Below are 52803 nucleotides of genomic sequence, written 5' to 3'. Positions count from 1 at the left end.
TACAAACACGGGTGTTTTTTTTTGCTCCTGCCGTGGGGTTATTACTGCGCCGGGGGCGGAAAAAACCTTTGGGCCTCCACCCGGGGGGGGGGCGGCCCCCCCGCCGTTCGCGGGAGAGGATCAGGCAGTTACGTCCTTCTCTTGCTCATGAGGAGTCCGCCGGCCACGAGGGCGAAGAGGCAGACGCAGGCGCCGGTGATGACATTGCTGACGATCGCGCCCGTACTGGGGAACCGCGAGACCACCCACGGGGAGGCGATGAGCCACGCACCGAGCAGCAGCACCACGAAGTTGAGGTCCTGCGACCGCTCCGGAGCCATCGACATGGCGAGACCGAGGCCCGCGAGCGCGATGCCGACGATCAGGTTGCTGATGGCGAGCTCCGGCTTCGCGGCTGCGAAGTGGACCGTCCACGCGGAGACCGCGGCGTAGATTCCGGCGAGGATCACAAGCTCCTCGACGGCCGCCACACCCCGGGTCTGGAGCATGCGGGCATAACGGTCCCGCATTTCTCCGGCGTCCGGGTGTCCCCTGATGTCACCTGGACGGTGAGAGAGGTCGGCCATGTGACTCGCCTCCTTCTGGCGTCTTGCACACTGACCGTTCGCGGCATCGACGCCGCGGTTTCATTGTGCGCTTATCTGGCCTTTATGTGTAGATCTGCCCGATAAGGGATCCGCACAGAAAACCGCCGCGGGATATGCCCGGACCCACCAAACGGCGCCGCGCCTTCAACAGAAGGTCAGGAAAATCAGCGGGCGTACGGCACGGTCATGATCTCCATGTTGTGCCCGGACGGATCGAGGAAGTAGGCGCCCCGGCCGCCGAACAGCCCGTTGACCTCGCCGGGCCGGCCGTGGTGCGGGTCCGCGTAGTACGTGACGCCCTTCCGCTCCAGGCGGGCGATCATCGTGTCGAACTCCTCGTCGGGGACGAGGAAGGCGTAGTGGGTGGGGGTGAAGTCGGCGTCCGTCTCGTAGTAGTCGAGGGTGACGCCGTTGCCGGTGTCGATCGGCAGGAACGGCCCGAACGGGGCACCGACCTCCAGGCCGAGCACCTCGGCCAGGAATTCGGCGGACGCCCGCCTGTCGTGGGCGTGTATGACGGTGTGGTTGAGCTCGACGGTCACAAGGGGTCCTTTCGCAGGGTGAGTGCTGGTCGCGTCCTTCGCCCGTACCTGCGTGCGCCATGCGCACGCGTACGGAGCGGACGACCGTGGCGGACCCCGCGCCCACCACCCGGCGGCGCTCACGCCACGGCCGGGCGCCTCTCTCGATCACGGCCCATGGCCGACCCGGCAGTCATACCGCCACGCTAACCCCAGTGGATCTTCCGGGGCAACGACGTTTACGGGCCACGCCGGCAGGCCCCGCGGGCCCGTGTGCGGCGCCCGCCCCGCGGCGTAGCCTGGAAGTGGACTCGGGGGTCACACGTTCCACCGCCGGGAGGCGGACGAAACATGACCGGAATCGTTTCCAGGAGCTTCGACTCCGCAGACGAGGTACGCCCGTTCGAGGGCGGCAAGGGCAGGCTGGACCTGCTGACCACCGACAGCGGCGCGGTGGGCAGGGCCGTGTTCGAGCCGGGCTGGAAGTGGTCCGAGCACGTGAAGCCCATCGCCGGTACCGACAGTTGCCAGGCCCACCACGTCGGATACGTGGTCAGCGGCCGGATGAAGGTCGTCATGGACGGCGGCGAGTCCGCCGACCTCGTACCCGGCGAGTTCTACGAGATCCAGCCGGGACACGACGCCTGGGTGGTCGGCGACGAGCGCTGTGTGGCCCTGGACTGGGTCGGCTTCGTCGACTACGCGAAGGCCTCCGGCTCCTGAGGACGTTCGGCTCCAAAGGGCGTTCGCCTGCTGGAGCTTCGTCTGAAGCTCCGACGAGTAGCCGGGGGGCGGGCAGGAGGGCGGCGGGGACACCGTTGTTATCGTCGCGCGCATGCCTGAACTGATCACTCCCACCGCCCGATTGCACACCTCCTGGCTGGAGGCCCGCGCCGAGTGGGCGCCCGGCGCGCACCAGGACGGCGCCGGCCTGTGGCTCGCCCCGGACGCAGACCTCGCCGACCCCGGCGCCTTCGCCGACTGGGTCACCCTGCTCCGGGCGCAGTCCGACCACAGCAAGCCCGTGCCCGACGGCCGCGTCCACGCCACCCAGTGGTGGATCGTGGAGGGCGACACGTACCTCGGCGCCATCGACCTGCGCCACGAACTCAACGACTTCCTGCTGCGGGCCGGCGGCCACATCGGCTACAGCGTGCGCCCTTCCGCCCGCCGCCGCGGCCTCGCCACCTGGGCCCTCGGCGCCGTGCTGCCCGAGGCCCGCGCCCTCGGTCTCAGTCGGACGCTGCTGACGTGCGAGGACACCAACATCGCCTCGGCGCGCACCATCGAGCGCAACGGCGGAGTCCTGGAGGACGTCCGCGAGACCGAGATCGGCGTCAAGCGGCGCTACTGGATCGAGCTGTAGGCGTCGGTCACCGTGTCCGCGGCGCACCCCGCGCGCTCGTACGCGTGCCGCAGCGCCGCCGCCGCGTGCTCGCGGGCGACCTCCTCGTAGCCGAAGCGCTGGTGCGCGAGCCTTACGACGTCCTCGACGGTCACGATCGCCGGTTCGCCGCGCCCCGCCCTGCTCCGGGCGCCGGTGACGGCGAGCTCGGCGGAGCGGCTCAGGGCCCGTACGTACGCCTGCCAGGCCAGCGCCCGGGCCCGGCGCGGGGCGAGCGGGCGCACCGCGCGGCCCTTCCAGCGTGCGCCGGCCGCCATGAGGACGGCGCCGGCCATCACCACCAGGACGCCGAGCACGGCGTCGGGACTCACGTTCACAACGCCTCCCTTCCCCGGCCCCGCGCGGGCCGAACCCGTCGGAGGAGACGGTGGTACAGGGGAGGAGGATGCGTGACACCTGCAACTTACTCGTGTCACCATGGGGTGAGCAGCAGCCGTCACCGCACCGGTCAGGCTCAGGAAGGCACGCCCATGACCACCGAGAACCCGCTCGTCGCCACCACCCGCGGTCCGGTCCGCGGCGAGCGCCGGGCCGACGGAAGCTGCCGCTTCCTCGGCATCCCGTACGCGCAGCCGCCCGTCGGCCCGCTCCGCTTCGCCGCCCCCGTGCCGCCGGAGCCGTGGACCGAGCCGCTGGACGCGACCGCGTACGGGCCGACCGCCCAGCGCCGTCCCCTCGCCGAGGTCACCACCATCCCCGAGCCGTCCATCCCGGGCGAAGGCGTGCTCAACCTCAACGTCTTCACCCCCGCGACCGACCCGGAGGCCGGGCTTCCGGTGCTCGTGTGGATCCACGGCGGCGGTTACCTGGCGGGTTCGGCCGCCAGCCCCTGGTACGACGGGGCCGCCTTCAACCGCGACGGCGTCGTGTTCGTCTCGCTCGGCTACCGGCTCGGCATCGAGGGCTTCCTGCACCTGGACGGCGCTCCCGACAACCGGGGCGTACGGGACTGGGTCGCCGCCCTCGAGTGGGTCCGCGACAACATCGCGCGCTTCGGCGGCGACCCGGCGAAGGTGACGATCGCCGGGCAGTCGGCGGGCGGCGGCGCCGTCCAGACCCTGCTCGCCGTGCCGTCGGCGCGTGGCCTCTTCCGTGCCGCCCTGTCCGTCTCCGGCGCCGTGACCCGGCCGGACGGGCCGGAGGTCGCCCGGGCCGTGTCCCGGCTCTTCACCGCCCGGACCGGCCTGCCGGCCACGGCCGCCGCGCTCCAGGACCTGAGCGACGACGAACTCCTCGACCTCCAGGACCGGCTCGGCGAACCCGGCCCGGACCGCGAGGGCCTGCCGCCGATGCTCTCGCTCGTGCCCTTCGCCGACGGCGAGCTGATCCCCGAGCCCGTCCTGGACGCGCTCACCCGGGGCGACGCCGGCGCCGACGTGCCGCTGATGCTCGGCTTCACCGCGCACGAGTTCAACATGATCCCCGGCCCCGGCGCCGACGGCCCGCCGCTGCCGGTCCTGCTCGGCGGCCTCGGCCTCACCGAGGACCGCGCCGCCACCTTCGCCGAGACGTACGCGGACACCGCCCCGTCCGGCCTCTTCGGCCAGGCCCTCACGGACGTCACCTTCCGCGCCCCGGCCCTCGCCGTCGCCGACGCCCGCGCCGCGCTCTCCCGGCCCACCTGGCTCTACCAGTTCGACTGGGCCTCGCCCGTCAACGGCCAGGCGTACCACTGCCTGGACCTGCCCTTCGCCTTCGACCTGCTCGACGCCGAGGGCGTCGAGGCCGCGGCGGGTCCCACCCCGCCCAAGGCGCTCGCCGACGCGCTGCACGGCGCCTGGGTCGCCTTCGTCACGCAGGGGGATCCGGGCGCCGCGGACTGGCCTCCGTACACGGCCGGTGCACGTGTGACGAAGATCTGGGACGCGACTCCGCGGACGGAGGAGGACCCGTTCGGCGAGCTGCGGGCGATCTGGCTCGACTGATCCTGGATGCGGGATCCAGGATCCCAGATCCCGGATCCCGGATCCTGCGTCCAGGACCCTGGATCCCCCTCTGCTCCGCCTCAGCCGAGCGGCACGCTCCGGTAGTGCGTCGTCAGGCGGCCGTCCTCCGTCAGCAGATGGAAGGCCAGCGACGGCGCCAGCTCGTCGCGGAACACGTAGTCCGCCAGGCCGCTCTGCTCCCAGGGCAGCTTGCTCATCGACACCACACCAGGCGCCACCAGGACCGGGCGGCCCGCGAAGGTGGTGGCCGTGGCGGAGTGGGTGTGGCCGCAGAGGAAGGCCGTGAGGGAGGGGTGGCGGCGGGCCAGTTCGGCGAGACGGTGCTCGCCGAACTGGCGGATGCTGTCGACGAACGGGATGCCGAGGGCCGTCGGCGGGTGGTGGAAGCCCACGAGAACCGGCGTGCCGGCGGGCGTGCGGGACAGCTCCTCGTCGAGCCAGGCCAGCGTCTCCTCCTCCAGGTAGCCCTCGTCCTTGCCCGGCACCGAGGAGTCGCACAGTGCGAGGACGAAGCCGTCGGCGCGCAGCACCTGGTTCACCGGCGCGTCCGGGGCCGGCGGTTCGGTGCCGAGGAGCACCCGGCGGAAGGCGTCGCGGCGGTCGTGGTTGCCGGGACAGGTGAGCACCGGGTGCCGGGAGGTGAGAACGTGGTCGCGCAGCCATGCGTACTCGGACTCCTCGCCGTGGTCGGCGAGATCGCCGGTGACGATCACCGCGTCCAGGTCGTACGCGAGCGAGTCCAGGTACGCCATCGTGGCCTCCGTCCGCTCCCTGCTGCGCGGCGAGGCGTCGTCGATGTGGGTGTCACTGAGGTGCGCGATCACGATCACGGTGGTGTCCCTTCACGTTCGGTCCCGGGCAGCGGCGCTGTTTACGCCGCGTTCCGCAGCGGAACGTATCGCGCTCCCCGGCGCGCCCGCCCGGGCCAACCGCCCAGGACTGGCCCTTTCCTGACGCTCTGACACGGCTAGCATCCGGATCGTCCCGCCGCACGGCAGGGACCCGCCGAAGGGAACAGCCATGCTCAAGCGGTTCGCCGAACTCTCCACCCCGCTGGTCGCCGACGCCTGCGTACGGCTCGGCGAACCGCTGCGGGCCGCGCCCGCCGGCGTCGTGCCCGTGGTGCCCGGGCGGCGGGCGGCCGGACGCGCCCTGCCCGTACGGCACTACGGCAGCGTCGACGTCTTCCTGGAGGCCTTCGCGACCCGGGCCGCCCCCGGCGACGTGCTCGTCATCGACAACGCGGGCCGCCGGGACGAGGCGTGCATCGGCGACCTCGCCGTCCTGGAGGCCGAGGCCGCGGGGATCGCCGGCGTCGTCGTATGGGGGCTGCACCGGGACACGCCCGACCTCGTGGAGATCGGGCTGCCGGTCTTCTCGTACGGGGCCCACGCCCCCGGCCCCGTACGGCTCGACCCGCGTGGGCCCGAGGCGCTGCGCACCGCCCGGTTCGGCGAGCACACGGTGGGCGCCGACGACGTGGTGTTCGCCGACGACGACGGCGTCCTCTTCGTGGCGGCCGACCGCGCCGAGGCCGTGCTCGACACCGCCGAGGAGATCTTCCGCACCGAGCGGAACCAGGCCCGGCGGATCCGGGCCGGGGAGACGCTGCGCGACCAGACCCGGTTCGCCGAGTACCTGGAGCGGCGGGCCGAGGACCCCTCGTACACCTTCCGCCGGCATCTGCGGCGGATCGGCGGCGCGATCGAGGAGTGAGACCGGCCCGGTTTCGCCCGCACCACCGGTCGCCGTCACCCCCGTCGCCGTCGCCCCCGTCGCCGGATCGGCGGTGCGATGGAAGAGCAGTCCGCGGGGCGGCCCGGCCCCCGGCCGCCCGACCCGGTTCATCCCCCCCCGTCCGGCTCAGCCGGCGCGGAAGCCGGTCGTGCCGTCCGGCAGCACCGCCTCGACCTCCGCGCCGTGCTCGACGGTGCGGCTGACCGTGCAGTACTTCTCGTGGGTGAGCCGGACCCCGCGGGCGAAGACGTCCGCCGCCCGCGGGTTGTTGTCGGGGAGCTCGAACTCGTAACTCACCCTGATCCGCCCGATCCGGCCGTCGTCCTCGGGGCCGGCGACGCCCTCCACCACGATCCGCAGGTCGTCGTGGTCGACGGCCCGCGCCGTACGGTCGATGACCAGGCCGCCGCAGCCGCCCATCGCCGCGAGCAGCAGCTCGACCGGCGTGAACGACGGCTGTGCGTCCGCGTCGTCGGCGGCGGCGATCCGTACCTCGGCGCCGCGGTCGTTGCGGGCGGTCCAGGTGCGGTAGCCGGTGCGGACGGTCTCGATCCGGTACTCGTCGGCCATGGCGGCGGGTTCTCCTCAGGGGGCGTACGTGGTTCGGACGCGGGCACGCGCGCGCGTGCCCGCACCCATCCCATCACTCCCCGGCGGCCGCGCCCGCCACGGGCACGCGCAAGGGCACGCGAACCCGTTCGTCCTCCCGGACCACCTCTGCCCACGCGTCCGCCACCGTGCCCCACACCGCCCGCAGCAGCGGCTCCGCCTCCCGTACGGAGGAGACCGCGCCGTCCGGGTCGTGGCCGTCGGCCCGGAGCCGGGGCGCGTCCGCCGCGGCCCACCCGGCGATCGTGCCGGTCAGCGCCTCCGGATGGAACTGCACGCCCCACGCGCACGCGCCGGCCCGGAACGCCTGATGCCGGCAGTCGTCGCCGGTCAGCAGGGGCACGGCTCCGGGCGGCAGCCGGTCGATCTCGTCCCAGTGCCACTGAGCGGCCGGGGCGCCCTCGGGCAACGCGCCGAACAGCGGGTCACCGTCGGCCGCGGGCAGCCGCCGCAGCGGTACGGTGCCGAGCTCGGGACCCTCGGCGCGCACGGCCACGGAGCCGCCCAGCGCGTACGCGAGGAGCTGGCCGCCCAGACAGATGCCGAGGACCGGTACGCGGGCATCGACCGCCTCCCGTATCAGCGCCCTGACCCGGGGCAGCCACGGCGCCGCGGCGTCGTCCTCGCAGTTGACCGAGCCGCCCAGCACGATCAGCCCCGACCAGCCGTCGAGCGAGACCGGCAACTCCTCCCCGCGCCACGGGTGATGGACCCGGGGGTCGAGTCCGGACGCCCGCAGCCGCTCGCCGACCAGGCCGGGCCCGGCGCCGTCCTCGTGCTGCACCACCAGTACCTTCGTCACAGTCGCCCCACCTCCACGAAGTCCGTTGCTGTCGAGGATGACCGAAGAAACGTTCAGGCGGGCCCGATCGCGTCGCTTGACCGTGCCGATGACGACGAACGTGGCTCGCCCGGCGCCGAGTACGTGCCGCGGGCTGAGTACCCGGGGCGCGGGAACTGAGTACCGGCTCCCATGCCCCGGTTCCGGCCCCGGCGCTGGAATGGCCCCATGACCAGCGACGCCGCCCCGCGCACCCGCCCCCTCCACCAGGCCACCGCCACGGCCACCGCCACCGGTTCGGCCCTCGCCGTGGCGCTGCTGCCGGTCGTGGTCGGCGCGCTGCTCGCCCGCTCGGCCGGCGGCGACCCCATGGCGTCCGTCAACGCGCTCATCACGGGCGGCGGCCCGCGGACCAGGCTGTCCCGCGCCACGCTGCGCGGCTGCGGCGACCGCGCGGTCGCCCGCGCCCGCGGCGCCTGGGGTCAGTCGCCCCTGCGCACCTGGAAGAAGCCCTGCGGCGTCCGCTCCAGCGGCCCCGGCGCCCGCACCAGGCGCGCGGTCACGGTTGCAGGAGGTACGGATGGCGGTGACGCGCGCGGATCGGTCAGGACGGGAGAGGGGGAGCCCGCCCGCTGACAGCGCCGCCTCCGTACGACCCCCGGCCCGTATGCGGAGCTGAGGTGAAAAGTGAGCCGTTCCCGTCCTGCCGGTCCGCCGGACGGGTGATGATCCACTCGTCAGAACTGCCGAGTAACCTCATCGGCTCACCCCCTCGTCGAAAGGGCAGCGCCCATGGAAGCGCAGGACCGCGCCGCACAGCACGAACCGGAAGACGGGCCGCCGCGCGGCATCGGGCGGCGGCGATTCCTCGGGTACGTGCTGGCGGCGCCGACCCTCACGGTCGCCGCGCAGCTCGGGGAGGAGGCGCTCGCGCCCGCGCGGGCGGAGGCACTCGTGCCCGGGGCGGTGCCGTCGCTGCCGGGGCCCGCGGACATCTACGACCTCAACGACATGCTCACGCACGCCGCACTGCCCACGGCGAACCTCATCACCATCCGCCTCGACCCGGACGGCACCGCCCACTTCGCGCTGCCCCGCGCCGAGGTCGGGCAGGGCATCACCACCTCCACCGCGATGCTCATCGCCGAGGAGCTGGACCTGCCGGTCGACCGGATCAAGGTGACGCTCGCCGACGCCCGTCCCGAGCTGCTCTTCAACCAGCTCACCGGCGGCTCCAACACCACCATCTCCACCTTCACCCCGGTCCGCGTCGCCGCCGCCGTGGCCCGCGGCCGGCTGCTGCGCGCCGCCGCGATCGAACTCGGCGAGGCCGTCGGGACGCTGACCGCCAAGGCCGGGATCATCACCTCCGCCGGCGGCGTCCGGCTGAGTTACGGCGAGCTCGCCGTGAAGGCCGCCGCGCTCGCCGACACGCAGGTCTCCGTCACCCTCAAGGACCCCGCGCAGTTCAAGGTCATCGGCACCGCGCAGCGCCGTGTCGACGCGCTGGAGGCCGTCACCGGGCGCAAGAAGTTCGCCATGGACGTCCAGGTCCCCGGCGCCCTGCCCACCATGGTCTGCCGCCCGCCCACGATCAACGGCACCGTCCGCTCGGTCGACAACCTGGCCGAGGTCCGGGCCATGCCCGGCATCACCGACGTCGTCGCCGTCTCCACCGGCGTCGCCGTCCGCGGCCGGACGTTCGGCCAGTGCATCGACGCCGTCCGCGCCCTGAAGGTCACCTGGGGCCCGGGCACCGCCGAGGGCGCCTCGGACGCCACCGTGCTCGCCGAGCTCCGCAAGGCCGAACTGCCCCTCGTCGTCCCGCCGCTCGACCTGCTCACCAAGTCCGTCGACGCCCGCTTCACCTTCCACTTCGCCAGCAACAGCGCCCTGGAGACCAACTGCGCCGTCGCCGACGTCCGCCCCGGCTCCGCCGAGATCTGGGCCAGCCTCAAGTCGCCGATCGTCGCCCAGGAGAAGATCGCGCTCCAGCTCGGGCTGCCGGTGACCGCCGTGAAGGTCCACGTCACCGAGGGCGGCGGCTCGTTCGGCCGCAAGCTGTTCCACGACGCCGCCGGCGAGGCCGCCGAGATCTCGAAGGCGATGGGCAAGCCCGTCCGCCTCATGTGGCACCGCACCGACGACTTCCGCCAGGGCCGTACGCACCCGATGGCCACCTCCCGGGTGCGTGCCACGTACGCGCTCGGCGAGGTCCTCACGTACGAGCTGCGGCACACCTCCGTCGCCACCGACTTCGGCCACGGCATCGGCGAGATCATCACCTCGGAGGCGGCGCGGCTCCCGGTCGCCGACCTGACGTTCTCCGAGACGATGTTCCAGCTCACCCAGTCGAGCCCGTACCACTTCGGAGTGACGACCCAGCTTCTCAACGAGGTCGACCACGGGTTCAACACCGGCTCCATGCGCAACATCTACTCGCCCAACGTGCGCTGCGCCCAGGAACTCGTCGCCGACGAACTCGCCAAGCGGATGGGGGAGGACGCGCTCGCCTTCCGGCGCCGCTTCCTCAAGGACGAGCGGGCCCGGGCCGTGCTCGACAAGGTCGCCGAGGTCGGGCACTGGGGACGGCAGATGGCGCCGGGCACGGCGCAGGGCATCGCCGTCCACCCCGAGTACCACGGCTTCGTCGCCGTCCTCGCCGAGATCGACTGCCGCCCGGAGACCACCGGCCGGAAGATCCGCGACGCCTACACCGGGCCGCGCGTCACCAAGGTCGTCTGCGCGGTCGACGTCGGCCTCGCCGTCAACACCCGCGGCCTGGAGGCCCAGATGATGGGGGGCATCATCGACGGCATCGCCCTCACCCTCACGTCCGGCCTGCACCTGAAGGACGGGCACTTCCTGGAGGGCAGCTGGGACAACTACTTCTACACCCGGCAGTGGAACACCCCGCCCGAGCTGGAGATCGTCGTCATGCCGCCGACCACCGGCAAGCCGGGCGGCGCAGGCGAACTGGCCGTCGCCGCCTCGATGGCCGCCGTGGCCTGCGCGTACGGCCGGGCCACCGGCACCATGCCGACCAGCTTCCCGGTCAACCACGGCGAGCCCCTCGGCTTCACCCCGCTGCCCACCGTTCCACCGGTCCCGGCCTCCCCGACCGACGGCCGCGACCGCGCCAGCTGAGCCCCCCTTTCCAGGAGATACAGGAGCCTTCGTGCCCCAGCACACCTTCATCCTCAACGGCAAGGCCGTCACCGCCGAGGTCGAGGACGACGTCCGGCTGCTCTGGGTGCTCCGGGACGTCCTCGGTGTCACCGGCCCGAAGTACGGCTGCGGCCTCGGCGTCTGCCAGGCCTGTACGAGCCACCTCAACGGCAGGGCGTTCAACCCGTGCAGCGTCCCGGTGAAGGACATCGGGCCGACCGACGAGATCACCACCATCGAGGGCCTGCCCGGCACCGTCGGCAAGGACCTGCACCCGATGCAGGAAGCCTGGCTCGACATCGACGTCGCCCAGTGCGGCTACTGCCAGCCCGGCCAGATCATGGCCGCCGTCGCGGCCGTGAAGCGGGCCCGCGAGGCCGGGCGGGAGGTCGACGAGGCCGATCTCGACCAGATCCGCAACATCTGCCGCTGCGGCACCTATAACCGTATTCGCGAGGCCATCAAGGAGGGCGCCCGCCGCATGCCGTGACGCGGGCGTGGGCGCGGACGGCGAAGACGACGAAGGAGTGCGGCCGATGTCCGGAAAGATCGTCCAGTTCATCGGGATGTCCCTCGACGGCTACATCGAGGGGACGGGCCACGACATCAGCTGGCACCGGGTCGACGAGGAGCTGCACCGGCACCTCAACCAGGAGCTCGCCGCCATGGGCGGGTTCCTCAGCGGCCGCCGCACCCACCAGCTGATGGCGGACTTCTGGCCCACCGCCGACCGCGACCCGGAGGCCACCCCCGCCATGCGGGAGTTCGCCGGGATCTGGCTGTCCAAGCCGAAGTGGGTCTACTCCACGACGCTGGAGCGGGCCGACTGGAACACCACCGTCGTCCGCGCGGTGGACCCCGACGAGGTCCGCGCCCTCGCGGCCGCCGCCGACGGCGACCTCACCGTCGGCGGCGCGTCGCTCGCCGCCGCCTTCCGGGAACTGGACCTCATCGACGCCTACCACGTGTACGTCCACCCCGTCCTCGTCGGCCGCGGCACCCGCCTCTTCCCGCCCACCGACACCGACGCCGACCTGCGGCTCGAACGGACCCGGACCTTCGGCAACGGCGTGGTCCTGCTGCGCTACGAGCGCGTGGGACCGCTCTGACCCGGTGCGGCCGGTGCCTCAGGAACCGGCCCGCCGCTTGTTGTAGACGTCGAAGCCGACGGCCGCGAGCAGCACCAGACCCTTGATCACCTGCTGGTAGTCGGTGCCGACACCGACCAGGGACATGCCGTTGTTGAGCACGCCCAGGACCAGCCCGCCGATGATGGCGCCGAGGACGGTGCCCACGCCGCCGCTGGCCGAGGCGCCACCGATGAACGCGGCGGCGATCGCCTCCAGTTCGAAGTTGATGCCGGCCTGTGGCGTGCCCGCGTTGAGGCGCGCCGCGAAGACCAGTCCGGCGAGCGCCGCGAGGACGCCCATGTTGGTGAAGGCGAGGAAGACGACGCGCTTGCTCTTCACTCCGGACAGCTTGGCCGCCGCCTCGTTGCCGCCGATGGCATAGGTGTGCCGTCCGATGACCGAGTTGCGCATCAGATAGCCGAAGCCGACGAGCAGCGCGCCGAGGATCAGCAGCACGACCGGCACGCCGTGGTAGCTCGCCAGCAGCAGGGTGAAGACGACCACGGCCGCGGTGATCACGGCGAGCTTGGCCAGGAACAGCCCGATCGGGAGCGGCTCGAGCCCGTACGAGACGGTCTGCCGCCGCCCGCGCACCTCCTGCAGGATCGCCACGGCCAGGACCGCGAGACCCAGCAACAGGGTGAGGTTGTGGTAGTCGGTGCGCGGGCCGACCTCCGGGAGGAAGCCGCTGCTGATGCTCTGGAAGCCCTTGGGGAACGGAGCCACCGACTGGCCCTGGAGGAGGATCTGCGTGCCGCCGCGGAACAGCAGCATGCCCGCCAGGGTCACGATGAACGAAGGGATCCCCAGGTAGGCGATCCAGAAGCCCTGCCAAGCCCCGGCGAGGGCGCCGATCACCAGCGCGGTCACCATCGCCACGGGCCAGGACACGTGGTGCTCGACCATCATCACCGCCGCCGCGGCCCCCACGAAGGCGGCGAGGGAGCCGACCGAGAGGTCGATGTGCCCGGCGATGATGACGATCATCATCCCGATCGCCAGGATCAGGATGTAGCCGTTCTGCTGGATCAGGTTGGTGATGTTGAGCGGCTGGAGCAGGATGCCGTCCGTCCAGAACTGGAACAACAGCACGATCAGTGCGAGGGCGACCAGCATGCCGTACTGGCGCACGTTGCCGCGGAGCGCGCGGGTCAGGACGGAGCCCACGGAGGGGCTCGGGCCGGCCTGCGGTGCCTTCGGGGACGAATCCGGGATGATGTCGGTCTGGGCCATGCCTCACACCTGCTCGTTGCTGGATGCGGCGCTCATGGTCATGAGCCGCATGAGGGATTCCTGGGTGGCGTCGGCGCGGGCCACCTCGCCGGTGATCCGGCCTTCGGCCATGGTGTAGATCCGGTCGCACAGGCCCAGGAGTTCGGGGAGTTCGGACGAGATGACGAGCACCGCCTTTCCCTGGGCGGCGAGTTCGGCGATGACGGTGTAGATCTCCGCCTTCGCGCCGATGTCGATGCCGCGGGTGGGCTCGTCGAGGATCAGCACCTCCGGCTCGGCGAAGATCCACTTGCTGAGGACGACCTTCTGCTGGTTGCCGCCGCTGAGCGTGCCGGTCCGGGTGAAGACCGTGGGGGCCTTGATGTTCATCGTGCGCCGGAAGGACTCGGCAACCCGGGTCTCCGCGTGCCGGTCGACCCGGCCGAAGCGGGCCACCTTGCCGAGAGCGCTCAGCGAGATGTTCCGGCTGATGTCGTCGATGAGGTTGAGACCGAGCTGCTTGCGGTCCTCGGTGACGTACGCGATGCCGTGCCCGATCGCCTCGGGCACCGTCCGGGTGCGGACCTCCCGGCCGTGCAGCCGCACCCGGCCGCCGGCCCAGCGTCCGTACGAGCGCCCGAAGACGCTCATCGCCAGTTCGGTGCGGCCGGCGCCCATCAGGCCGGCGATGCCGACGATCTCGCCGCGCCGCACGTTCAGCGAGGCGCCGTCGACCACCATGCGCTGGTGGTCGATCGGGTGCCTGACGCTCCAGTCCTCGATCTCGAAGGCGACCTCGCCGAGGTCGGGGGCGCGCTCGGGATAGCGGTGCTCCAGGTCGCGGCCGACCATGCCCCGGATGATCCGGTCCTCGGAGATGCCCTCGGGGCCGATCGCGAGCGTCTCGATGGTCTGCCCGTCTCGCAGGATGGTCACCGCGTCGGCGATCCGGGCGATCTCGTTCAGCTTGTGCGAGATGACGATGCAGGAGATGCCCCGGGCCTTGAGTTCCAGGATCAGGTCGAGCAGCTTGCTGCTGTCCTCGTCGTTGAGCGCGGCGGTCGGCTCGTCCAGGATGAGCAGCTTGACCTTCTTGGCGAGCGCCTTGGCGATCTCGACCAGTTGCTGCTTGCCCACGCCGAGGTCGGCGACCCTGGTGTGCGGGCTCTCGTCCAGGCCGACCTGACGCAGCAGTTCGGCGGCGTGGGTGAGGGTCCGGTGCCAGCTGATGACGCCCCGGGTGGCGTGCTCGTTGCCGAGGAAGACGTTCTCGGCGATGGACAGGTACGGCACCAGCGCCAGTTCCTGGTGGATGATCGCGATGCCCCGCTGCTCGCTGGCCCGGATGTCCCTGAACCGGCACGGCTCGCCCTCGAAGAGGATCTCGCCCTCGTAACTGCCGTGCGGATGGACGCCGCTGAGCACCTTCATCAGGGTGGACTTGCCGGCGCCGTTCTCGCCGCAGACGGCATGCACCTCACCTGCGGCGACGGTCAGGTTGACGGCGGAGAGGGCCTTGACACCGGGGAACGACTTGCTGATCGACCGCATTTCGAGAACGGGTCCAGCCATGGTTGTGCGTCCGTATCGTTCGGGGGCGGTGCGGGCCGGGTCTCGGGGGCGCCGCACCGCCGGTTCGGCAGGGGCCCGGAGACCGGGCCCCGCGGGCTACTTGAGCTGGTCCGCGGTGTACTGGCCGCTGTCGACCAGGACCTTCCGGTAGTTGTCCTTGTCGACGCTGACCGGCTGCAGCAGATGCGCCGGGACGATCTTGACGCCGTTGTTGTACTGCTTCGTGTCGTTGACCTCGGGCTTGCCGCCGGTCAGCAGCGCGTCGCCCATCTGGACGGCGACCTTGGCGAGCTGGCGGGTGTCCTTGTAGACCGTCTGGGTCTGCTCGCCCGCGATGATCGACTTCACCGAGGCCAGCTCGGCGTCCTGACCGGTGACGACGGGCAGCGGCTTGGCGCCGCCGTAGCCGACGCCCTTGAGGGAGGAGAGGATGCCGATCGAGATGCCGTCGTAGGGCGAGAGCACGGCGTCGACGTGGGCGGTCGTGTACGACTTGCTCAGCAGGTTGTCCATCCGGGACTGGGCGAGACCGCCGTCCCAGCGCAGCGTGGCGATCTGGTTGAACTGGGTCTGGCCGCTGCGTACGACCAGCTTCTTGCGGTCGATGTACGGCTTGAGGACGCTCATCGCGCCGTTGAAGAAGAAGGTGGCGTTGTTGTCGTCCGGCGAGCCGGCGAAGAGCTCGATGTTGAACGGGCCCTTGCCGTCCTTGAGGCCGAGCTTGTCGACGATGTAGCCGCCCTGGAGGACGCCGACCTTGTAGTTGTCGAAGGTCGCGTAGTAGTCGACGTTCCCCGTGCCGCGGATCAGCCGGTCGTAGGAGATCACCGGGATGTGGGCGTCGGCGGCCTTCTGCAGCACGTCGGTGAGCGAGGAGCCGTCGATGGCGGCGATCACCAGCAGCTTGGCGCCCTTGGTGATCATGTTCTCCACCTGGGAGACCTGGTTCTCCACCACGTTGTCGCCGTACTGCAGGTCGGTCTTGTAGCCCTTGGCCTGGAACTCCTTGACCATGTTGGCGCCGTCGTTGATCCAGCGCTCCGACGACTTCGTGGGCATCGCGATGCCCACCAGGCCGCCCTTGGCGTCCCCCTTGGCCGCGCCGTCGCCGACGCCGTTGGAGCTCTGACCGCAGGCCGCCAACGAGAGCACCAGGCCCGCGGCGACGAGACCCGCCGAAATCTTCCGCACACTTCCTCCAGTGGTGTTCCGCGACCGGCGCAGAGCGACCCTGACTGGGCGACTGGGAGCGGTCGGGCTGGGCCGGCCGGGCGCGGTTCCTGGTGCTGTGAGGCGCCCGGACACCGCTGTCCTGGCCTGGCGTGAGCACGAGTGTTAACGCTCACATCCGTGGAGTCAAGGGGTTGCGTGGCATCGCGGGACCGGGGGAATCCGGTGGCCGGCCGGATTCCGTGGCGGACGCCGCCGGACGCCGAGCGCCTGGTTCTTGGGTTCCGGGCCTCGACGGGCCCGGGCGAGGAGGTCGGCTCGTCAAGGTTCAGGACCATGGGCCGGTTGCCCCGTGCCTTGGCGATCTGGATCATCTGCCGCAGTCGGACCGAAGCCGCTCCACCGGCCGGTCGACGTCGATGCCCTCGACGTCGATCTGCGCCGGCGGTTCACGGGCCTCGCGCCGGGTGCCGGCACGGTCGAACAGGGCCCGGCGCGGCACCCCGGCGGCCTGCGCCGGACGGGTGCGCGCCGAGGCGGCCGACCGGATCGGTTACCTCACGGCCGTCGGGTCGATCGCGGAGAGGGAACGTGGAGGTGTGCCGGCCGCGCTTGAAGTGATGTCGCTCCGGATCGCGGGTGCCGCGGCGGAGGAACCGCCGTGGGGCGGGCGTGGGGTGCCGAGCCGCGTTCGGGCAGGAGTGTGAGCGCTCACAACTGTCGGCGTCAACCAACGTGCCGCAAAAGGGAGTTGAAGGTGACGATCGGTCACGCCGAAGCAGTGTCTCCCTGCCGGTGACCCATGTCGGAGGTCTTGACGGAGCACGGTCGGTGAGAGCACTGTCACCGACTCAGGAACTGTCCCCTCGCCGCCCGCCGGGATTTCCGGCCGACCGCGAGGCGAATTGTTAGCGCTCACATTCCTCTAGCCGCGCTCAGCGATGAGCAGGGAGACACCATGAGTGGCAACAGAAGGACGATCCCAAGGGTGATCCACCCGAGCGCCGTGCTGCGCCGCCTCGCCCGAGCCGGGGCGGTCCTCGCCGTCCTGGCCGGCGCTCTGGCCGGCGCCACCGCGACGGGCGGCGTGGCGCAGGCGGCCTCGCCGGGCCCGTGCGACATCTATGCCTCCGGCGGCACGCCCTGCGTGGCCGCGCACAGCACCACCCGGGCGCTGTACTCCACGTACAGCGGGCCGCTCTACCAGGTCACGCGTGCGTCCGACAAGGCGCTCCGGGACATCGGTGCCCTGGGCGCGGGCGGTTACGCCGACGCCGCGGCGCAGGACGCGTTCTGCGCCGGAACCACCTGTCTCATCAGCGTCATCTACGACCAGAGCGGCCGGGGGAACCACCTCACCCAGGCGCCCGGGGGCGGGGCCGCACCCGGCCCTGACGACCTCGCGGTCGCGAACCTGGCGCCCGTCACGCTCAATGGGCACAAGGCGTACGGCGTATACGTGGCGCCGGGCACCGGCTACCGCAACAACCGCACCTCGGGCGTGGCGACCGGCGACCAGCCCGAGGGCATGTACGCCATCCTCGACGGCACGCACTACAACGGCGGCTGCTGCTTCGACTACGGCAACGCCGAGACGAGCAACAACGACACCGGCAACGGGCACATGGAGGCGATCTACTTCGGCAACATCAAGGTCTGGGGCTACGGCAGCGGCCCCGGCCCCTGGGTGATGGCCGACCTCGAGAACGGCCTGTTCTCCGGGGTCAACCCGGGCTACAACGCCAACGACCCGACGGTCAGCCACCGCTTCCTGACCGCCATGGTCAAGGGCGCGCCGAACCAGTGGGCGATCCGCGCCGGCGACGCCCGGTCCGGCTCCCTTTCGACGTTCTACTCCGGGCCCCGCCCGAACGCGTCGGGCTACAACCCCATGCACAAGGAGGGGGCGATCATCCTCGGCATCGGCGGGGACAACAGCAAGGGCGCCCGCGGCACCTTCTACGAGGGCGTGATGACCAGCGGCTACCCCTCGGACACCACCGAGAACGCCGTCCAGGCCAACGTGGTGGCCGCCGGCTACGCCGAGCAGCCCGGCACGACCGCGACGGGGGCGCTGCGCGGGGCCGGTTCGGGCAAGTGCCTGGACGTCCCGAACTCCTCCGCCACGCCGGGCGTGCAGTCGCAGATCCACAGCTGCTCCGGAGCGGCGAACCAGACCTGGACGCGCACGGCCGACGGCCGGCTCACCGTGAACCTCTCCGGCACCACGCTGTGCCTGGACGCGTACGGTGCCGGGACCGCCGACGGCACCAAGGTGGTGACCTGGCCCTGCAACGGCGGCGCCAACCAGCAGTGGCGCTTCAACGCGGACGGCAGCGTCGTCGGCGTCCAGTCCGGCCGCTGCCTAGACGTGTCCGGGGCCGGAACCGCGGACGGCACGCCGGTCCAGCTGTGGACCTGCTCGGGTGCGAGCAACCAGAGGTGGACCCTCGGGTGATCGTCCGGCCGGGCCCGGCTCCGCACCGCGCGGAGCCGGGCCCGGTTCCTGCGGCCCGGGTACGGCGGCGCGGAGGGCGCCGCTTCGGGCCGTCGCGCGCCGCCGCTCACGATGACCCGGGCCGCCTGGCGGATCCGCCTTGACCCGGTCGCGTACCGTGGTGCGCAGCAGAGGAGGGGACGACGCGTGGGAACCGAGAGTGCCGGGACGGAACAGCGCCAGCCCGTGATGGCGGACGTGGCGAAACTGGCGGGTGTGTCCCACCAGACGGTGTCCCGGGTGCTGAACGGTGCCCCGCACGTCCGGCCGGACACCCGGGACCGGGTGCTGGCCGCCATCCGGGAGCTCGACTACCGCCCCAACTCCGCAGCCCGCGCCCTGGTCACCCGTCGGTCGCAGACCCTCGGCGTGGTCAGCTTCGACTCCACGCTGTACGGTCCGGCGTCGATGCTGGACGGGATCGAGGGGGCCGCGCGGAGCGCCGGGTACTTCGTCAGCGTGACCAGCCTGCGCTCCCTGGACGGCCGCTCGGTCCAGGAGGCCGTCGACCGGCTGCGCGACCAGGGGGTGGAGGGCGTCGTGGTGATCGCGCCGCAGACCTCCGCCGTCAGCGCGGTGGCCCGGCTCTCCAGCTCGGTGCCGGTCGTCGCGGTCGGATCCGGGAACCAGACCCGGGTGCCCATGGTGTCGGTGAGCAACCGGTCGGGTGCGGGGGAGGTCACCAGGCACCTGCTCGACCTGGGCCACCGCACCGTGCACCACCTGGCGGGGCCGGCCAACTGGCTGGAGAGCCAGGACCGCGAGGAGGGGTGGCGCCGCACGCTGCGGGCGGCCGGCGCCCCCGTGCCGGACGTGGAGCGCGGCGACTGGAGCGCCCGCTCGGGTTACCAGGCCGGGCTGCGGCTCGCGCGACTGGACGACGTCACCGCCGTCTTCTGCGCCAACGACCACATGGCCCTGGGCCTGCTGCGCGCCCTGCACGAGGCCGGCCGGTCGGTCCCGGGCGACATCAGCGTGGTCGGCTTCGACGACATCCCGGAGGCCGCCTACTTCATCCCGCCGCTGACGACCGTGCGGCAGGACTTCGGCGAACTCGGCAGACGGGCCCTGGAACTGCTCGTCGGGCAACTGGCCGGCGCCACGGCCTCCAGGACCCATGTGGAGATCTCCCCGGAGATGGTGCTGCGCCGCAGCGTCGGCCCGGCCGCCCGGCACTGAGGCTTCTGTTCGGTTCCGCTCGACGACGGTCTACCGCTTCTCGGCCGGGTGACTCGGGGAGCAGGGGGAGCCGGGTCGCGCGCTCGTGCGGCCCGGCTCCGGCGTACACCCGGGTCAGCGGGCGCCGAGGAGGTGTTCGAGGGCCAGCTGGTCGAGCTGCTCGAAGGCCATGCCGCGGCGGGCGGCGGCGTCGACGTCGAAGTCCTCGAAGGCGGAGCGGTCCGCGAGGAGGCCGGTCAGGCCGTCCTCGGCCGTGCGGAGGGCGAGTTCGGGCAGGCGGGAGGCCGCGAGCGCGGCCCGTACCTCAGGGTCGGCCCGGAAGGCGCGGGAACGCTCCGCGAGGAGCAGGTAGTTGCGCATGCAGGCGGCCGCCGAGGCCCAGACGCCGTCGGCGTCCTCCGTGCGCGACGGCTTGAAGTCGAAGTGCCGCGGGCCGTCGTAGCCGGCCGACTCCAGCAGGTCGACCAGCCAGAAGGCCTGCCGCAGGTCCCCCGCGCCGAAGCGCAGGTCCTGGTCGTACTTGATGCCGGACTGGCCGTTGAGGTCGATGTGGAACAGCTTGTCGTGCCACAGGGCCTGCGCGATCCCGTGCGGGAAGTTGAGCCCTGCCATCTGCTCGTGGCCGACCTCCGGGTTGAGACCGACCCGGTCGGGGCGCTCCAACGCGTTGATGAACGCCAGGGCGTGGCCGACGGTGGGCAGCAGGATGTCGCCGCGCGGCTCGTTGGGCTTGGGCTCGATCGCGAAGCGCAGGTCGTAGCCCTGCTGCTCGACGTACTCGCCGAGCAGGTCGAACGCCTCCTTCAGCCGGTCGAGCGCGGTGCGTACGTCCTTGGCCGCGCCGGACTCGGCTCCCTCGCGCCCGCCCCAGGCGACGTACACGGAGGCGCCGAGCTCCACGGCCAGGTCGATGTTGCGGATCGTCTTGCGCAGCGCGTAGCGCCGTACGTCACGGTCGTTGGCGGTGAACGCGCCGTCCTTGAAGACGGGATGGGTGAAGAGGTTCGTCGTCGCCATCGGCACCTTCAGGCCGGAGGAGTCCAGCGCGGTACGGAAGCGCTTGACGGCCTGTTCCCGTGCGGCCTCGTTCGCGCCGAACGGGATCAGGTCGTCGTCGTGGAACGTGACGCCGTACGCGCCGAGCCCGGCCAGCCGCCCCACGGTCTCGACCGGGTCGAGGGCGGGCCGGGTCGCGTCGCCGAAGGGGTCGCGCCCCTGCCAGCCGACGGTCCACAGGCCGAAGGTGAACTTGTGCGCGGGGGCGGGAGACAGCGGGTCGCTGGACATGAGCGGCTCCGGATCAGTGCTGAGGGGTATTTGTCAGGGCACTCAACAAATTAGTATGCCGGGACGTCGGACGGAACCCCACCGGAGGAACGCATGGCAGCGCAGCGCGTCGTGATCGGCGTCGACAGCTCGACCCAGTCCACCAAGGCCCTCGCCGTCGACATCGACTCGGGAGCGGTCGTGGGCGAGGGCCGCGCCGCCCACGCCGTCAGCGAGGGCGCCGGCCGGGAGAGCGACCCCGACCAGTGGTGGCGGGCGCTCGAAGAGGCCGCCGCCCGCACGGGCTGGGCCGGGCGCGCGGCCGCCGTCTCGATCGCCGGCCAGCAGCACGGGCTGGTCACCCTCGACGCGGCCGGAGCGCCGGTCCGTCCGGCGCTGCTGTGGAACGACGTCCGATCGGCCCCCCAAGCCGCCGGGCTGCGGGCCGCCTTCGGCCCGGCGGAGATCGTCCGCCGCACCGGGAGCCTGCCGACCGCCGCCTTCACCGCCGCCAAGTGGAGCTGGCTGCGCACCCACGAGCCGGCCGCCGCCGACCGCGCTGCCGCCGTCCGCCTCCCGCACGACTTCCTCACGGAACGGCTGACCGGCGAGGCGGTGACCGACCGCGGTGACGCGTCGGGCACCGGCTGGTGGGGACCGGACGGCTACGACGGGGACATCCTCGACCGCATCGGTCTCGACCCGGCCCTGCTGCCGCGGGTCCTCGCGCCGGGCACCCGGGCCGGCGCCGTCCGCGCCGGGACGGTCCTGCGCCAAGGGGTGCCGGTGGCCACCGGCACCGGCGACAACATGGCCGCGGCCCTCGGCCTCGGTCTGCGGCCCGGGCAGCCGGTGCTCAGCCTCGGCACCTCAGGGACGGTCTACGCCGTCGCCCGCAGCAGGCCCATGGACCCGAGCGGTACGGTCGCGGGCTTCGCCGACGCCCTCGGCGGCTGGCTGCCGCTCGCCTGCACGCTCAACTGCACCCTCGCGGTCGACCGCTTCGCCGCCCTCCTCGGCCGCGGCCGCGACGAGGTCGAGGACGGCGGCAGCGCGGTCGTCCTGCCGTATCTGGACGGCGAGCGCACCCCGGACCTCCCGGGCGCCTCCGGACTGGTCCACGGGCTCCGGCACGACACCACCCCGGGACAGCTGCTCCAGGCCGCCTACGACGGCGCCGCCCACGCCCTGCTCACCGCCCTCGACGACGTGCTCCGCGCCGGAGGCGGGGACCTCGCGGACGACGAGCCGCTGCTCCTGATCGGCGGCGGCGCCCGCGGCCGGGCCTGGCAGCGGACCGTCCTCAGGCTCTCCGGCCGGGCGGTCCGGATCCCGCACGCGCGCGAGCTGGTCGCGCTCGGGGCGGCCGCCCAGGCCGCCGCCCTGGTCACCGGCGAGCCCGCGGACGCCGTGGCGCGTCGCTGGCGCACCGCCGAAGGCCCGGTCCTTGAGCCCGTCGCACGGGACGAGGCGGCGCTCGAACGGATCGGCGATACCCTGCGTCGGGCCGGAGCCTTGCAGGGAGCCCCGGTCGAGGAGCGGTAGGAGAGCGGCGCGTGGCAGTGGGCGGCAGGGCGAGGAGCGGGTCGGGGAGCGGGCCCGTGTCGCAGCAGGACATGCGCCGGCAGAACCTCTCGGTGGTCCTCGGCACGGTCGCCGCGCACGGCCCGCCGTCCCACACGTTGTCCCGCCCACTGTCCCGCGCGGACGTCGCCGGACGCGTCGGACTGACCAGGGCGGCCGTCTCCTCGCTGGTCGACGAACTGATCATGCGGGGTGCGCTGACCGAGGAGGAGGCCGTGTCCGGCGGGCGGGTCGGCCGCCCCGGACGCGCGCTGTCGGTGAGCGACGAGGGCCCCGCCGGCCTCGGCCTGGAGATCGGCGTCACGCACCTCGGCGCCTGTGTCGTGGACCTGCGCGGAGAACCGCGCGTCTGGCGCCGGGTGGAACGCGCGAACGTCGGGCGGACGGCCGGGCAGGTACTGGCGGAGACCGCCGCGCTGGCCGCCGAGGTGGAGGCCGAGGCCGCCGGACTCGGGCTGCGCGTCCACGGACGGGTGCTCGCCGTGCCCGGGGTCGTGCCCAACGAACCGGCCGGACGCGTCGAGCACGCGCCCAACCTCGGCTGGCACACGGTCGGCGTCGCCGACCACTGGCCCGACCCGGACACGGTGCCCGAGCCGGAGAACGAGGCCAACCTCGGGGCGCTGGCCGAGTACTGGAACGCGGAGCAGGCGGTGGAGACCTTCGTGCACGTCTCCGCCGAGGCCGGAATCGGTGCCGCCCTCGTGATCGACGGACAGCTCTTCCGTGGCGCCCGCGGTTTCGCGGGCGAACTCGGCCACCTCCCCGTCCATCCGACCGGCGTCCGCTGTGCCTGCGGTGCGCGCGGCTGCCTGGAGCAGTACGCGGGCCTGGCGGCCGTACTGCTCCAGGCAGGACTCGGACCGGACGGTCCCGGGGCGGGCGCGGACGCCGTCGCCCTGCTGGCCGAGCGGGCGGGCGCCGGGCACCCGTCCACTCTGCGGGCCCTGGACCGCGCGGGGCGGGCCCTCGGCCTCGCCCTCGCGTCCGCGGTGAACCTCGTCGACCCGGACGGCCTCGTCCTCGGCGGCGCCTACGCCGAACTCGCCGAGTGGCTGCTGCCGTCGGTCCACGCCGAACTGGCCGAGCGGATCACCGTCCGGCCCTGGACGCCCGAGGCGCTGCGCCCGTCCGCTCTGGGACGGCGCGGGCCCGTGCTCGGAGCGGCACAGACGACGGTCCGCCGGATCATGGCCGATCCCACGCTGCTCCCGGCGGCGTGATCCGGGGCCACGATCGTCACGGGGTGGTGCAGGCAGTGCCGTCGAGGCTGAACCGGCTGGGGAGCGGCGGAAGGAGCGGCGGAAGGAGCGGCGGAAGGAGCGGCGGAAGGAGCGGCGGAAAACGTCGTCGAAAGTTTCGAACCGCCGACTGATCCCTGAGGGGCCGTAGAGCCGGTCTGGCACTCCGTCAACCGTTCGCGGGCGGCGCGGTACTGCTGCGCTCGACCAGGCTGGTCGCCAGGTCGACCCGGAGTGTGCCGGGCCGCACCCCCCGGGCGAGGTCGATCGCCAGGCGGGCCGCGGTCTCGGCCATCTCGGTCAGCGGCTGGCGCACGGTGGTCAGCGGCGGGCCCACCCAGCGGGCCAGCGGGAGGTCGTCGAAGCCGACCACGCTGAGGTCCTCGGGGATGCGCAGCCCCAGCTCACGGGCGGCCTCGTACAACCCGAGCGCCTGCAGGTCGTTCCCGGCGAACACGGCGGTCGGCCGGTCGGCCAGGGCCAGCAGCTCCAGGCCGATCCGGCGGCCGGACTCGTGGTGGAAGTCGCCCGCCCGCACCAGCTCCGGGTCGTACGGGAGGCCCGCCATGTCGAGCGCCGCCCGGTAGCCGTCGGTCCGGGCCCGGCTGCACATCATCCGGGCGGGGCCGCCGATGAGGCCGATCCGGCGGTGGCCGAGGTCGATCAGGTGCCGGGTGGCGGCCAGGCCGCCGTCCCAGTTGGTGGTGCCGACGGCCGGCACGTCCTGGCCGGGGTCGCCGGCCGGGTCCATCACCACGAACGGGATGCCCCGGCCGGCCAGTTGCTCCCGCTGCGCGCGCTCCAGGCCGGACAGCACCAGGACCACGCCGGTCGGCCGGCGGGCGAGGACCCCGTCCACCCACGACTGGCCCGGGCTGAGCCGGCCGGCGGACTCGGAGAGCACGATGCTCAGTCCCTCGTCGCGCACCGCGTTCTCGACGCCGCGGATCACCTCCACCGCCCAGGCGCTCTCCAGCTCGTGGAAGACCAGCTCGAGCAGCGGGCTCACCTGACGGCCGCCGCCGCGCCGCCGGTAACCGTGCCGGTGCAGCAGCTCCTCCACCCGCTCCCGGGTGGCCGGGGCGACATCGGCCCGCCCGTTCAGGACCTTCGAAACAGTCGGCGCGGAGACTCCTGCCTCCCGCGCGATCTCGGCGAGCGTCGCCGCTCTGGTCACGGGTTCCTCCTGCACTGCCCTTGCCGGGCCAAGTCCGTCGTCGGCCGCACGCCACGGATGCTAGCGCCGCCGGCGGACCGGGCCCCGATCTCGTCGTACGCCTTGACGGACGACGGGGACGACCCTAGTTTTCCCACAGCATTCGGAAACTTGCTCGAAATATTCGAGATTCGAGAGCAGGGGTGCCGCAATCCACCCCCGACCCCGTAGCGGAGGAATTCCCGTGCGCCGATCGAGCCGCCGACTGTCCCTGCTCGTCGCCCCCGCGCTGACCGCCCTCCTGGTCGCCGTCCAACCAGGCACCGCCCACGCCGCCGACCCCACCCTGATGACCAACGGCTTCTACGTCGACCCCGCCTCCAGCGCACAGCGGTGGGTCGACGCCAACCGCGGCGACGGCCGCGCTCCCGCCATCCAGGCGTCGATCGCCAACGTGCCGATGGCGCGCTGGTTCGGCAACTGGAGCGGCGCCATCGGCACGGCGACCGGGGCCTACACCGGTGCGGCGGCCGCCGCCGGCAAGCTGCCGGTCCTGGTGGCGTACAACATCCCCAACCGGGACATCTGCGCCGGCCAGTCCGGCGGCGGTGCGGGCAGCGCCGCCGACTACCGGAGCTGGATCGCCGCGTTCGCCTCCGGCATCGGCAACCGACCGGCTGTGGTCGTCCTCGAACCCGACTCCCTCGGCGACGAGAGCTGCATGACCCCGGCCCAGATCTCCGAACGCAACGCGCTGCTGAGCGACGCCATCGCGCAGTTCGCCACCAAAGCGCCGAACACGTGGGTCTATCTGGACGCCGGCAACCCCGGCTGGCTGAGCGCCGACACCATGGCCCGGCACCTGGCCGCCGCCGGGGTGAGCGGAGCCCACGGCTTCTCCCTGAACGTCTCGAACTACCTCACTACCGCGGAGAACACCGCCTACGGCAACGCCGTCAACGCGGCCCTGAAGTCGACGAAGGGCTTCACCAAGCCGTACGTCATCGACACCAGCCGCAACGGCAACGGATCCAACGGCGCATGGTGCAACGCGGCCGGGCGGAGGATCGGGACGCCCACCCAGTGGGGCGGCGGCGCCGAGATGCTGCTGTGGATCAAGGCGCCCGGCGAGTCCGACGGCAACTGCGGCGTAGGCGCCGGATCGACCGCCGGACAGTTCCTGCCCGAGGTGGCCTACAAGATGATCTACGGCTACTGAGCGCCGCACGCGCAGCAGGCTCGTCCGTATCGGCAGCGTGCACCTGACGGGGTGCGCCGACCCTACGGACGACCCGTCATACCTGAGAGCTACCCGCAAGGTTGGCTCCCCGGCGGGACGTCGACGACGGCGTCCGGTTCCTACCTTTCGGAGCGTCACGACCACGCCCCGGAAGGACCCCCATGGCGCCCCCCGTCCGCACCACCCGCCTCCGCCGCACCCTGCTCGCCGCGCTCGTCACCGCCGCCGTCGCCGTGCCGGTCGTGGGCGCCGCCCGGCCCGCCGAGGTGCCGGCGCCCGCGCCGCGAGCCGTACGACCGCTGACCGCGGGCGATCCCGCCGCGCTCGCCGCACAGCTGGACGCGCGGTACGCGACCGGGCGGGCGGACCTGGCGGCGGCCGCGCGCATGGCGGACGAGTACGGGGCGCACCGGCGGGCCGGGTCGCTGCGGACGATGGCCGGGCCCGGCCGGCAGTTCCTCGCCTTCGACGGGCGGGACGGCGGCCGCAGCGTGGAGGTCGTCGGTGACCTGGCCCGCGCCGACCGGATCGCCGTCCTCGTCCCCGGCGTGGACACCGCGCCCGACAGCTACGGCCGCTTCCGCGCCGGAGCCGTCGCCCTGCAGGCCACCCTGCAGCGGGAGTTCGGTGCCCGCGCCGCCGTCGTCGGCTGGCTCGGCTACCGCACCCCCGCCACCGCCAGCGCCGCCTCCCTGACCCCCGGTCGCGCCGACCAGGCCGCACCCGGACTCCGCGCCTTCGTCGAGGAGTTGCGCGGCATCCGGCCCGATGCCCGGATCACCCTGCTCGGCCACTCCTACGGCTCCGTGGTGTGCGCGCTCGCCGCCCACGGACTGCCCGTCGCCGCCGTCGTCCTCTACGGCAGCCCCGGCACCGGCCTCGACAGCGCCGCCGACCTGCACACCCGCGCCACCGTCTGGGCCGGCCGCGCCACCGGCGACTGGGTCGCCGAGGTGCCCCACCTCAGCCTGCCCCTGCTCCCCGGCACCGAACTCGGCTTCGGCACCGACCCCATGGACCCCGCCTTCGGCGCCCGCCGCTTCGCCACCGGCGACGGCGGCCACAGCGACTACCTCGCGCCCGGCTCCGTACCGCTGCGCAACCTCGCCCGGATCGTCGACGGGCAGGAGCCCGACCGTGCGTGACACCCTGCGCGGCGTCGCCCACCGGATAGCCGACGCCACCCCGCCCGGCCGCGACCGCGCCCTCGACGCGCTGCGCGCCTTCGCCATCCTCGGCGTCGTGCTCGGCCACTGGCTGGTCACCGCCGTCGTCGCCGACAGCGGCACCCTGCACGTCGAGAGCCCGCTCGGCCACCTGCCCGAACTCACCCCGGTCTCCTGGGTGTTCCAGACCCTCGCCGTCTTCTTCCTGGTGGGCGGACACGTGGCCGCCCGCGGCCACGCCGCCGCCCGCGCCCGCGGCGAGGGCCACGGCCGGTGGATCGCGGGCCGGCTGCGCCGGCTGTTCCGGCCGGTCGTCCCGCTGCTCCTCGTCTGGCTGGTCGCCACGGTCGCCATGCTCGCCTCCGGCGTGCCCTGGCCGACCGTCCACACCCTCGGCAAGCTCGTGCTCTCGCCGCTGTGGTTCCTCCTCGTCCTCGCGGCGCTCACCGCCGCCACCCCGCTCGTCGCCCGCGTCCACCCGCTGTGGCCGCTCGCCGTCGTTCTCCACGTCGATCTGTTCCGCTTCGGGTTCGACGGCCCCGACTGGCTCGGCTGGCTCAACCTGCCGGCCGGCTGGCTCGTCCCGTACTGCCTGGGCGCCCTGCTCGCCCGCCGCGGCCCCACAGGTCCTGTCCGGAGTTCCCCCGCGGCGTCGCGCCGGAACTCCGGACAGGACCTCGCACCGGCCGCCGCCTGGACCCTGCTGCTCGGCGGCGCCACGGTGACCGGCCTCCTCGTCGCCTTCGCCGGCTACCCCGGCTCCATGGTCGGCGTGCCGGGCGCCCCGGTCTCCAACCTCAACCCGCCCACGCTCGCCGCCGTCACCTTCGGCCTCGCCCAGTGCGGCGCCGCGCTGCTGCTCCTCGGGCCGCTGCGCCGCGCCCTGCGCCGGCCCGCCGCCTGGGCGGCCGTGGCACTGCTCAACCTCTGCGCCATGACCGTCTTCCTCTGGCACCAGACCGCGATGATCGCCGTCACCACCGGTGGACTGTTCACCGCCGGCCTCCTCGGCCACGGCCCGCTCACCGGCCTCCACACCGTGCCCGACGGCTACGACTGGGTCCTCGCCCGGCTCGGCTGGCTCCCGCTCTTCGCCGTCGCGCTGCTGGTCTGCGGCGCGGTTTTCCACGCGTACGAACGCACCACCCGCACCGTCCGGGCCTCCGGCCGGAGGTCCGGGACCAGCCCTGGGAGAAGGACGGAGACACGACGTGCCTAGGCTGTGGCAGAGAAACGAACACACGGGCGGGGGAAGCACGGTGGGCACGGTGGGGGACACGGCACGGTGGGAGAGCGCGCTGCGCGCCGCCCCCGAGATCCTGCGCGCCGACCTCGGCTCGCCGCAGCGCGACCCGCTGCCCCGCCACCGCTACCTCAGCTGGCTGCCGCACGCCCATCTGGTCCTCTTCAGCCTCCTCATGGGGATGTGGGAGATGACGCAGTACGAGAACGCCATGGACCCGGCCCCCGGCAGCATCGCGCTGTTCGTCATCGCCCAGACCGCCGCGCCCGTCCTCGCCCTCACCCGGCCCGCCGCCGCCACCTGGCTCTCCGCCGCCGCGCTGCTGCTCACCAGCACCTTCGCGGCGCCCTTCTTCGGCGCCCCCTGGCCGTGGAGCGGCGCGGCCGTCGCGCTGCACACCCTCGTCCTGCTGCTGCTCGCCCTGCGCGTCCGGCCCCTCGCCGCCGCCACCGCGCTCGGCATCACCCTGCTCACCGGCGTGGGCGCCCTGCTGCCGCACACCGTGCCGCACCCGCCGATCCTCGCCGTCGGCGCCGCCTTCTTCACGACCGCGACCGTCGTCGGCGGCTCCCTGCGCGCCGCCCGCGTCTCGCGCACCCGGCTCGTCGAGCAGGAGGAGCTCACCGCCGAGGAACGCGCCCGGCGCGCCCTCCTGGAGGAGCGCGGCCGGATCGCCCGCGAACTGCACGACGTGGTCGCGCACCACATGTCTGTCATCTCCATCCAGGCCCAGGTCGCCCCGCACCTGGTCGAGAACCCCTCGCCCGAGCTGCGCGAGAACCTGGCCGGCATCCGGCAGAACGCCGTCGACGCCCTCACCGAACTCCGCCGCGTCCTCGGCGTGCTGCGCGGCGACGGCGACCGGGGCGACACCACCGCCGGCGTACGGCACGCCCCGCAGCCCACCCTCGACCGGCTCGGCGAACTCCTCGGCAACGTCCGCGCCGCCGGCCTCGACGTGACCGCCGAGACGCACGGCGAGCCCCGGCCGCTCTCCCCGGGCGCCGAGCTCTCCGCGTACCGCATCGTGCAGGAGGCCCTCAGCAACGTGATGCGCCACGCCCCCGGCGCCCGGGCCGGCGTGGAGACCCGCTACCACCGCGACGGACTGACCGTGCGGATCACCAACACGGCCCCCGACGGCCCGGCCGCCGCAGCCCTCGCCCCCGCCGCCCCGCGCGCGTCCGGCGAACCCGGCCACGGGCTGCTCGGCATGCGCGAACGCGCCGCCATGCTCGGCGGCGAACTCGCCGCCGGACCCACCCCCGACGGCGGCTGGGAGGTCACCGCGGTGCTCCCCGCCCCCCTCTCCACGAAGGACGCCTCACGTTCATGAGCAGCGACAGCGACGACATCAGGGTTCTCATCGCGGACGACCAGAGCATGGTCCGGCAGGGCTTCACGGTCCTGCTGAACGCCGAACCCGGCATCGAGGTCGTCGGCCAGGCCGTCGACGGCGCCGACGCCGTCGCGCAGGCCGCCGGACTCGCCCCCGACGTCGTCCTCATGGACATCCGGATGCCCGGCATGGGCGGCATCGAGGCCACCCGGCTGCTCACCGCCCCCGCCGACGCCACCGTCAAGGTGCTCGTCCTGACCACCTTCGACCTGGACGAGTACGTGTACGAGGCGCTGCGCGCCGGCGCGGCGGGCTTCCTCCTCAAGGACGCCTCGGCCGAGGAACTCGCCCAGGCGGTACGGGTCGTGGCGCGCGGCGACGCGCTGCTCGCGCCCAATGTGACCAAGCGGCTCATCGCGGAGTTCTCCCGGCTCAGCCCCGCCCCGCGGGTCCCGCTGATGGACCGGCTCGGCGCGCTGACGGAGCGCGAGACGGAGGTCCTGACGCTCATCGCGCAGGGCCTGTCCAACGCCGAGATCGCCGCCCGGCTCGTCGTCGCCGAGCAGACCGTGAAGACCTATGTGAGCCGCATCCTCACCAAGCTCGGCCTGCGCGACCGCACCCAGGCCGCGGTGCACGCGTACGAGAGCGGTCTGGTCCGCCCCGGCGCTCAGTAGGGCACGGAGGCCGGACACACGACCGGCCCCCGCCGCCGGGGCGACAGGGGCCGGTCAGGCACCGGGGCTCAGACGCCCGGCGGGACCCGGGACGGGCGGCCGGAGCCGCGCGTCAGGACGTAACCGCCGATGCCCGCGAGCGCGGCGAGCACGCCGCCCGCGGCCGTCCACAGCCAGCGGTCGGACCACCAGCCGGAGGACCAGCCGTCCTCCGGCGCCCGCGCCTCGACGGTCTCGGGCGTGGTGGCGCCGGGCACCAGCGGGACGGCGAGCGCGCCGTCCGCCGCGTACGCGCCGCCCAGCTCCTTCGAGCTCGCCCCGATCCGCGCCGAGAACGGCTGGCCCAGGTCGTCCTCGGGCAGGCCGGTGACCGTCAGACGGACGAAGTAGCTGCCCGGCAGCGGGTCGTTCGACCAGGTGTCGGCGGCGGCCCGGACCGGGCGCAGCGTGCAGGCCAGCTCCACCGTCGCGGCGTCCTTGGCCGCGAGGCGGGACTGCATGCCGTACATGCACGGCTGGCGCCGGCGCAGCCCGTCGTACACGTCGATCCGCCAGGCCGAGGAGCCGTGCCGCAGCGCGGAGTCGGGCAGCGTGACGGTGGCGGTGACGGTGGGCCGCTCGCCGGAGTCGGCGGGGAACTGCCAGTACAGGTAGTCACCCGTGGACGCCTGCGCGGTGGCCTGCCGGCCCTGCCGGAAGAAGGCGGCGGTACGGAACGAGGTGCCGGCCTCGGTCGGCCCGGCCTCCGCCGCGGCGCCGCTCGCGCTGCCGCTCGGGGTGGGGGTCGCGGTGTCCGCGAGGCCCGCCGGGGCGGCCGGGCCGAGCAGGGCCGCACCGGCGAGCACGAGGCCCGCGGTGAGCCGGCGGAGGGTGCGGGTGGTCTTCCCCATCGGTCGCTCCATCAGTTGGTCCTCCAGACGGCGACACGCCAGCGGGACAGCCAGCCGAAGAGCAGGCCGCCGAGGAAGCCGGCGAGCACCAGCGCGCCGAGCAGCCACCAGCCGCGGCCGAGGCCGAAGGAGGCCACGTCGGAGGCCGCGCCGGGGCCGTCGACGACGTCGATCGCGAGCTCGACCGGCATGCCGGGCGTGGTCTTGACCGACGGGGGAGCGGAGAAGGAGTTGCTGACCTGGAGACAGACCGTCTCGGCGGCGGACTTGGTGTCGTCGTCCAGTGCGGCCGTGTCGTCCTTCTTCGGATAGCGCAGGCCGGTCGATATGACGTCGGTGCGCCCGTCGCCCGCCTCGGAGCCGCGCACGATCTCGCGGCCGTGCGTGGTGACCGCCCGCAGCAGCACGCCGTAGTCGTTGTTGACGGCCCGGTCGGCGGAGATGCTCACCGAGGCGCGCAGCTCCTGGCCCGGCAGCACGTTCACCTTGTAGAAGCGGTGGGCGCCGAAGACCTGCCGGTCGGTGTAGAGGCCCGGCTCGAGCGTCGGCGCGTCGGCGCAGCGCTCGGCGCCGTTCGTGGCGACCGGGGTGACGACCGGGTCGGCCGCGCGGTCGACCAGTTGCCGGACGCGGCCGGAGAGTTCCTCGGTGCGGTGCACGGAGGTGTAGGTGCCGCCGGTGGCCTCGGCGATGCAGGTCAGCTGACGCCGGGTCTTGGCGTCCGGGACCAGGCCGAGGGTGTCGATGACCAGGTGGATGCCCTGGGCGGCGATGTTCCGCGCCACCTCGCACGGGTCGAGCGGGGCGCAGGTGTCCTCGCCGTCCGTGATGAGCACGATCCGCTTGGTCGCACCGCCGCCCTGACCGTCCGCACCCTTGGCCGCCTCGCCCTTCTTGAGGTCGTCCGCGGCGCCGAGCAGCGCCGGGCCGATCGGGGTCCAGCCGGTGGGGGCGAGGGTGGCGACGGCGGTCTTGGCCTCGGTGCGGTCGAGCGGGCCGACCGGATAGAGCTGCCTGGTGTCCTTGCAGCCGCGCTCGCGGTCCTGGCCCGGGTAGTCGGCGCCGAGGGTGCGGATGCCGAGCCGCACCTCCTGCGGGACCGCGTCCAGAACTTCGTTGAACGCCTGCTTGGCGGCGGCCATGCGGGACTGTCCGTCGATGTCGCGGGCGCGCATCGAGCCGCTGACGTCGAGCACCAGCTCGACCTTGGGCGATTCCTTGGCGGAGTCCGCGGCCGCCGGTCCGTCGTCGGCGGCGGCACTGGTCGGGAGGAGCCCGACGCTCAGGGCGGCGACGAGCGCGCAGGCCCCGGTCGCCAGCCGTTTTCTCGTGATCATCGGAGGATCGTAGGGAGGATCGTCCGACATTCCAAAACCGGGGTGGGAACGGTGGCGGGAAAGGGGTTTGAGCGGGGGTCAGGACCGGCTGTTGAGGTAGCCGATGAGGGTCGCGCCCCACCAGCCCGTCTGGCTGACGGCGGCCGCGAGACCGGAGCGCACGAGCAGCCGGCGCGGCACGTCGGCAGCACGGTCCCGGAAGCGGTCGAGCAGCTGGCCGAGCCGGTGCGCGTACAGGCCGTTGAGGGTGACGGCGAGCACCAGGCCGAGCTTGACCAGGGTGAGCGGGGAGCCGAGGTCGGGGCGGAGGAAGAGGCCGGTGACGGTCAGTCCGCCGAGGCCCGCCCAGATCGGGGTCTGCAGGGCCGTCGCGGTGTCGAGGACGCTCGCGAGCGGGCGGCGGCCGGTCAGCCAGAGCACCGCGAACCAGTCGACCGCCAGCACCGAGCCCAGCCCGGCGACCAGGCTCGCCACGTGCAGGAAGCGGGCCACGGTCTGCAGGGTGGTGTCCGCCTGGACGTGCCCGGCGGTCCAGCAGGCGGCGGCGAGCACGACCGTCGCGCACACGCCGGCCGCCGCGAGCAGCCAGCCGGGCGTGAGGTTCCCGAGCTCGTTCCCGCGCGGCTCCTCGTGTGCTGCCGCGCCCGGCGTGACGGCGAGGGGACGAGGCGGATGCGGCAGGGGTCTCGGCATGACGGACGTCTTTCGGTTTGGCACGGGAGGAGCGTGGAGCGGTGATGGTACTTAGGTAAGGCGAAGCTAAGTATCGCACGCGTGTCCGTCAAGTCGACCGTGACGGGCATCGCACCCCCCGGGGAGCCGGAGCACCCGACGAGGTGGCATACCGTGAGGTGATCGACAGCGGGAGGACCGATGACCGGCCCAGGAACGGGCACCGCACCTGGCCACGGCGGCGGCTGGCTCCGCGACCAGGTCTGCGAGGGACTGCGCGACCGCATCATCACCGGACGGCTCAAGCCGGGGGACCGGCTGGTCGAGCGGGAGGTCGCCGAGGAGTTCGGCGTCTCCCGGGTGCCCGTCCGCGAGGCCATCCGCATCCTCATCGGCGAGGGCTTCCTGCAGGCCGTCTCCCAGCGCCGCATCGTCGTCCGTGAGATGACCCGCCAGGACGTCGAGAACCTCTTCGACATGCGCGAGGCCCTGGAGGTCCTCGCCGTGCGCCGCGCCGCCGAGCGCCGTACCGACGCCGAGCTCCACACCCTCGGCCGGCTGCTCGCCGAGGCCCGCGCCGCCACGACCGCGGGCGGCCCCGAGCGCCTGTCGCGCGCCAACGCCGCCTTCCACGCCCAGATCGTCCGCATGTCGCGCAACGAACTCCTGGTCAGCGGCGTGGAGTCGCTCGAGGGCCGGCTCCGCTGGCTGTTCCAGCAGGTCGACGAAGCCGGACCGCTGTGGGAGGAGCACCGGCTGCTGTTCGAGGCGATCGGTGCCGGCGACGCGGAGGCGGCAGCCCAGCTGGCGCTCGCCCATGTGCGCTACTACCGGCGGGTCGCGCTGCGGCGGCTCTTCGAGGACTGACGGCGCCGCGCTCAGAAGTGCAGCGCGCCGATGTCCCGGACGGTCCCGGCGAGGGCCCGGACCAGCTCGTTCTCGGCGTCGCGGCGCCATACCAGGGCGTAGGGAATCGTTCCCATCTCGGGAATCGGCAGAAAGCGCACGTGGGACATCGACCAGTAGCGGGTGACGTGCGAGGGGAAGGGGTGGACGATCTCGCCGGTGATGACGAGGCTGATCAGCTCGTCGGCGTTGGTGGCCCAGTCGATCCGCTCGATCGCCTTGCCTCGGGGGGTGTAGAAGGACAGGTAGCCGTCCTCCCAGTAGTCGGGCATGTCCGGGGCCATGGCGTGCGCGAAGTCGCCCAGCGCCTCGACCGGGACCCCCGGTCTTCCGGCGAGTTCGTGGTCCGCGGCGACGGCCAGCACGCGCGGGTCGTGGAAGAGGACCGGGCCGACGGTGAGATCGGGTTCGTCCACCGGTAGCCAGGTGACGAAGACGTCCATGTCGCCGTCGCGGAGCCTGGCGAACGGTTCGACGTACGGTGCCCGGCGTATCTGCAGCTCCCACTCGGGGTGGCGGGAGCGGAACGCCTCCCAGTAGCGGTGCAGGTCGGGCACGTTGAAGGGCATCATGCCGACCCGCAGGCGTGCGGTCTTGTCGCGGGCGGCCAGCCGGGCGCGTTCGAGACTGCCCTGCAGCTGCGCGTGGAGCGGCCGCAGATCGGCACACAGCTGCCGGCCGAGCGGGGTCAGCCTGATCTGGCGGCGGTTGGACCGGTCGAACAGCAGACCGCCGAGCCGTCGCTCCTGACGGCCGATCACCTGGCTGACGCGCGCCTGCGTGAGGTGCAGCCGGGTGGCCGCCCGGCCGAAGTGCAGCTCCTCCGCCAGAGTCAGAAAGATCTCGATCTCGCGCATTTCCATGTGCTGCCGAACCCCCGTCATAAGCCTGAGTTGGCGTACGCCCCGCTCCGGGAGGAGCTCGCCCGGCAGTTCGCCGAAGGCTCGGTCGACAGCGACCCGAAACTCGCCGCGGCCGCGCTGCTGAAGCTGGTCGACAGCGACGAGCCGCCGCTGCGCCTCCTGCTGGGCAGCATGGTCTACGACCTGGCCTTCGACATCGCCCGCACCCGGGCGGAGACCTGGTCGGCCTGGGAGCACGTCAGCCGGGCCGCGGAACACGCGATCGCCGGCCCGGCGTGACCGCCGGGAGGTAGCGACATGCCGTTCCTCGCCACGGGCGAGGTCGTTCACCGCTTCAACCGCGCCTTCATTCACCACGACGCCTCGCTGCTCGCCGACCTGCTCGCCGACGACTGAGTGATGGAGGCGAAGGGGCCGTCCCCCGACGGGGCCCGCTACGAAGGCCGCGCCGCGTGCCTGGAGTTCTGCCGAGCACGCGCCGAGGGCCGCACCGTGCGGGCGATCGGCGTGGCGCTGGCAGCGGACACCCTGTCGATCGCCGTCATGGAGGTCGCGGAGGCGGCCACGCCGCCCCCCCCACGCCCGCCACCACTGACCGCGCCGTCCGACGCACCCGTCCGGGCCGCCCGAGCCAGGGTCGAGGCAGGAGGGCCCGGCGTTTCGATGTGCCCCTGGGAGGGGTTGCTCTGCGACCCCTCCCAGGGGCACAGACGCGTGTGCGAGCAGGTCTGGCAGCTGCATGCCGACCTTCTCCGCGCGGTCACCTCGGGGCGTCGACGGCGCGACCTTGCCTGGTTGTGCGCTGTCGTGCCAACCCCTGGGCGCAGGAGGTCAACTCGGTCGGTCGGGTCCTTCGTAGCGTGAGGACGTGCCGAGCCGCGGACGCGGCGGGCACGTTACCGATTGCTTCGAGAGGACCCCTCATGTTCGACATCGCCACGGTGCACGCCGCTCCGAGCAAGGACCTGCTCACGCCCGACAACTCGGTCATGCTCTTCGTGGACCACCAGCCGCAGATGTTCTTCGGCACCGGCAGCGGCGACCGTGCCGCGATCATCAACAGCACGGTGGGTCTCGCCAAGGCGGCCCGGGCGTTCGACGTTCCGGCCGTCCTGACCACGGTCGCCGCCGAGTCCTTCTCCGGGCCCCTGCTGCCGCAGCTCGCCGAGGTGTTCCCCAAGAACGAGGTCATCGACCGCACCACGATGAACGCCTGGGAGGACGAGGCGCTCGTGGCGGCGGTCAAGGCGACCGGGCGCAAGAAGATCGTCCTGGCGGGTCTGTGGACCGAGGTCTGCCTCGTGCTGCCGGCGCTCTCGGCGCTCGAGCAGGGCTACGAGGTGTACGTCGTGACCGACGCCTCCGGTGGTGTCAGCCCGGCCGCCCACGAGCACGCACTGCAGCGGATGATCGCCGCCGGTGCCGTCCCGGTGACCTGGGTCCAGGTCCTCCTGGAGCTCCAGCGCGACTGGGCGCGCCAGGAGACGTACGGCGCGGTCATGGAGATCGTCAAGGCCCACGCGGGCGCGTACGGCCTGGGCGTCGTGTACGCGCAGAGCGTCATCGGCGCGCACGCGGCCGGCTGACCCCCGTGGACACCGGCATTCTGATCCTGCGTCTGCTGGTGGGCCTGCTCGTCGCCGGCCACGGTGTCCAGAAGGTCAGCCCGCATCTCGGCGGCAAGGGGCTCGACGGCGGCACCGAGGAGTTCCGTGCCGACGGCTTCCGAGGCGGTGCCCTCACCGCCCTGGCGGCGGGCGGCGGTCAGATCGGCTCGGGTCTGCTGCTCGCCGCCGGCCTCCTGACCCCGCTCGCCGCGACCGGGACCATCGGGGTCATGACCGTCGCCCTCACCGTGAAGTGGCACCACGGGCTGTGGGTGCAGAACGACGGATACGAGTACCCGCTCGTCCTCGTCGGCACCGCCGCCGCCCTCGCCGCCACCGGCCCCGGCGCCTGGTCCCTCGACGCGGTCCTCGGCCTCACGCCCTACCGGCTGTGGTGGGCCGCCCTCGCGCTCGCGGCCGGTCTCGGCAGCGGACTCCTCACCCGGCTCGCCCTGCACCGGCCCCCCGCTGACCCGGCGATCGCCGAGCGCTGAGCACGAGCCTCACCGACCGGGTCCGGCCACCCGCGTACCCCCGACCGGGTGGCCGGGCCCTTCCCACCCTCTCTCTCCCGAACAGGAGCACCCGATGGACACCCTCACGACCCCGCACGGCGGCGGTCAGCCGCTGCTGCACCAGAAGGGTGCCGAGACCCAGGCGTTCGGCACGCTCAAGCAGCTGCCGATCGGCCTCGGCCACGACACCCGCATGTACGCCTGCCAGCGGCTGAACCGCGTCCTCGCCGACACGCAGATCCTCTACTCCCTCTACAAGAAGCACCACTGGCTCATGCGCGGGGCGACGTTCTACTCGCTCCACCTGATGCTGGACAAGCACGCGGAGGCCCAGCTCGCCATCGTGGACGCGCTGGCCGAGCGGGTCCAGAGCCTCGGCGGCGTCGCCGTCGGAGACCCGCGCCACGTCGCGGAGCTGACGGCGATCCCCCGTCCGCCCGACGGCGTCGAGCCGGTGCCCGTCATGCTGTCGCGGCTCCTCGACGGGCACGAGCGGGTCCTGATCGACGCGCGGGACGCCGCCGCCCGGCTCTCCGAGGAGGGCGACGAGGGCAGCGCCGACCTGCTCGTCTCCGACGTCATCCGCACCGGCGAGGCGCAGGTGTGGTTCCTGGCCGAGCACCTCGTGGACACCCCTCTGGTGCGCGGCTGATGGACACGTACGACGTCGTCGTGGTCGGCGGCGGACCGGCCGGCGAGGTCGTCGCCGACCGGACCGTCCGGTCGGGGCTGACCGCCGTCGTCGTCGAGGCCGAGGCGGTCGGCGGCGAGTGCTCCTACCGTGCCTGCGTTCCCAGCAAGGCCCTGCTGCGACCCGGCGCCGCACGGGCGGAGGCCCGCTCGGTCGACGGGGCCCGGCAGGCGGTCACGGCGGCACTCGACCCGGCGCGAGTCCTGGCCCGCCGTGACCGCTTCACCGGGCGCGGCGACGACACCGGCCAGGCCGACTGGCTCGACGGGGCGGGCATCGCGCTCGTACGGGGGCACGGACGGCTCGCCGGTGAGCGCCGGGTGGAGGTGACCGGGGCCGACGGCATGGTCCGCACCCTGCGGGCCCGGCGCGCGGTCGTGGTCTGCACCGGCACGGAACCCGCCCTTCCGCCGATCGAGGGGCTCGACCGGATCGGTGTGTGGACCAACCGGCAGGCCACTACGGCCGACGCGGTGCCCGAGCGGCTCGTCGTCATCGGCGGGGGAGTGGTGGCCTGCGAGATGGCCACCGCGTGGCGCTCGCTCGGCTCCTCCGTCACCGTGCTCGTCCGCGACCAGGCCCTGCTGACCGGCTGGGAGCCGTGTGCCGGCGAAGAGGTCACCCGGGGGCTGAGCGACCTGGGCGTCACCATCCGCTTCGGGGTGTCGGCCGTCCGGGTCGCCCGTGACGACGACACCCGCACGGTGACCGTGCACACCGACGACGGCACCACCCTCGTCTGCGACGAGGTCCTCGCCGCCGTCGGCAGGCGCCCGCGCACCGCGGACCTCGGCCTCGACTCCGTCGGACTGCCGGCGGGCGACTGGCTTGCGGTCGACGACACCTGTCGGGTCGCCGCGGTCGGGGGCGACTGGCTCTACGCCGTCGGCGACGTGAACCACCGTGGCCCGCTGACCCACATGGCCAAGTACCAGGCCAGTGCCTGCGCGGCGGCGATCGCCGAGCGAGCCGCCGGGCGCCCCGCCGATACCGGCGGCCGGCAGCCGTGGAGCGCGGAGGCCGACCACATCGCCGTCCCACAGGCCGTCTTCACCCGCCCCGAGGTCGCGAGCGTGGGGCTCACGGAACGCGCGGCACGCGAAGCGGGTCTCGCGGTACGCGTGGTGGAGTACCGCATCGACGACGTCGCCGGCGCCGCGCTCCACGCGGACGACTACCGCGGCCTCGCCAAGCTCGTCGTCGACGAGCCCCGAGGAGTCGTCGTCGGCTGCACGCTCACCGGCCCGATGGCGACCGAGCTCATCCACACGGCCACCGTGGCCATCGTGGGCGAGGTCCCTCTGGAGCGCCTGTGGCACGCCGTGCCCGCCTTCCCGACGGTGAGCGAGGTCTGGCTCCGGCTCCTGGAGGCGTACGGCCGCTGAGGCGAGACTCCGCCGCCCGCCGCCTGCCGCCTGCCGCCTGCCGCCCCGCCCGGCCCGATCGGAGCACCCTCCTACCCGCCCGCCGCACCCGCTCGGTGCGCCCTCCCGCCCGACCGAGCGCACCCGAACGTTTCACCAGCCGACAAGGAAACCCCATGCATCCCACGAGGCGCTCCCTCGCCCTCGGCCTCGCCCTGCCCGCAACGCTCGCCGCCCTGGTCGGCGCCGGACCTGCCGCACCCGCGAGCGGCCCGGTCGCCGCCGGCACCGACCGGCACGATCCCAAGCCCACGATCGTCCTGGTCCACGGAGCGTTCGCGGACGCCTCCAGCTGGAGCGGCACGATCCGGCGGCTGCAGCACGCCGGCTACCCCGTCCTGGCCCCCGCCAACCCGCTGCGCGGTCTCGCACAGGACACCACCTATCTGCGCAGCGTGCTGGCCGCCGTCGACGGCCCCGTCGTCCTGGTCGGCCACTCCTACGGCGGCGCCGTCATCAGCGGTGCCGCGGTGGGAAACAGCCGGGTGAAGGCCCTCGTCTACATCGCCGCGTTCACCCCGGACAAGGGTGAGAGCGCGGCCGAGCTCGCCGCCAAGTTCCCCGGCTCCACCCTCGGCGACACCGTGAACCCGCGGTCGTACCCGCTGCCCGGCGGTGGCACCGGCACCGAACTCGTCATCGAGCGGTCCAGGTTCCCTCAGCAGTTCGCCGCCGACGTCCCCACCGCAGACGCGGCCGTCATGGCCGTGACCCAGCGCCCGGTCGCCACCGCCGCCCTGGAGGAGAAGGCCGGGGAAGCGGCCTGGCGGACGATCCCGTCCTGGGCGCTGATCGCCACCGCCGACAAGAACATCCCGCCGGCCGCCGAACGGTGGATGGCCCGGCGCGCCGGTTCGCAGATCACCGAAGTGGACGCGTCCCATGCGGTCGCGGTCTCCCGCCCGGCCGTGGTCACCCACGTGATCCTCGCCGCCGCGCGGGCGACTCGCTGACGCGCCGACCCATTCCATTCCATCCCGTCCCGTACATCTCCCGAAGGAGAACCCCTCATGAAGAACCGCCCGGTCCTCGAACCCGCCGCCCAGGCGTTCGCCGACGCCACCGCCCAGCCGCCGTACCTCTACCAGATCCCCGTCGCCGAAGGCCGCAAGGCCGTGGACGACGTCCAGAGCGGCGAGGGCGTTCCCCTGCCGGACGTCGACGAGGAGTGGATCACCGTCCACGGCGGACCGACCGGCGACGTCCGCGCCCGGATCGTCCGCCCCCGCGGAGCGACCGGCCCGCTTCCCGTCATCCTCTACATCCACGGCGCGGGCTGGGTCTTCGGCAACGCCCACACCCACGACCGGCTCGCCCGCGAACTCGCCGTCGGCGCCGGGGCGGCCGTGGTCTTCCCCGAGTACGACCTCTCGCCCGAGGCGCGCTACCCCGTCGCGATCGAGCAGAACTACGGCGTCGCCCAGTGGGTCGCCCGCGAGGGCCGCCACAAGGACCTCGACGGCACCCGGATCGCCGTCGCGGGCGACTCCGTCGGCGGCAACATGAGCGCCGCCCTCACCCTCATGGCCAAGGAGCGCGGCGATGTGACGCTCGTCCAGCAGGTCCTCTTCTACCCGGTCACCGACGCGAGCTTCGACACCGACTCGTACCACCGGTTCGGTGAGGGCTACTTCCTGCGCCGCGACGCCATGAAGTGGTTCTGGGACCAGTACACGACCGACGAGGCCGAGCGCGCCCAGATCACCGCCTCGCCGCTGCGCGCGTCCACCGAGCAGCTCACCGGCCTGCCGCCGGCCCTGGTGATCACCGCCGAGGCCGACGTCCTGTGCGACGAGGGCGAGGCGTACGCGGCGAAGCTGCGCGCCGCAGGCGTCCCCGTCACGGCCCTGCGCGTCCAGGGCGTCATCCACGACTTCGTGATGCTGAACGCGCTGCGTGAGACGCGGGGCGCCGAGCTCGCCATCGGCGTCGCCATCGACATCCTCCGCAAGGTCCTCGCATGACCGGGCCTTCGACGAGTATGCCGGTGGCGGGTCTCGTGCCCGCCCCGCGGCGGGAACACGAGCACGCGGATCTCCTCGTCCGCAACGCCAAGGTGTTCACCGGTGACCCCGACCGTCCCGAGGCCCGTGCCGTCGCGCTCCGCGACGGCCGGGTCGCGGCCCTCGGCGACGACCACGACCTCGGGCACCTCGTCGGGCCGGGCACCAAGGTCGTCGACGCGCTGGGCCGGCGGGTGGTCCCCGGCCTCAACGACTCGCACCTGCACGTCATCCGGGGCGGCCTCAACTACGTACTGGAGCTGCGCTGGGACGGGGTGCGCAGCCTGCGCCGCGCTCTGGCCATGCTGCGCGAGCAGGCCGGTCGCACCCCCAAGGGGCAGTGGATCCGGGTGGTCGGCGGCTGGACCGCCGAGCAGTTCGCCGAACGCCGGATGCCGACCGTCGCCGAGCTGAACGCCGCCGCCCCCGACACCCCGGTGTTCGTCCTGCACCTGTACCAGTCGGCCCTGATGAACCGGGCCGCGGTGAAGGCCGCCGGATTCACCCGCGACACCCCCGATCCCCGCGGCGGGCAGATCGTCCGGGGCCGGGACGGCGAACCCAACGGTGTCCTCCTCGCCGCGCCGAGCGCCCTCGTCCTGTACTCGACGCTGGCGAAGGCACCCGCTCTCGACGAGGCCGACAAGCGGACGTCGACGCGTCACTTCCTGCGCGAGCTGAACCGCTTCGGACTGACGTCCGCGGTCGACGCCGCCGGCGGCTTCCAGAACTTCCCCGACAACTACGCGACGGTCGTCGACCTCGCCCGGTCGGGCGAGCTGTCGCTGCGGATCGCCTACCACCTCTTCCCGCAGACGGCCGGTCAGGAGCTTGCCGACCTGAAGCGCTGGACCGAGATGGTCAAGCCCGGGGACGGGGACGAGTGGCTCCGGCTGAACGGCGCGGGTGAGAACCTGACCTGGTCCGCCGCCGACTTCGAGAACTTCTCCGAGCCGCGGCCCGAGCTCGCCGCGGGCTACGAGACCGAGTTCGAGAGCGCCGTACGGCTCCTGCTCGAGAACGGCTGGGGCTTCCGGCTCCACGCGACGTACGACGAGACGATCCGGCGCGACCTGGCCGTCTTCGAGAAGCTTGCCTCGGAGGGACTCTTTCCCGGCGGCAACCGCTGGCTCTTCGACCACGCGGAGACCGTCTCGGCCGGCAGCCTCGACCGGATCGCCGCCCTCGGCGGCGCCGTCTCGGTCCAGAACCGGATGTCCTTCCAGGGCGCCGCGTTCCTCGACCGCTACGGTGCCGAGGCGGCCGCCCACACCCCGCCGGTCCGGGCCATGCTCGACCGCGGCCTGACCGTCGCCGCCGGAACCGACGCCACCCGCGTCTCCTCGTACAACCCCTGGGTCGCACTGCACTGGCTGGTGACCGGGCGCACCGTCGGCGGCACCGCGCTCTACCCGGCCGGGAACCTGCTCGACCGGGAGACCGCCCTCGGCCTGTACACCAGGGGCGGAGCGCAGCTCACCGGCGAGCAGGACGTCAAGGGAACGCTGCGAGAAGGCCGCTACGGCGACCTCGCGATCCTCTCCGACGACTTCCTCACCGTGCCCGAGGACGTCATCCCCGGCATCGAGTCCGTCCTCACCGTGGTCGGCGGCCGCATCGTCCACGCGGCCGCGGAGTACGAGGGACTCGACGAGACCGTCCCGCCGGTGAGCCCCGAATGGAGCCCCGTGGCCCACTTCGGCGGCTACCAAGGGGGCGCCTACCAGGCGTCGCTCGTCGCCGATGCCGCCGCCGAGTCCGAGGAGCACCGCCGGTGGCGCGTCGCGCGCGGCTCCGTCCCCGACGTACAGCCGTCGTTCGTCGACCCCTGCTTCGAGCACTGAAAGAGAGACATCCGATGAGTGACGCCCCGCCGGACGCTCCCCCGGAGCGCCGTTTCGAACCGGACCTCCGGTCGATGACACGGATCAACCTGCGCCCCATCGCCTCGCCCATGCCGCTCGGCTTCTTCACGATCGCCATCGCCTCCGTGATGACGGGCTGCCTCCAGCTCGGGATCTTCGGCGAGGAGGCCCGCGCCGCCGTCGCCTTCACGGTGCTGCCGGCCTTCGTCCTCCAACTCCTCGTCAGCTTCCTGGCCTTCGGCGCCCGTGACGTGATCGCCGCGACCCTGATGGCCGTGTTCGCCGGCAGCTGGCTGCCCTACGCGCTCATCATGCTCAGCGGCGCCGCAGACGGCCTTCAGGTCCTCGGCGTGTTCAACCTGGCGCTCCTGTGCTTCGGGGCGCTGATGACCGCCGTGACCGGGCCCAAGCGCGCACTCTGGCTCGTCCTCGCGGTCTCCCTGCCCCGCTGGGCGGCCACCGGCCTCGCCGGCGTCACCGGTGCCGAATGGCTGACCCGCACGTCCGGTGCGCTCGGCCTCGTGGTGGCGCTCGTCGCGATGTACACGGCGTTCGCCCTGATGCTCGAGGACATGCGCAGCGATCAGGTCCTGCCCATCGGCCGCAGCGGCCCCGCCCACCTCGCCGTGGAAGGCGACCTCGCCGTCCAGCTCCGCAACCTGGAACGCCAGGCGGGCGTACGCCGCACACTCTGACCCCGGCCACTGCCCCCCGAACACCGCGACCAGACAGGAACGCCCATGGAACCCCAGGTCACCGACCGGCCCGAGAAGTCCCGGTACGAGATCCTCGCCGACGCCGATGCCCACGGTGACGGTACCGAGACCGCCGGCTTCGCCGAGTACCACCTCTCCGAGGGCGAGATCGCCTTCATCCACACCGAGATCGATCCCCGCTTCGGCGGCCGGGGCCTGGGCGGGCTGCTCGCCCGCGGCGCCCTCGACGACGCCCGGGCCCGTGGGCTGCGCGTCCTGCCGTACTGCCCCTTCATCAGGGGCTGGATCGGCAAACACCCCGAGTACGCCGAGCTGGTGCCCGAGGCGCGCCGCGCCCGCTTCGGCCTGTGAAGCACCCGTCCACCTTGCCCGTCCACTCACCGAGGATTTCCCCCATGCCCCGACACGCCCGCCCCACCGTCGTCCTGGTCCACGGCGCCTTCGCCGATGCCTCCGGCTTCGCCCGTGTCATCCCCGAACTGACCGCTGCCGGCCTGGACGTGGTGGCTCCGGCGGTGCCCAACCGCGGCCTCGTCGACGACGCCGCGTACGTCGCCTCGGTGGTCCGTGCCGTCGAAGGCCCCGTCATCCTGGTGGGGCACTCCTACGGCGGCGCCGTCATCACCCTCGCCGGTACGGAGGACAACGTCCGCGCGCTGGTGTACCTCGCGGGGTACGCGCTGAAGGAGGGCGAGAGCCTGGGCGAGCTGCAGGGCGGCTTCCCCGACTCCGGTCTCGCCGACGCGCTCGTCCACACCCCGTTCCCGGTGGCCGGCTCCACCGAGACCGGTACCGACGTCTCGGTGGCGGTCGACCGGTTCCCCGAACTGTTCGCGGCCGACGTCGAGCCCCGGCTCGCCGCGGTGCTCGCCGTCTCCCAGCGCCCCTTGGCCGCCCGGGCCTTCGCCGAGAAGGCCCCGGTCGCCGCGTGGCGGACCAAGCCCTCGTGGGGCCTGGTCGCCTCCGCCGACCGCACGATCAACCCCGATGTGGAGCGGTATGGGTACGCGCGTGCCGGCATGACCACCGTCGAGGTCGACTCCTCTCACCTGGTCATGCTCGCCCAGCCCAAGGCCGTGGCCGAGCTGATCCTGGACGCGGCCCGGTCCACGGGGCACTGACCCGGCGCCTGGGCATCGAACGATTGGTCTATGTCGTTCGAACCCGGTAGCTTTCCGAAACGTCCGCCACGAACATGCGGCGGGCGATCGGAGGAAGCACACCCATGAGGTTCGGCGCGAGGGTCGCGCTCGCCGTCATCACCCTCGCCGTCACCGCCACCGCCTGCGGCACCCCGCAGGGCAGCGGTTCGCGGGCGAACACCACCGCGGACTGCGCGCCGTACGCCCGCTACGGCAAGCATCCCGGCACCGAGGTCACCGTCTACGCGGAGAACCGGGACCGGGAAGCCGATCTGTTCGAAGAGACCTGGGCGGACTTCGCCGACTGCACGGGAATCGACGTCCAGTACGAGGGAGACGGGGAGTTCGAGGCCCGGATCCAGCTCCGGGTCGACGGCGGAAGCGCCCCTGACGTGGCGTTCTTCCCCCAGCCCGGCCTCATGGAACGCTTCGCGCGGGCAGGGCGGCTCAAGCCCGTGAGCGCCGGCGTCGCCGCTCTCGCGAAGCAGGGCTGGTCGGCGGACTGGAACAGCTACGCGACCGTCGACGGCACCCTCTACGGCACGCCGCTGGTCGCGAACGTGAAGTCGTTCGTCTGGTACTCCCCGAAGTTCTTCCGCGACAAGGGACTGAGCGTTCCCCGCACGTGGACCGAGCTGATGGCCGTGACGGAGAAGGTCGCGGCGTCGGGCGTCAAGCCGTGGTGCGCGGGCATCGAGTCCGCCGAGGCGACCGGCTGGCCCGTGACCGACTGGATCGAGGACGTCCTGCTGCGTCAGCAGGGCACGGACGTCTACGACCAGTGGGTCGCCCACGAGATCCCGTTCGACGACCCGCGGGTGATCAGGGCCATGGACACCGTGGGGTCCATCCTCAAGAACGACCGGTACGCCAACGGCGGTTTCGGTCCGGCCCGGTCGATGGCCTCGATCTCCTTCCAGGAGGCCGGCACACCGGTCCTCTCCGGCGACTGTGCGATGCACCGTCAGGCCTCGTTCTACGCCGACATGTGGCCGAAGGGCACCGAGATCGGACCGGACGAGGACGTCTACGCCTTCCTCCTGCCAGGAGCCGATGCGGCCGGCCGCCCCGTACTGGGCGGTGGAGTGTTCGCCGCGGCGTTCGCCGACCGCCCCGAGGTGCGGGCGTTCCAGGAGTACCTGGCCTCCGCGGACTTCGCGAACGCGCGCATGAAGAAGGGCCCGTTCGTCTCGGCGAACAGGGGCGTGGATCCGGCGAACGCCGCGACCCCGGTCGACAGGCTCTCCATCCGGTTGCTCCAGGACCCCAGGACGCAGTTCAGGTTCGACGGCTCGGACCTGATGCCGGCGTCGGTCGGCGCCGGGACGTTCTGGAGAGGAGCCGTAGACTGGATCGGCGGCGCGAGCACCCGGCAGGTCGCGGACTCCATCGAACGGTCCTGGCCGAGCCACTGATGTCGTTCGACGCCGTCGCCCAGCAGCCCAAGCTGCTGTATCTGCTCCAGGGCGTCGCCGCCTTCGCGGCGGTGGTCTCCCTGATCCTGCTCGCACTGCACCGGGGGCCGGTACGGAGGAGGGCCGCGGCCCTCCTCCTGCTCGCCCCCGCGGTGCTGCTGCTCGCGGTCGGTCTTCTCCTGCCCGGTCTGCGCACCCTGGCGCTGTCGTTCACCGACGACGGGGGAGACACGTGGGCCGGCTTCGACAACTACGTGTGGATGTTCACCGACCACCGAGCCCTGGTGGCGCTGCGCAACACCCTGGTGTGGGTGGTCCTCGTGCCGCTGACGTCCTCCGCGGTCGGTCTGCTCCAGGCGGCGGCCGTCGCACGGTCGCGGTTCGGAACGTTCGCGCTGTCCCTCCTCCTGACGCCGATGGCGATCTCGTTCGTCGGCGCGGGTGTCGTCTGGAAGTTCGTCTACGCCTACCGTCCGGCCGGGGCCGGACAGATCGGGCTGCTGAACCGGCTCGTCGTCGCGTTCGGCGGCGAACCGGGGCAATGGCTCGTGGACTCCCCCTGGAACGTCCTGTTCCTCATCGTGGCGATGGTGTGGACACAGGCGGGCTTCGCGGCCGTCCTGCTGGTCGGTGCGATCAGAGCCGTACCCGCGGAGCTGACCGAGGCCGCCCGGCTCGACGGTGCGTCCCCCGGGCAGATCTTCCGCCGGATCACCCTGCCGTCGATCAGGCCCACACTGCTCGTCGTGCTCCTCGCCCAGGCGATCGGCACCCTCAAGGCCTTCGACATCGTCAAGACCATGACCGGCGGACAGTTCGACACGGACGTCCTCGCACACGCCATGTACGACCAGGCCTTCCGCTACGGCGAGACGGGTCGCGGCGCGGCGCTCGCCGTGCTCCTCTTCCTCCTCGTCACCCCCTTCGTCGCCCAGCAGGTCAGGGCGCGGCGGAGGGCGGGGTGAACGGCGTACGGGAGCGTCTGGCCTCCCGCGCCTGCACGGCGGTCGCCGTGGTGATCGCGGTCCTCTGGACGACACCGACCCTCGGTCTGCTGCTCTCCTCGTTCCGCCCCGAGGAGGAGATCAAGACGACGGGCTGGTGGACCGTGTTCGCTACGCCGCACCTCACGCTCGACAACTACGGCGAGGTGCTGTCCGGCGGCGCGAACGGGTCGGGACGGCTCGCGGAGTACTTCGTCAACTCCGTCGTCATCACCCTTCCCTCGGTGCTGTTCCCGCTCGTCCTGGCCTTCTTCGCGGCGTACGCCCTGGCCTGGATCGACTTCAGGGGGCGCGACGCGCTCGTCGTCGGCGTCTTCGCGCTCCAGATCGTGCCGCTCCAGATGGCGCTCGTCCCGCTCCTGAAGCTCTTCTCGCAGGGCTGGCTGTTCCTGCCCGCATGGCATGTCACCGGACCCGCGCGATTCGGACAGGTCTGGTTCGCCCACACCGTCTTCGCCCTGCCGTTCGCGGTGTTCCTCCTGCACAATTTCCTGGCCCGGCTGCCCCGGGAGCTGGTCGAGGCCGCCCGCGTCGACGGCGCTTCGCACGGGACCCTGCTGCTCCGGATCGTGCTGCCGCTGGCCCGCCCGGCCCTCGTCAGCCTCGCCGTCATCCAGTTCATCTGGGTGTGGAACGACCTCCTCGTGGCCCTGACCCTGTCCGGCGGAACCGCCGAGACCGCGCCGATGACCGTCAGACTCGCGAGTATGGCCGGGACCTACGGCAACGAGTGGCAGCGGCTCACCGCGGGAGCCTTCGTGGCGGCGCTCGTCCCGCTGCTCGTCTTCTTCTCCCTCCGGCGGCACTTCGCACGGGGACTGCTCGCCGGATCGGTCAAGGGATGAGCCCCGACCGGCCCGAGGAGCAGGACGTGGCGACGGGGCTGAGCCGGCCCGGACTGCGGGGCCGCGAAGCCGAGCTGGAGCGGCTGCGCGCCCTGGTCGAAGCGGTGCGCGACGGCGAGGGAGGAGCGGTCGCGCTGCTCCTGGGCGAGCCCGGGATCGGAAAGACCGCGCTGCTCCAGGAGGCCGTCTCGCTGGCACGGGCCCACGGATTCCTCGTCAGCCACGGGCGAGCCGAGGAACTGCACGAACTGGCGCCTCTCGCCTCACTGGCCTCGGGCCTCCTCCACGGTGACCCGCCGCTGCTCTCCGGCACGGACTTCGCGGACCTGGCCGGCCACCACGACCAGCGCATCTGGCTCGTCGAACGACTGGCCCAGCTGATCGAGGAACGCTCGGCGGGCAGGCCCGTACTGATCGCGGTCGACGACGTCCCATGGGCGGACCCGCTGAGCCGGTTCGCCCTGAGCGTCTTGCCGGCACGGCTGCTCAGCTCCCCGGTCCTCTGGCTGCTCACGGGCCGGGAGGACCCGGAGCTGTACGGGCAGGGGCCGCTGACGACGACCCTCCCTCTGCGGGCGCTGCCCGAGACGGCCCTGGCCGAGCTGGCACGCGACATCCTCGGCGGGGATCTGCCGGCACACGTCGAGGAGCTCCTCGACGGGGCGGGCGGCAACCCCTTCCTCGCGGCCGAGATGCTCTCGGGCATCGCGGCGACGGGCGCGGACGGGCCGGAGCCGCCCGAGCGGCTGGTCCTCGGCGTACGCGGCCGACTGGCCGGCCTCCGGCCGGACACCCTGCACTTCCTGCGGATCGGCTCGGTCCTCGGCCGCGCGTTCAAGCTCGCCGACGCCGCCGCCCTGTGCGGCCGGCCCGCCTCCGCACTCGGCACCGAAGTGGACGAGGCGATCGCCGCCGCTCTCCTCCACGACGACGGCGAACGCCTCCTGTTCCGCCACGACCTGCTCCGCCAGGCGGTGTACGCCGACCTCGCCCCCTCCGTACGCCGGGCGCTGCACCGGGAGGCCGCGAGCCGGCTCGTCGCGGCGGGCCGGAGCTCCGGCGACGCGGTCCCGCATCTGCTGAAGAGCGCCGAACCCGGCGACATGGAGGCGATCGTACTGCTCGGCACGGCTGCCGAGGATGTGATCGCCGTGATGCCCGACCTCGCCGCCGATCTGGCCGTACGGGCCCTGGAACTCGTACCGACCCGTGCGCCCATGGCGTACGACGTGGGGGAGCGGGCCATCGTCGCGCTCACCCGCGCGGGCCGGTACACACAGGCACGGGACACCGGCGACGTGCTGCTCGCCCGGCAGCCGCCCCTGGACGTCTTCGCCCGTCTGCAGTCCGTACTCGGTGACGCGCTCTGGCACCTCGACGACGTCCACGAGCTGACCCGCCGCACGACGACGGCGCTGGCGGCCGTCACCGACCCGGCGATCCGGGCCCGGCTGACCGCCCGGCATGCCCTGGCCCGGTCCCGGGGGAGCGACCTCGGGGCCGCTCGTGAGACCGGCGAACGGGCGCTCGCCGAGGCGGAGCGAGCAGGCGACCGGGAAGCCCGCGTCCTCGCACTGTGGGGTCTCGGCGAGATCGCCCTCAACGCGGGCGACTGCGCCGCCGCCGTCGAACACCACACGGCGCTGAGCGTGTTCGACTCGGCCTTCCTTCCCGAGGAGGCCGTCGCCCTGATCCACATGGACGACTTCGACGCCGTACGGCGACTGCTCCGGACGGCGGGCGAGGCTCCCCTGCGCCCTGCCATGCTCATCTGGGCCCAGGGAACCCTGAACATGGGGCTCGGGCGGCTCGACGACGCGGACGCCGACTTCGTCACCGCCGAGCGTCTCGAAGCGGACCTGCACGTGCCCGGCAACCTGGTCAACATCCGCGTCAACCGCGGCCTCCTCGCGCTGCTGCGCGGCGACCGCGAGGACGCGCGGGAACACCTGGACGTCGTGCGAGCGACCGTGGCCGACCGGCCGAACACGGGCAACCACGCCACGCATCGGTACTTCGAGGCCGTCGTCGCCGACGCCGACGGCGACCACGCGGCAGCGGCCGAACTCGTCCGGTCCGTGCAGCGCGACCACCCGTTCCTCCGGTGGCGGCTCCTGCGCCCTCACGTCGTCCAGGCCGTGGGGATCGCCCTGCGCGGCGGGGACCGGAAGCTGGCCGAGGACCTCGCGGCCCAGGCCGCCGAACACGCCACCCGCAACCCCGCCGTGCCGACCGCGCAGGGGACGGCCGCCCACGCGTCCGCCCTGGTGAACGCAGACCAGGAACTCCTGCAGCGGGCGGTGGACATGCTCCTCGACGGCCCCCGGCCGCTGGCCCTCGCCGCCGCGTCCGCCGACCTCGGGCGGGCGCTGCTGACCTCGGGCGACGCCGCGGCCGCGACACCCGCCCTGACCAGGGCGCACGACCTCTACGCCCAGGCCGGGGCGGACGCGGAGGCCCACCGGGTCCGGGCCGAACTGGAACGGGCGACAAGCCGCCCCGGCCGGCGCACCGGACGCCTCCGGCCGCGCACCGACCAGGGCTGGGACGCGCTCACCGCCTCGGAGCGCAAGGTGGCCCGGCTGATCGCCGCCGGCCACACCAACCGGTCGGCCGCGGAGGCCCTCGTCGTCTCCCCGCACACGGTCAACACCCATCTGGCGTCGATCTTCCGCAAGCTCGCGGTGCGCTCGCGGGTCCACCTGGCCCGGATCGTCCTCGCGGAGGACGACAACGGAACGGCCACCGGCGACTGAGCGACCTCTGCGCCCCCGTGCAAGGTGCGGTGCGCGGGACGGCAACAGGACGTGCGGGACCGGTCCTAGCGTGACGGGCACACCGCGCCGCCGCGACGCGCGGACCCGTCCACCCGAAACGAGGGAACCCCATGCCGTACATCACCGTGGGCCAGGAGAACACCAACCCCGTCGAGCTGTACTTCGAGGACCAGGGCGCCGGCCGGCCCGTCGTCCTCATCCACGGCTTCCCGCTCGACGGCCACTCCTGGGAGCGCCAGAGCGCCGCTCTGCTCGACGCCGGCTACCGCGTGATCACGTACGACCGCCGCGGCTTCGGCCAGTCCTCGCAGCCGACCGACGGCTACGACTACGACACCTTCGCCGCCGACCTGAACACCGTGCTGGAGACCCTCGACCTGAACGACGCCGTCCTCGTCGGCTTCTCCATGGGCACCGGCGAGGTCGCCCGCTACGTCTCCACGTACGGCTCCGAGCGCGTCGCCAAGGTCGCCTTCCTGGCCTCGCTCGAGCCCTGCCTGCTCAAGAGCGACGACAACCCGGACGGCGTCGCCCCGAAGGAGTTCTTCGACGGCGTCGTCGCCGCCGTCAAGGCCGACCGGTACGCCTACTACACGGCCTTCTTCAACGACTTCTACAACCTCGACGAGAACCTGGGCACCCGCATCAGCGAGGAGGCCCTCCGCAACAGCTGGAACACCGCGGCCCGCGGCGGCTCCTTCGCCGCGTCCGCCGCGCCGGCGACCTGGTACACCGACTTCCGCGCCGACATCCCCGCCGTCGACGTGCCGGCCCTCATCCTGCACGGCACGGCCGACCGCATCCTGCCGGCCGAGGGCACCGCGCGCCCCTTCCACAAGGCGCTCCCGTCGGCCGACTACGTCGAGATCGAGGGCGCCCCGCACGGTCTGCTGTGGACCCACGCCGAGGAGGTCAACACCGCCCTCCTCGCCTTCCTGGCGAAGTGACGCCCCACCGTTGACCCGCCGGGTGACGCCGGAGCCCCGGCGCCACCCGGCTCCCGGGAGTCGGTCTCGACGACTTCGCGACCGGCTCGCCGACCTGCGCTTCGACTGAGACGAGCCCGCCCCGGGCGAGGGCGGGCTGGTTCAGGTGGTTCATACTGTTCCGCCGTATGAGCGTGAACCGAGTGACGACAAGGACCGTGCCCGAGGAACTCGACGGCGTACGGGCACCCCTCCGCGGCCGGGACCCGGAACTGGCGTTCATCGAGGAGCGGCTCGACGCGCTCGACCGGGGCGAAGGCGGGATCGTCCGCGTGGAGGGCCCCGCCGGAATCGGCAGGACCAGGATCCTCGCCGAGGCCGCGGCGGCCGCGAGGCGGCGGGGGACGCGGGTGTTCGAGGGGGCGGCGGACCCCGACGAGCAGTTCGTTCCGCTCGGCCCGCTCCTCGAAGGCGTACTCTCCGGCGCGGAGCCGCTGTCGGGCGCCCAACGTCTCCGGGACCTCGCCACCACACCCGGCCAGCGGTTCTGGCTGCTTCAGGAGCTGGGGGACCGCCTGCGGGAAGCGGCTCGGAACGGACCCCTGCTCGTCGTCCTCGACGACCTCCAGTGGTGCGACGACCTGACCCTTCTCGCCTTCCACACCCTCGCGGCGCGACTCTCGCCGCACCCGATCCTGTGGCTGGTCGCCGTGCGCGCCGGCAGTGTGCCGTCCGGGGTACGCACCACCCTGGACAGGATCCGCCAGGCGGGCGCTCAC

50 protein-coding genes (1 of these 50 cut by a window edge) are annotated in these 52803 nt (G+C 72.9%); 35 read left to right on the top strand and 15 right to left on the bottom strand.

What is annotated here, in order from left to right; all coding sequences use genetic code 11:
• Nucleotides 1-128: 128 nt before the first annotated feature.
• Together ACIRSU_RS01985 and ACIRSU_RS01980 are read right to left on the bottom strand one after the other, a co-directional pair.
• Complete coding sequence (locus tag ACIRSU_RS01985; RefSeq protein ID WP_403788188.1) at nt 129-566, bottom strand: SPW repeat protein; 438 nt, start codon at nt 564-566, stop codon at nt 129-131.
• A 185-nt stretch (nt 567-751) separates the two neighbouring features.
• Nucleotides 752-1129, bottom strand: a complete 378-nt coding sequence (locus ACIRSU_RS01980) for a VOC family protein (RefSeq protein WP_403788186.1) — start codon at nt 1127-1129, stop codon at nt 752-754.
• Between the two features lie 330 nt (nt 1130-1459).
• On the opposite strand from ACIRSU_RS01980, the gene ACIRSU_RS01975 reads away from it, so the two are divergent.
• Nucleotides 1460-1831 carry a cupin domain-containing protein gene (locus ACIRSU_RS01975; protein ID WP_403788184.1) on the top strand — a complete coding sequence of 124 codons (372 nt, stop codon included), beginning with the start codon at nt 1460-1462 and terminating at the stop codon, nt 1829-1831.
• Nucleotides 1832-1943: 112 nt separating this feature from the next.
• Entirely contained in the window at nt 1944-2474 is a 531-nt protein-coding gene (locus ACIRSU_RS01970) for a GNAT family N-acetyltransferase (RefSeq protein WP_403788183.1), read from the top strand.
• On the opposite strand, the gene ACIRSU_RS01965 is transcribed toward ACIRSU_RS01970, so the two are convergent.
• Nucleotides 2456-2824: a hypothetical protein gene (locus ACIRSU_RS01965; RefSeq protein WP_403788181.1), complete on the bottom strand. Its 369-nt coding sequence runs from the start codon at nt 2822-2824 to the stop codon at nt 2456-2458. The genes ACIRSU_RS01970 and ACIRSU_RS01965 overlap by 19 nt on opposite strands.
• Before the next feature lie 159 nt (nt 2825-2983).
• On the opposite strand from ACIRSU_RS01965, the gene ACIRSU_RS01960 reads away from it, so the two are divergent.
• Nucleotides 2984-4438, top strand: coding sequence for a carboxylesterase/lipase family protein (locus ACIRSU_RS01960; protein ID WP_403788179.1), 1455 nt, complete (start codon nt 2984-2986; stop codon nt 4436-4438).
• 80 nt (nt 4439-4518) lie between these two features.
• Here the strand turns inward: ACIRSU_RS01960 and ACIRSU_RS01955 are convergent, their stop codons facing one another.
• Nucleotides 4519-5289: a metallophosphoesterase gene (locus tag ACIRSU_RS01955; RefSeq protein WP_403788177.1), complete on the bottom strand. Its 771-nt coding sequence runs from the start codon at nt 5287-5289 to the stop codon at nt 4519-4521.
• 190 nt (nt 5290-5479) lie between these two features.
• On the opposite strand from ACIRSU_RS01955, the gene ACIRSU_RS01950 reads away from it, so the two are divergent.
• Nucleotides 5480-6175, top strand: coding sequence for an RraA family protein (locus ACIRSU_RS01950; RefSeq protein WP_403788175.1), 696 nt, complete (start codon nt 5480-5482; stop codon nt 6173-6175).
• Between the two features lie 147 nt (nt 6176-6322).
• On the opposite strand, the gene ACIRSU_RS01945 is transcribed toward ACIRSU_RS01950, so the two are convergent.
• The gene (locus tag ACIRSU_RS01945; RefSeq protein WP_391109345.1) at nt 6323-6766 is read right to left on the bottom strand and encodes an OsmC family protein; all 444 of its coding nucleotides are present in this window, start codon (nt 6764-6766) and stop codon (nt 6323-6325) included.
• A 73-nt stretch (nt 6767-6839) separates the two neighbouring features.
• A complete protein-coding gene (locus ACIRSU_RS01940) occupies nt 6840-7607 on the bottom strand; it encodes a type 1 glutamine amidotransferase (protein ID WP_403788173.1) in 768 nt (255 codons plus the stop codon).
• A gap of 207 nt (nt 7608-7814) precedes the next feature.
• On the opposite strand from ACIRSU_RS01940, the gene ACIRSU_RS01935 reads away from it, so the two are divergent.
• From ACIRSU_RS01935 to ACIRSU_RS01920, 4 genes are all read left to right on the top strand, one after another.
• The gene (locus ACIRSU_RS01935) at nt 7815-8222 is read left to right on the top strand and encodes a hypothetical protein (RefSeq protein ID WP_403788171.1); all 408 of its coding nucleotides are present in this window, start codon (nt 7815-7817) and stop codon (nt 8220-8222) included.
• Nucleotides 8223-8378: 156 nt separating this feature from the next.
• Nucleotides 8379-10733: a molybdopterin cofactor-binding domain-containing protein gene (locus ACIRSU_RS01930; RefSeq protein WP_403788169.1), complete on the top strand. Its 2355-nt coding sequence runs from the start codon at nt 8379-8381 to the stop codon at nt 10731-10733.
• A gap of 31 nt (nt 10734-10764) precedes the next feature.
• Nucleotides 10765-11244 (top strand): (2Fe-2S)-binding protein, encoded by a 480-nt coding sequence (locus ACIRSU_RS01925; RefSeq protein WP_403788167.1) that lies wholly within the window; start codon nt 10765-10767, stop codon nt 11242-11244.
• A 46-nt stretch (nt 11245-11290) separates the two neighbouring features.
• Nucleotides 11291-11863 carry a dihydrofolate reductase family protein gene (locus ACIRSU_RS01920; protein ID WP_403788165.1) on the top strand — a complete coding sequence of 191 codons (573 nt, stop codon included), beginning with the start codon at nt 11291-11293 and terminating at the stop codon, nt 11861-11863.
• An 18-nt stretch (nt 11864-11881) separates the two neighbouring features.
• Here the strand turns inward: ACIRSU_RS01920 and mmsB are convergent, their stop codons facing one another.
• The 3 genes from mmsB to chvE form a co-directional block, all read right to left on the bottom strand.
• Complete coding sequence (gene mmsB, locus ACIRSU_RS01915) at nt 11882-13117, bottom strand: multiple monosaccharide ABC transporter permease (RefSeq protein ID WP_403788163.1); 1236 nt, start codon at nt 13115-13117, stop codon at nt 11882-11884.
• Nucleotides 13118-13120: 3 nt separating this feature from the next.
• Nucleotides 13121-14668 (bottom strand): multiple monosaccharide ABC transporter ATP-binding protein, encoded by a 1548-nt coding sequence (mmsA, locus tag ACIRSU_RS01910; RefSeq protein ID WP_403788161.1) that lies wholly within the window; start codon nt 14666-14668, stop codon nt 13121-13123.
• Between the two features lie 96 nt (nt 14669-14764).
• Nucleotides 14765-15859, bottom strand: a complete 1095-nt coding sequence (chvE, locus tag ACIRSU_RS01905) for a multiple monosaccharide ABC transporter substrate-binding protein (protein ID WP_403788159.1) — start codon at nt 15857-15859, stop codon at nt 14765-14767.
• 937 nt (nt 15860-16796) lie between these two features.
• Between chvE and ACIRSU_RS01900 the strand changes: the two genes are divergently transcribed.
• A complete protein-coding gene (locus ACIRSU_RS01900; RefSeq protein WP_403788157.1) occupies nt 16797-18296 on the top strand; it encodes an arabinofuranosidase catalytic domain-containing protein in 1500 nt (499 codons plus the stop codon).
• Between the two features lie 186 nt (nt 18297-18482).
• The gene (locus tag ACIRSU_RS01895) at nt 18483-19514 is read left to right on the top strand and encodes a LacI family DNA-binding transcriptional regulator (protein ID WP_403788155.1); all 1032 of its coding nucleotides are present in this window, start codon (nt 18483-18485) and stop codon (nt 19512-19514) included.
• Between the two features lie 114 nt (nt 19515-19628).
• On the opposite strand, the gene xylA is transcribed toward ACIRSU_RS01895, so the two are convergent.
• A complete protein-coding gene (gene xylA / locus ACIRSU_RS01890; RefSeq protein ID WP_403788153.1) occupies nt 19629-20801 on the bottom strand; it encodes a xylose isomerase in 1173 nt (390 codons plus the stop codon).
• 93 nt (nt 20802-20894) lie between these two features.
• Between xylA and xylB the strand changes: the two genes are divergently transcribed.
• Together xylB and ACIRSU_RS01880 are read left to right on the top strand one after the other, a co-directional pair.
• Nucleotides 20895-22325, top strand: a complete 1431-nt coding sequence (gene xylB, locus ACIRSU_RS01885) for a xylulokinase (RefSeq protein WP_403788151.1) — start codon at nt 20895-20897, stop codon at nt 22323-22325.
• A 71-nt stretch (nt 22326-22396) separates the two neighbouring features.
• Nucleotides 22397-23587: an ROK family protein gene (locus ACIRSU_RS01880; RefSeq protein ID WP_403789372.1), complete on the top strand. Its 1191-nt coding sequence runs from the start codon at nt 22397-22399 to the stop codon at nt 23585-23587.
• 187 nt (nt 23588-23774) lie between these two features.
• Here ACIRSU_RS01880 and ACIRSU_RS01875 read toward each other — a convergent pair whose 3' ends face one another.
• Nucleotides 23775-24782, bottom strand: coding sequence for a LacI family DNA-binding transcriptional regulator (locus ACIRSU_RS01875; protein ID WP_403788149.1), 1008 nt, complete (start codon nt 24780-24782; stop codon nt 23775-23777).
• Nucleotides 24783-25026: 244 nt separating this feature from the next.
• On the opposite strand from ACIRSU_RS01875, the gene ACIRSU_RS01870 reads away from it, so the two are divergent.
• The 5 genes from ACIRSU_RS01870 (at nt 25027) to ACIRSU_RS01850 (ending at nt 30426) form a co-directional block, all read left to right on the top strand.
• Nucleotides 25027-25980, top strand: coding sequence for a glycoside hydrolase family 6 protein (locus ACIRSU_RS01870; protein WP_403789371.1), 954 nt, complete (start codon nt 25027-25029; stop codon nt 25978-25980).
• Between the two features lie 182 nt (nt 25981-26162).
• The gene (locus tag ACIRSU_RS01865) at nt 26163-27146 is read left to right on the top strand and encodes an alpha/beta hydrolase (RefSeq protein ID WP_403788147.1); all 984 of its coding nucleotides are present in this window, start codon (nt 26163-26165) and stop codon (nt 27144-27146) included.
• Nucleotides 27139-28386 carry an acyltransferase gene (locus ACIRSU_RS01860; RefSeq protein ID WP_403788145.1) on the top strand — a complete coding sequence of 416 codons (1248 nt, stop codon included), beginning with the start codon at nt 27139-27141 and terminating at the stop codon, nt 28384-28386. Before ACIRSU_RS01865 ends, ACIRSU_RS01860 begins: the two co-directional genes overlap by 8 nt.
• Nucleotides 28387-28426: 40 nt before the next feature.
• Complete coding sequence (locus ACIRSU_RS01855; RefSeq protein ID WP_403788143.1) at nt 28427-29746, top strand: sensor histidine kinase; 1320 nt, start codon at nt 28427-28429, stop codon at nt 29744-29746.
• Complete coding sequence (locus ACIRSU_RS01850) at nt 29743-30426, top strand: response regulator (RefSeq protein WP_403788141.1); 684 nt, start codon at nt 29743-29745, stop codon at nt 30424-30426. Before ACIRSU_RS01855 ends, ACIRSU_RS01850 begins: the two co-directional genes overlap by 4 nt.
• A gap of 68 nt (nt 30427-30494) precedes the next feature.
• On the opposite strand, the gene ACIRSU_RS01845 is transcribed toward ACIRSU_RS01850, so the two are convergent.
• The 3 genes from ACIRSU_RS01845 to ACIRSU_RS01835 form a co-directional block, all read right to left on the bottom strand.
• The gene (locus ACIRSU_RS01845; RefSeq protein WP_403788139.1) at nt 30495-31316 is read right to left on the bottom strand and encodes a hypothetical protein; all 822 of its coding nucleotides are present in this window, start codon (nt 31314-31316) and stop codon (nt 30495-30497) included.
• 11 nt (nt 31317-31327) lie between these two features.
• Nucleotides 31328-32653 (bottom strand): VWA domain-containing protein, encoded by a 1326-nt coding sequence (locus ACIRSU_RS01840; RefSeq protein ID WP_403788137.1) that lies wholly within the window; start codon nt 32651-32653, stop codon nt 31328-31330.
• Between the two features lie 78 nt (nt 32654-32731).
• Nucleotides 32732-33346, bottom strand: a complete 615-nt coding sequence (locus tag ACIRSU_RS01835; RefSeq protein WP_403788135.1) for a hypothetical protein — start codon at nt 33344-33346, stop codon at nt 32732-32734.
• Between the two features lie 180 nt (nt 33347-33526).
• Between ACIRSU_RS01835 and ACIRSU_RS01830 the strand changes: the two genes are divergently transcribed.
• On the top strand, nt 33527-34192 hold the full coding sequence (locus tag ACIRSU_RS01830) for a GntR family transcriptional regulator (RefSeq protein WP_403788133.1): 666 nt from the start codon (nt 33527-33529) through the stop codon (nt 34190-34192).
• A gap of 11 nt (nt 34193-34203) precedes the next feature.
• Here ACIRSU_RS01830 and ACIRSU_RS01825 read toward each other — a convergent pair whose 3' ends face one another.
• Nucleotides 34204-35088 (bottom strand): LysR family transcriptional regulator, encoded by an 885-nt coding sequence (locus tag ACIRSU_RS01825; protein ID WP_403788131.1) that lies wholly within the window; start codon nt 35086-35088, stop codon nt 34204-34206.
• A 36-nt stretch (nt 35089-35124) separates the two neighbouring features.
• Here ACIRSU_RS01825 and ACIRSU_RS01820 point away from each other — a divergent pair, with 36 nt between their 5' ends.
• The 17 genes from ACIRSU_RS01820 to ACIRSU_RS01740 all read left to right on the top strand — a co-directional run.
• The gene (locus ACIRSU_RS01820; RefSeq protein WP_403788129.1) at nt 35125-35373 is read left to right on the top strand and encodes a hypothetical protein; all 249 of its coding nucleotides are present in this window, start codon (nt 35125-35127) and stop codon (nt 35371-35373) included.
• Nucleotides 35374-36017: 644 nt separating this feature from the next.
• The gene (locus ACIRSU_RS01815; protein ID WP_403788127.1) at nt 36018-36680 is read left to right on the top strand and encodes a hydrolase; all 663 of its coding nucleotides are present in this window, start codon (nt 36018-36020) and stop codon (nt 36678-36680) included.
• A 5-nt stretch (nt 36681-36685) separates the two neighbouring features.
• The gene (locus ACIRSU_RS01810; protein ID WP_403788125.1) at nt 36686-37195 is read left to right on the top strand and encodes a DoxX family membrane protein; all 510 of its coding nucleotides are present in this window, start codon (nt 36686-36688) and stop codon (nt 37193-37195) included.
• 94 nt (nt 37196-37289) lie between these two features.
• Nucleotides 37290-37868: a Dps family protein gene (locus ACIRSU_RS01805; RefSeq protein ID WP_403788123.1), complete on the top strand. Its 579-nt coding sequence runs from the start codon at nt 37290-37292 to the stop codon at nt 37866-37868.
• Nucleotides 37868-39292: a dihydrolipoyl dehydrogenase family protein gene (locus tag ACIRSU_RS01800; protein WP_403788121.1), complete on the top strand. Its 1425-nt coding sequence runs from the start codon at nt 37868-37870 to the stop codon at nt 39290-39292. Before ACIRSU_RS01805 ends, ACIRSU_RS01800 begins: the two co-directional genes overlap by 1 nt.
• A 155-nt stretch (nt 39293-39447) precedes the next feature.
• Nucleotides 39448-40284 carry an alpha/beta fold hydrolase gene (locus ACIRSU_RS01795; RefSeq protein WP_403788119.1) on the top strand — a complete coding sequence of 279 codons (837 nt, stop codon included), beginning with the start codon at nt 39448-39450 and terminating at the stop codon, nt 40282-40284.
• 57 nt (nt 40285-40341) lie between these two features.
• Complete coding sequence (locus tag ACIRSU_RS01790; protein WP_403788117.1) at nt 40342-41295, top strand: alpha/beta hydrolase; 954 nt, start codon at nt 40342-40344, stop codon at nt 41293-41295.
• Complete coding sequence (locus ACIRSU_RS01785; RefSeq protein WP_403788115.1) at nt 41292-43178, top strand: amidohydrolase; 1887 nt, start codon at nt 41292-41294, stop codon at nt 43176-43178. The genes ACIRSU_RS01790 and ACIRSU_RS01785 overlap by 4 nt, the downstream gene beginning before the upstream one ends.
• Before the next feature lie 14 nt (nt 43179-43192).
• Nucleotides 43193-43894 carry a GPR1/FUN34/YaaH family transporter gene (locus ACIRSU_RS01780; protein WP_403788113.1) on the top strand — a complete coding sequence of 234 codons (702 nt, stop codon included), beginning with the start codon at nt 43193-43195 and terminating at the stop codon, nt 43892-43894.
• Nucleotides 43895-43939: 45 nt separating this feature from the next.
• Complete coding sequence (locus ACIRSU_RS01775; protein WP_403788111.1) at nt 43940-44266, top strand: GNAT family N-acetyltransferase; 327 nt, start codon at nt 43940-43942, stop codon at nt 44264-44266.
• A gap of 44 nt (nt 44267-44310) precedes the next feature.
• Nucleotides 44311-45036 (top strand): alpha/beta fold hydrolase, encoded by a 726-nt coding sequence (locus tag ACIRSU_RS01770; protein WP_403788109.1) that lies wholly within the window; start codon nt 44311-44313, stop codon nt 45034-45036.
• A gap of 104 nt (nt 45037-45140) precedes the next feature.
• Complete coding sequence (locus tag ACIRSU_RS01765) at nt 45141-46472, top strand: ABC transporter substrate-binding protein (protein WP_403788107.1); 1332 nt, start codon at nt 45141-45143, stop codon at nt 46470-46472.
• Nucleotides 46472-47437: a carbohydrate ABC transporter permease gene (locus ACIRSU_RS01760; protein WP_403788105.1), complete on the top strand. Its 966-nt coding sequence runs from the start codon at nt 46472-46474 to the stop codon at nt 47435-47437. Before ACIRSU_RS01765 ends, ACIRSU_RS01760 begins: the two co-directional genes overlap by 1 nt.
• On the top strand, nt 47434-48321 hold the full coding sequence (locus ACIRSU_RS01755) for a carbohydrate ABC transporter permease (RefSeq protein ID WP_403788103.1): 888 nt from the start codon (nt 47434-47436) through the stop codon (nt 48319-48321). Before ACIRSU_RS01760 ends, ACIRSU_RS01755 begins: the two co-directional genes overlap by 4 nt.
• On the top strand, nt 48318-51077 hold the full coding sequence (locus tag ACIRSU_RS01750; RefSeq protein WP_403788101.1) for an ATP-binding protein: 2760 nt from the start codon (nt 48318-48320) through the stop codon (nt 51075-51077). The genes ACIRSU_RS01755 and ACIRSU_RS01750 overlap by 4 nt, the downstream gene beginning before the upstream one ends.
• 131 nt (nt 51078-51208) lie before the next feature.
• Nucleotides 51209-52045 carry an alpha/beta fold hydrolase gene (locus tag ACIRSU_RS01745; RefSeq protein ID WP_403788099.1) on the top strand — a complete coding sequence of 279 codons (837 nt, stop codon included), beginning with the start codon at nt 51209-51211 and terminating at the stop codon, nt 52043-52045.
• 167 nt (nt 52046-52212) lie between these two features.
• A protein-coding gene (locus ACIRSU_RS01740; protein ID WP_403788097.1) for an AAA family ATPase crosses the window boundary here: on the top strand, nt 52213-52803 show its beginning. It continues 2244 nt past the right edge of the window; the window shows 591 of its 2835 coding nt (coding positions 1-591); the start codon lies at nt 52213-52215; its stop codon lies beyond the right edge, outside the window.

The sequence above is a fragment of the Streptomyces sp. NPDC101160 genome (assembly GCF_044768205.1).
Classification (GTDB): Bacteria; Actinomycetota; Actinomycetes; order Streptomycetales; family Streptomycetaceae; genus Streptomyces.
Note: the sequence above shows the minus strand (reverse complement) of the source record. Positions and strands in the feature narration are given on the sequence as shown.

Bases quoted from the DNA above. Each gene is read 5' to 3' on its own strand.
- ACIRSU_RS01900 (WP_403788157.1), top strand. From the start codon at position 16,797: ATGAGTGGCAACAGAAGGACGATCCCAAGGGTGATCCACCCGAGCGCC.
- ACIRSU_RS01815 (WP_403788127.1), top strand. From the start codon at position 36,018: ATGTTCGACATCGCCACGGTGCACGCCGCTCCGAGCAAGGACCTGCTC.
- mmsA (WP_403788161.1), bottom strand. From the start codon at position 14,668: ATGGCTGGACCCGTTCTCGAAATGCGGTCGATCAGCAAGTCGTTCCCC.
- ACIRSU_RS01785 (WP_403788115.1), top strand. From the start codon at position 41,292: ATGACCGGGCCTTCGACGAGTATGCCGGTGGCGGGTCTCGTGCCCGCC.
- xylB (WP_403788151.1), top strand. From the start codon at position 20,895: ATGGCAGCGCAGCGCGTCGTGATCGGCGTCGACAGCTCGACCCAGTCC.
- ACIRSU_RS01835 (WP_403788135.1), bottom strand. From the start codon at position 33,346: ATGCCGAGACCCCTGCCGCATCCGCCTCGTCCCCTCGCCGTCACGCCG.
- ACIRSU_RS01780 (WP_403788113.1), top strand. From the start codon at position 43,193: ATGAGTGACGCCCCGCCGGACGCTCCCCCGGAGCGCCGTTTCGAACCG.
- ACIRSU_RS01970 (WP_403788183.1), top strand. From the start codon at position 1,944: ATGCCTGAACTGATCACTCCCACCGCCCGATTGCACACCTCCTGGCTG.
- ACIRSU_RS01930 (WP_403788169.1), top strand. From the start codon at position 8,379: ATGGAAGCGCAGGACCGCGCCGCACAGCACGAACCGGAAGACGGGCCG.
- xylA (WP_403788153.1), bottom strand. From the start codon at position 20,801: ATGTCCAGCGACCCGCTGTCTCCCGCCCCCGCGCACAAGTTCACCTTC.
- ACIRSU_RS01850 (WP_403788141.1), top strand. From the start codon at position 29,743: ATGAGCAGCGACAGCGACGACATCAGGGTTCTCATCGCGGACGACCAG.
- ACIRSU_RS01790 (WP_403788117.1), top strand. From the start codon at position 40,342: ATGAAGAACCGCCCGGTCCTCGAACCCGCCGCCCAGGCGTTCGCCGAC.
- ACIRSU_RS01775 (WP_403788111.1), top strand. From the start codon at position 43,940: ATGGAACCCCAGGTCACCGACCGGCCCGAGAAGTCCCGGTACGAGATC.
- ACIRSU_RS01750 (WP_403788101.1), top strand. From the start codon at position 48,318: ATGAGCCCCGACCGGCCCGAGGAGCAGGACGTGGCGACGGGGCTGAGC.
- ACIRSU_RS01920 (WP_403788165.1), top strand. From the start codon at position 11,291: ATGTCCGGAAAGATCGTCCAGTTCATCGGGATGTCCCTCGACGGCTAC.
- ACIRSU_RS01945 (WP_391109345.1), bottom strand. From the start codon at position 6,766: ATGGCCGACGAGTACCGGATCGAGACCGTCCGCACCGGCTACCGCACC.
- ACIRSU_RS01760 (WP_403788105.1), top strand. From the start codon at position 46,472: ATGTCGTTCGACGCCGTCGCCCAGCAGCCCAAGCTGCTGTATCTGCTC.
- ACIRSU_RS01800 (WP_403788121.1), top strand. From the start codon at position 37,868: ATGGACACGTACGACGTCGTCGTGGTCGGCGGCGGACCGGCCGGCGAG.
- ACIRSU_RS01830 (WP_403788133.1), top strand. From the start codon at position 33,527: ATGACCGGCCCAGGAACGGGCACCGCACCTGGCCACGGCGGCGGCTGG.
- ACIRSU_RS01840 (WP_403788137.1), bottom strand. From the start codon at position 32,653: ATGATCACGAGAAAACGGCTGGCGACCGGGGCCTGCGCGCTCGTCGCC.
- ACIRSU_RS01960 (WP_403788179.1), top strand. From the start codon at position 2,984: ATGACCACCGAGAACCCGCTCGTCGCCACCACCCGCGGTCCGGTCCGC.
- ACIRSU_RS01845 (WP_403788139.1), bottom strand. From the start codon at position 31,316: ATGGGGAAGACCACCCGCACCCTCCGCCGGCTCACCGCGGGCCTCGTG.
- ACIRSU_RS01795 (WP_403788119.1), top strand. From the start codon at position 39,448: ATGCATCCCACGAGGCGCTCCCTCGCCCTCGGCCTCGCCCTGCCCGCA.
- ACIRSU_RS01805 (WP_403788123.1), top strand. From the start codon at position 37,290: ATGGACACCCTCACGACCCCGCACGGCGGCGGTCAGCCGCTGCTGCAC.
- mmsB (WP_403788163.1), bottom strand. From the start codon at position 13,117: ATGGCCCAGACCGACATCATCCCGGATTCGTCCCCGAAGGCACCGCAG.
- ACIRSU_RS01935 (WP_403788171.1), top strand. From the start codon at position 7,815: ATGACCAGCGACGCCGCCCCGCGCACCCGCCCCCTCCACCAGGCCACC.
- ACIRSU_RS01865 (WP_403788147.1), top strand. From the start codon at position 26,163: ATGGCGCCCCCCGTCCGCACCACCCGCCTCCGCCGCACCCTGCTCGCC.
- ACIRSU_RS01745 (WP_403788099.1), top strand. From the start codon at position 51,209: ATGCCGTACATCACCGTGGGCCAGGAGAACACCAACCCCGTCGAGCTG.
- ACIRSU_RS01880 (WP_403789372.1), top strand. From the start codon at position 22,397: ATGCGCCGGCAGAACCTCTCGGTGGTCCTCGGCACGGTCGCCGCGCAC.
- ACIRSU_RS01985 (WP_403788188.1), bottom strand. From the start codon at position 566: ATGGCCGACCTCTCTCACCGTCCAGGTGACATCAGGGGACACCCGGAC.
- ACIRSU_RS01825 (WP_403788131.1), bottom strand. From the start codon at position 35,088: ATGCGCGAGATCGAGATCTTTCTGACTCTGGCGGAGGAGCTGCACTTC.
- ACIRSU_RS01765 (WP_403788107.1), top strand. From the start codon at position 45,141: ATGAGGTTCGGCGCGAGGGTCGCGCTCGCCGTCATCACCCTCGCCGTC.
- ACIRSU_RS01975 (WP_403788184.1), top strand. From the start codon at position 1,460: ATGACCGGAATCGTTTCCAGGAGCTTCGACTCCGCAGACGAGGTACGC.
- ACIRSU_RS01770 (WP_403788109.1), top strand. From the start codon at position 44,311: ATGCCCCGACACGCCCGCCCCACCGTCGTCCTGGTCCACGGCGCCTTC.
- ACIRSU_RS01950 (WP_403788175.1), top strand. From the start codon at position 5,480: ATGCTCAAGCGGTTCGCCGAACTCTCCACCCCGCTGGTCGCCGACGCC.